The 57,671-nt window shown below is 36.7% G+C and carries 48 protein-coding genes and 1 tRNA gene (1 of these 49 running past the window's edge); 19 read left to right on the top strand and 30 right to left on the bottom strand.

Annotated elements, in window-relative coordinates; all coding sequences use genetic code 11:
* Positions 1 to 1,216, top strand: the 3' portion of a protein-coding gene (locus tag VIO64_RS22075) for a family 16 glycosylhydrolase (protein ID WP_331921910.1). 611 nt of this gene lie to the left of the window's left edge; the window shows 1,216 of its 1,827 coding nt (coding positions 612–1,827); the start codon falls outside the window, past its left edge; its stop codon occupies positions 1,214 to 1,216.
* Positions 1,217 to 1,229: 13 nt separating this feature from the next.
* Entirely contained in the window at positions 1,230 to 2,258 is a 1,029-nt protein-coding gene (locus VIO64_RS22070; protein WP_331921909.1) for a nucleoid-associated protein, read from the top strand.
* Between the two features lie 75 nt (positions 2,259 to 2,333).
* On the opposite strand, the gene VIO64_RS22065 is transcribed toward VIO64_RS22070, so the two are convergent.
* Complete coding sequence (locus VIO64_RS22065; RefSeq protein WP_331921908.1) at positions 2,334 to 3,272, bottom strand: phosphodiester glycosidase family protein; 939 nt, start codon at positions 3,270 to 3,272, stop codon at positions 2,334 to 2,336.
* 275 nt (positions 3,273 to 3,547) lie between these two features.
* Here VIO64_RS22065 and VIO64_RS22060 point away from each other — a divergent pair, with 275 nt between their 5' ends.
* Positions 3,548 to 5,557 carry a methyl-accepting chemotaxis protein gene (locus VIO64_RS22060; RefSeq protein WP_331921907.1) on the top strand — a complete coding sequence of 670 codons (2,010 nt, stop codon included), beginning with the start codon at positions 3,548 to 3,550 and terminating at the stop codon, positions 5,555 to 5,557.
* Here VIO64_RS22060 and VIO64_RS22055 read toward each other — a convergent pair.
* Positions 5,554 to 5,787 carry a DUF896 domain-containing protein gene (locus VIO64_RS22055; RefSeq protein WP_331921906.1) on the bottom strand — a complete coding sequence of 78 codons (234 nt, stop codon included), beginning with the start codon at positions 5,785 to 5,787 and terminating at the stop codon, positions 5,554 to 5,556. The genes VIO64_RS22060 and VIO64_RS22055 overlap by 4 nt on opposite strands.
* A 160-nt stretch (positions 5,788 to 5,947) precedes the next feature.
* Positions 5,948 to 6,514, bottom strand: a complete 567-nt coding sequence (gene yyaC, locus VIO64_RS22050; RefSeq protein WP_331921905.1) for a spore protease YyaC — start codon at positions 6,512 to 6,514, stop codon at positions 5,948 to 5,950.
* A gap of 197 nt (positions 6,515 to 6,711) precedes the next feature.
* Between yyaC and VIO64_RS22045 the strand changes: the two genes are divergently transcribed.
* Complete coding sequence (locus VIO64_RS22045) at positions 6,712 to 7,827, top strand: SpoIIE family protein phosphatase (protein ID WP_331921904.1); 1,116 nt, start codon at positions 6,712 to 6,714, stop codon at positions 7,825 to 7,827.
* 120 nt (positions 7,828 to 7,947) lie between these two features.
* Here VIO64_RS22045 and hypA read toward each other — a convergent pair whose 3' ends face one another.
* From hypA to VIO64_RS22010, 7 genes are read right to left on the bottom strand one after another with little or no spacing between them, the layout of a single operon-like run.
* The gene (hypA, locus tag VIO64_RS22040; RefSeq protein ID WP_331921903.1) at positions 7,948 to 8,292 is read right to left on the bottom strand and encodes a hydrogenase maturation nickel metallochaperone HypA; all 345 of its coding nucleotides are present in this window, start codon (positions 8,290 to 8,292) and stop codon (positions 7,948 to 7,950) included.
* A gap of 16 nt (positions 8,293 to 8,308) precedes the next feature.
* Positions 8,309 to 8,680 carry a 4Fe-4S binding protein gene (locus tag VIO64_RS22035; RefSeq protein ID WP_331921902.1) on the bottom strand — a complete coding sequence of 124 codons (372 nt, stop codon included), beginning with the start codon at positions 8,678 to 8,680 and terminating at the stop codon, positions 8,309 to 8,311.
* Between the two features lie 9 nt (positions 8,681 to 8,689).
* On the bottom strand, positions 8,690 to 9,766 hold the full coding sequence (locus VIO64_RS22030; protein ID WP_331921901.1) for a nickel-dependent hydrogenase large subunit: 1,077 nt from the start codon (positions 9,764 to 9,766) through the stop codon (positions 8,690 to 8,692).
* Between the two features lies 1 nt (position 9,767).
* A complete protein-coding gene (locus VIO64_RS22025) occupies positions 9,768 to 10,148 on the bottom strand; it encodes an NADH-quinone oxidoreductase subunit C (RefSeq protein WP_331921900.1) in 381 nt (126 codons plus the stop codon).
* A gap of 47 nt (positions 10,149 to 10,195) precedes the next feature.
* The gene (locus tag VIO64_RS22020) at positions 10,196 to 10,633 is read right to left on the bottom strand and encodes an NADH-quinone oxidoreductase subunit B family protein (RefSeq protein WP_331921899.1); all 438 of its coding nucleotides are present in this window, start codon (positions 10,631 to 10,633) and stop codon (positions 10,196 to 10,198) included.
* Positions 10,634 to 10,662: 29 nt separating this feature from the next.
* Positions 10,663 to 11,529: a complex I subunit 1 family protein gene (locus tag VIO64_RS22015; protein ID WP_331921898.1), complete on the bottom strand. Its 867-nt coding sequence runs from the start codon at positions 11,527 to 11,529 to the stop codon at positions 10,663 to 10,665.
* Positions 11,529 to 13,484, bottom strand: coding sequence for an NADH-quinone oxidoreductase subunit L (locus VIO64_RS22010; protein ID WP_331921897.1), 1,956 nt, complete (start codon positions 13,482 to 13,484; stop codon positions 11,529 to 11,531). The genes VIO64_RS22015 and VIO64_RS22010 overlap by 1 nt, the downstream gene beginning before the upstream one ends.
* 554 nt (positions 13,485 to 14,038) lie before the next feature.
* Between VIO64_RS22010 and tadA the strand changes: the two genes are divergently transcribed.
* The 3 genes from tadA (at position 14,039) to VIO64_RS21995 (ending at position 18,795) form a co-directional block, all read left to right on the top strand.
* On the top strand, positions 14,039 to 14,536 hold the full coding sequence (gene tadA / locus VIO64_RS22005) for a tRNA adenosine(34) deaminase TadA (RefSeq protein ID WP_331921896.1): 498 nt from the start codon (positions 14,039 to 14,041) through the stop codon (positions 14,534 to 14,536).
* A gap of 51 nt (positions 14,537 to 14,587) precedes the next feature.
* Complete coding sequence (locus tag VIO64_RS22000) at positions 14,588 to 15,367, top strand: pseudouridine synthase (RefSeq protein WP_331921929.1); 780 nt, start codon at positions 14,588 to 14,590, stop codon at positions 15,365 to 15,367.
* Between the two features lie 167 nt (positions 15,368 to 15,534).
* Positions 15,535 to 18,795, top strand: coding sequence for a M6 family metalloprotease domain-containing protein (locus tag VIO64_RS21995; RefSeq protein WP_331921895.1), 3,261 nt, complete (start codon positions 15,535 to 15,537; stop codon positions 18,793 to 18,795).
* An 88-nt stretch (positions 18,796 to 18,883) separates the two neighbouring features.
* On the opposite strand, the gene VIO64_RS21990 is transcribed toward VIO64_RS21995, so the two are convergent.
* Positions 18,884 to 22,870 (bottom strand): S-layer homology domain-containing protein, encoded by a 3,987-nt coding sequence (locus VIO64_RS21990; RefSeq protein WP_331921894.1) that lies wholly within the window; start codon positions 22,868 to 22,870, stop codon positions 18,884 to 18,886.
* Positions 22,871 to 23,067: 197 nt separating this feature from the next.
* Between VIO64_RS21990 and VIO64_RS21985 the strand changes: the two genes are divergently transcribed.
* The 4 genes from VIO64_RS21985 (at position 23,068) to VIO64_RS21970 (ending at position 26,994) form a co-directional block, all read left to right on the top strand.
* Entirely contained in the window at positions 23,068 to 24,006 is a 939-nt protein-coding gene (locus VIO64_RS21985) for a hypothetical protein (RefSeq protein WP_331921893.1), read from the top strand.
* A 162-nt stretch (positions 24,007 to 24,168) separates the two neighbouring features.
* Positions 24,169 to 25,281 carry a glycoside hydrolase family 43 protein gene (locus VIO64_RS21980; RefSeq protein ID WP_331921892.1) on the top strand — a complete coding sequence of 371 codons (1,113 nt, stop codon included), beginning with the start codon at positions 24,169 to 24,171 and terminating at the stop codon, positions 25,279 to 25,281.
* Positions 25,282 to 25,651: 370 nt separating this feature from the next.
* The gene (locus tag VIO64_RS21975; RefSeq protein WP_331921891.1) at positions 25,652 to 26,815 is read left to right on the top strand and encodes an MFS transporter; all 1,164 of its coding nucleotides are present in this window, start codon (positions 25,652 to 25,654) and stop codon (positions 26,813 to 26,815) included.
* Positions 26,816 to 26,903: 88 nt separating this feature from the next.
* Positions 26,904 to 26,994: transfer RNA gene (locus tag VIO64_RS21970), tRNA-Ser, on the top strand.
* Between the two features lie 190 nt (positions 26,995 to 27,184).
* Here VIO64_RS21970 and VIO64_RS21965 read toward each other — a convergent pair.
* The 4 genes from VIO64_RS21965 to polC form a co-directional block, all read right to left on the bottom strand.
* The gene (locus VIO64_RS21965) at positions 27,185 to 28,027 is read right to left on the bottom strand and encodes a hypothetical protein (protein ID WP_331921890.1); all 843 of its coding nucleotides are present in this window, start codon (positions 28,025 to 28,027) and stop codon (positions 27,185 to 27,187) included.
* Positions 28,028 to 28,041: 14 nt separating this feature from the next.
* The gene (locus tag VIO64_RS21960) at positions 28,042 to 29,250 is read right to left on the bottom strand and encodes an ATP-binding protein (protein ID WP_331921889.1); all 1,209 of its coding nucleotides are present in this window, start codon (positions 29,248 to 29,250) and stop codon (positions 28,042 to 28,044) included.
* A 172-nt stretch (positions 29,251 to 29,422) separates the two neighbouring features.
* Entirely contained in the window at positions 29,423 to 30,670 is a 1,248-nt protein-coding gene (locus VIO64_RS21955) for a hypothetical protein (protein ID WP_331921888.1), read from the bottom strand.
* Between the two features lie 71 nt (positions 30,671 to 30,741).
* The gene (gene polC, locus VIO64_RS21950; protein WP_331921928.1) at positions 30,742 to 35,085 is read right to left on the bottom strand and encodes a DNA polymerase III subunit alpha; all 4,344 of its coding nucleotides are present in this window, start codon (positions 35,083 to 35,085) and stop codon (positions 30,742 to 30,744) included.
* 479 nt (positions 35,086 to 35,564) lie between these two features.
* Between polC and VIO64_RS21945 the strand changes: the two genes are divergently transcribed.
* On the top strand, positions 35,565 to 36,386 hold the full coding sequence (locus VIO64_RS21945; protein ID WP_331921887.1) for an alpha/beta hydrolase: 822 nt from the start codon (positions 35,565 to 35,567) through the stop codon (positions 36,384 to 36,386).
* Positions 36,387 to 36,436: 50 nt separating this feature from the next.
* Here VIO64_RS21945 and VIO64_RS21940 read toward each other — a convergent pair whose 3' ends face one another.
* A complete protein-coding gene (locus VIO64_RS21940; protein WP_331921886.1) occupies positions 36,437 to 37,174 on the bottom strand; it encodes a hypothetical protein in 738 nt (245 codons plus the stop codon).
* 210 nt (positions 37,175 to 37,384) lie between these two features.
* Here VIO64_RS21940 and VIO64_RS21935 point away from each other — a divergent pair, with 210 nt between their 5' ends.
* The 5 genes from VIO64_RS21935 to VIO64_RS21915 all read left to right on the top strand — a co-directional run bounded on the left by VIO64_RS21935 (position 37,385) and on the right by VIO64_RS21915 (position 41,344).
* Positions 37,385 to 37,807: a single-stranded DNA-binding protein gene (locus VIO64_RS21935; protein ID WP_331921885.1), complete on the top strand. Its 423-nt coding sequence runs from the start codon at positions 37,385 to 37,387 to the stop codon at positions 37,805 to 37,807.
* A gap of 305 nt (positions 37,808 to 38,112) precedes the next feature.
* A complete protein-coding gene (locus VIO64_RS21930; protein ID WP_331921884.1) occupies positions 38,113 to 38,382 on the top strand; it encodes a pro-sigmaK processing inhibitor BofA family protein in 270 nt (89 codons plus the stop codon).
* A 279-nt stretch (positions 38,383 to 38,661) separates the two neighbouring features.
* Complete coding sequence (locus tag VIO64_RS21925) at positions 38,662 to 38,925, top strand: hypothetical protein (protein WP_331921883.1); 264 nt, start codon at positions 38,662 to 38,664, stop codon at positions 38,923 to 38,925.
* A gap of 62 nt (positions 38,926 to 38,987) precedes the next feature.
* Entirely contained in the window at positions 38,988 to 40,205 is a 1,218-nt protein-coding gene (locus VIO64_RS21920; RefSeq protein ID WP_331921882.1) for a glycosyltransferase family 39 protein, read from the top strand.
* Positions 40,206 to 40,351: 146 nt separating this feature from the next.
* The gene (locus VIO64_RS21915) at positions 40,352 to 41,344 is read left to right on the top strand and encodes a CotS family spore coat protein (protein ID WP_331921881.1); all 993 of its coding nucleotides are present in this window, start codon (positions 40,352 to 40,354) and stop codon (positions 41,342 to 41,344) included.
* Between the two features lie 170 nt (positions 41,345 to 41,514).
* On the opposite strand, the gene VIO64_RS21910 is transcribed toward VIO64_RS21915, so the two are convergent.
* Complete coding sequence (locus tag VIO64_RS21910) at positions 41,515 to 43,185, bottom strand: formate--tetrahydrofolate ligase (RefSeq protein ID WP_331921880.1); 1,671 nt, start codon at positions 43,183 to 43,185, stop codon at positions 41,515 to 41,517.
* A gap of 134 nt (positions 43,186 to 43,319) precedes the next feature.
* On the opposite strand from VIO64_RS21910, the gene VIO64_RS21905 reads away from it, so the two are divergent.
* Entirely contained in the window at positions 43,320 to 43,541 is a 222-nt protein-coding gene (locus tag VIO64_RS21905) for a sporulation peptidase YabG (RefSeq protein WP_331921879.1), read from the top strand.
* Positions 43,542 to 43,600: 59 nt separating this feature from the next.
* On the opposite strand, the gene VIO64_RS21900 is transcribed toward VIO64_RS21905, so the two are convergent.
* The 5 genes from VIO64_RS21900 to VIO64_RS21880 form a co-directional block, all read right to left on the bottom strand.
* A complete protein-coding gene (locus tag VIO64_RS21900) occupies positions 43,601 to 44,410 on the bottom strand; it encodes a hypothetical protein (protein ID WP_331921878.1) in 810 nt (269 codons plus the stop codon).
* A 96-nt stretch (positions 44,411 to 44,506) separates the two neighbouring features.
* Positions 44,507 to 45,235, bottom strand: a complete 729-nt coding sequence (locus VIO64_RS21895; RefSeq protein WP_331921877.1) for a PspA/IM30 family protein — start codon at positions 45,233 to 45,235, stop codon at positions 44,507 to 44,509.
* Positions 45,236 to 45,342: 107 nt separating this feature from the next.
* Positions 45,343 to 46,986, bottom strand: a complete 1,644-nt coding sequence (locus tag VIO64_RS21890; protein ID WP_331921876.1) for an ATP-binding protein — start codon at positions 46,984 to 46,986, stop codon at positions 45,343 to 45,345.
* A gap of 180 nt (positions 46,987 to 47,166) precedes the next feature.
* On the bottom strand, positions 47,167 to 47,628 hold the full coding sequence (locus VIO64_RS21885) for a chemotaxis protein CheX (RefSeq protein ID WP_331921875.1): 462 nt from the start codon (positions 47,626 to 47,628) through the stop codon (positions 47,167 to 47,169).
* A gap of 4 nt (positions 47,629 to 47,632) precedes the next feature.
* Positions 47,633 to 48,109: a chemotaxis protein CheX gene (locus tag VIO64_RS21880; protein ID WP_331921874.1), complete on the bottom strand. Its 477-nt coding sequence runs from the start codon at positions 48,107 to 48,109 to the stop codon at positions 47,633 to 47,635.
* Positions 48,110 to 48,331: 222 nt separating this feature from the next.
* On the opposite strand from VIO64_RS21880, the gene VIO64_RS21875 reads away from it, so the two are divergent.
* Positions 48,332 to 48,538 (top strand): heavy metal-associated domain-containing protein, encoded by a 207-nt coding sequence (locus VIO64_RS21875; RefSeq protein WP_331921873.1) that lies wholly within the window; start codon positions 48,332 to 48,334, stop codon positions 48,536 to 48,538.
* Positions 48,539 to 48,600: 62 nt separating this feature from the next.
* On the opposite strand, the gene VIO64_RS21870 is transcribed toward VIO64_RS21875, so the two are convergent.
* The 8 genes from VIO64_RS21870 to VIO64_RS21835 form a co-directional block, all read right to left on the bottom strand.
* Complete coding sequence (locus VIO64_RS21870) at positions 48,601 to 49,275, bottom strand: GntR family transcriptional regulator (protein WP_331921872.1); 675 nt, start codon at positions 49,273 to 49,275, stop codon at positions 48,601 to 48,603.
* Between the two features lies 1 nt (position 49,276).
* Positions 49,277 to 50,143, bottom strand: coding sequence for a 4-(cytidine 5'-diphospho)-2-C-methyl-D-erythritol kinase (ispE, locus tag VIO64_RS21865; RefSeq protein ID WP_331921871.1), 867 nt, complete (start codon positions 50,141 to 50,143; stop codon positions 49,277 to 49,279).
* A gap of 165 nt (positions 50,144 to 50,308) precedes the next feature.
* Positions 50,309 to 51,883, bottom strand: coding sequence for a DUF3794 and LysM peptidoglycan-binding domain-containing protein (locus VIO64_RS21860; RefSeq protein WP_331921870.1), 1,575 nt, complete (start codon positions 51,881 to 51,883; stop codon positions 50,309 to 50,311).
* 248 nt (positions 51,884 to 52,131) lie between these two features.
* On the bottom strand, positions 52,132 to 52,398 hold the full coding sequence (locus VIO64_RS21855) for a Veg family protein (RefSeq protein ID WP_036935014.1): 267 nt from the start codon (positions 52,396 to 52,398) through the stop codon (positions 52,132 to 52,134).
* A 413-nt stretch (positions 52,399 to 52,811) separates the two neighbouring features.
* Positions 52,812 to 53,645, bottom strand: a complete 834-nt coding sequence (nadC, locus tag VIO64_RS21850; protein WP_331921869.1) for a carboxylating nicotinate-nucleotide diphosphorylase — start codon at positions 53,643 to 53,645, stop codon at positions 52,812 to 52,814.
* 27 nt (positions 53,646 to 53,672) lie between these two features.
* The gene (gene nadB, locus VIO64_RS21845) at positions 53,673 to 55,277 is read right to left on the bottom strand and encodes an L-aspartate oxidase (protein ID WP_331921868.1); all 1,605 of its coding nucleotides are present in this window, start codon (positions 55,275 to 55,277) and stop codon (positions 53,673 to 53,675) included.
* Between the two features lie 89 nt (positions 55,278 to 55,366).
* Positions 55,367 to 56,278, bottom strand: a complete 912-nt coding sequence (gene nadA, locus VIO64_RS21840; RefSeq protein ID WP_331921867.1) for a quinolinate synthase NadA — start codon at positions 56,276 to 56,278, stop codon at positions 55,367 to 55,369.
* A gap of 433 nt (positions 56,279 to 56,711) precedes the next feature.
* Positions 56,712 to 57,365 (bottom strand): accessory gene regulator B family protein, encoded by a 654-nt coding sequence (locus VIO64_RS21835; protein WP_331921866.1) that lies wholly within the window; start codon positions 57,363 to 57,365, stop codon positions 56,712 to 56,714.
* Positions 57,366 to 57,671 lie beyond the last annotated feature (306 nt).

Below are 57,671 nucleotides of genomic sequence, written 5' to 3'. Positions count from 1 at the left end.
CGGCCTTAACCTTCTTTCAAACGGCAGTTTTTCTTTGGGTACAACAAGTTGGTCATACTGGATTGAGTCAGGTGCATTGTCCACGATTTCTGCTATAAACGGAGAATACGCTGTAGATATAACAAGTACAGGTCCGAACCCCCATTCCATACATTTCTACCAAGGCCCTGTAAAACTAACTAAAGGCAAAACATACCAGCTCTCCTTTGATGCAAGATCAACTGTAGATAGAGAAATAAGGCCAACTGTAGAAAACTCTGCTACATACGCCGCTTACCTGACTACAACCGCCAGTCTTACCAACCAAATGACAAGGCATACCCTTAAGTTTACAGCACCAGCCGATGATACCAATGCAAGAGTACTGTTCAGCATGGGGAGTATATTTGAAAACATCAACCAGCGTCATACCGTTTATATGGATAATATATCTTTAAAGGAGCTATCAGATGCGAATCTTACTCCAACTCCGCTGCCAACTCCATACCCATCCTCAGGTCAATGGAAGCTGGTATGGAACGATGAGTTTGATGGTGCCAACGGGTCCAAACCCGACTCCTCCAAATGGACTTACGATATAGGCGGATCAGGCTGGGGCAACAATGAACTTCAATACTATACAAGTAATGTAAAAAACGCATATATAGACAGCGGCAATCTCATTATAAAGGCTATTGCTGAAAGCTATAACGGAATGAACTACACCTCAGCTCGTCTCAAAACCCTTGGCAAATTTGAAGCACAGTATGGCAAGTTTGAGGCGAAGATGAAGCTGCCATTCGGACAGGGAATATGGCCTGCGTTCTGGATGCTTGGGAATGATATTAACTCGACAAGCTGGCCGGCATGCGGCGAAATAGACATTATGGAGTTCATCGGTAAGGAACCCGCAAACATCTATGGTACAATTCATGGCCCGGATTACTGCGGCGGAGAAGGAAAATCCGCTAAAACTACCGTAGCTAGTCTCTCCCAAGAATACCACACCTTTTCTATAGAGTGGGAACCTGAGGTAATAAGATGGTATGTGGACGGCAAACTTTATCATACCGCAACAGCAAGCTCTGTAAGCCCAAACAAGTGGGTTTATGACCACCCCTTCTTTATGATACTTAACCTTGCTGTTGGTGGAAACTGGCCAGGCAGCCCCGATTCCACAACAAATTTCCCACAGACACTTACAGTTGATTATGTAAGGGTTTACCAAAGACAATAAGGAGGCATACATCGTGTCAATTACTATAAACAGGGCTATCATTCATGTCCTTGACAAAGAATCGGAAGAACCCCTATTAAATTCTAATGAGCTATGTTTGGATGATGATCTTGACCAATATCTTGAAAAGCATATATCAAAATCTTTGTCCGATGAAGAGGCTCGGAAGGGCCGCTTCAAAGAGGGCATGAATATTGTACGGGAGTCGGTGTCGAGAATGATCCACGAAGATGATTATTTTTTAGAAGGCTCTAAGGAAATAGCCCGCCAGCTTTTTAAGGCAATGAAAACAAACAGCAGCATATCCTCAACCGATCTTATAGTTTCCAGCTATTTTGATGAGGATGAGCCGTACATAGCCATACTGAAAATGGATTATACAACTTCATATATCCATGAGATAGAAGCGGACGGGGGAGAACTTAGAATATACATAAGAAAGCAGGAAATCAGCCTTCCCGCCCCAAATCAGAAAATACAGAAATGTGCATTTATTAGAGACTGTTTTTCAAATGATGAGCATGATCTTATAATACTTGATAACCAGATCAATGCAAAGGGAGACAAAGAGCCCGTAGCCCAGTTTTTTCTTCACACCTTTTTAGGAGCCGACCTTATGATGGACAGTAGGGCTTATACAAAATTATTTAAAAAGGAAACAGAAAATTGGATAAGGGAGAAGGCAAAAGCAGGAGAAGATCATGTTGAAGACATACGTGAGCTAGTAATAAACACAATACGTCAAGAGGATGAGATTGACCTGGTAACCTTCTCCCAGAATGCCTTCGGAACCAAGCGATATCTTCATGAGGACTTTCAAGCGGCTATGCAGGAAAAAGGTCTGGATGTGGAAAGGTTTGAGGTTGACAAGGACTGGGTAGAAAAAAAGCTATGCAAGGTCAAGCTTAAAATTGACAATGGCATTGAGGTTGTGGTTGACTATGATGTCTTCAATGATAAGGACAGGTTTGAAATATTACGAAATCCTGATGGAACACGGGCTATTTTTATAAAGAATATAAACAACATCTTTGAGAGATAGCATACCTCTGCCCGGCAGTATCAAGTTTTATCAAGGTACTGCCGGGTTTATATTTGCCGATCATTCCTATTATATTTACTTGATTATAAATGCGTCAGGTAAATACCTCTCCCCTGCTGAGCTGCATGGCTTGTTTTGGAGATTATCCATATAATACATCACCGTAGACGAGCCTCCGTCAAGGTTGGCTGCATTGTATGCACCGTGCTCTAACATTATATCCTGTACATTTTTCAGTGTAGCACCAATACTTGATATTTGTCTGCCGTCTATGACCAGCATCAATACCTTCCCGTCTTTGGTCTGTCCAATAGCGGTTCTAGGCTGGATACCCCAGCCTCCATTTCCGGTTTTTATCTGAGGTTCTCCATTCACTATTAAAAATGGTGTGAATGATACTGCATCTCTTAAGTTTAATGATTCAATTTCACTCTTCTTATATCTGCCCACTATAAGAATATTGTCTTTGTTAAAACCTATTATGGGAAACGCAGAGGATTTGTCACTGTGGACTATCTTACCGTCTTTTATTACTATCCCCATAGGCACTCCGCCATTTCCTCTTCCTTCAGCATCAATAAAACCACTGGCATTTATACCGCCAATTCCAGATTCAGCCTTAATCATTTCCTGAAGCTTTTGTCCTCTGCTATACAGCTTGTTTGTAACTGCAAGCTTCACTCTGGACGGGTCCTTGACAATTAGCATTTTCCCTGAGAAGGTGGATTCCGATATGTCAACCATCTCTATATCCAACTCTTTTGTAACTTCTGTATCTTCTTCCCTCTCATCATCCTCAAGCTTTATTTCGTTAATGTTGGATTTTACAGTCTGGATGGGTACTGTATTCTTCTTCATTATCCTGTCAATCTCATCCTTGCTAATAAAAGTTGTTGCAAGGTATTGATGCGTAAAGGTTGACATTGCCGTACCGACATACAATTCCCTAAGTTCTCTGAAAAAACCTATATTGCTGTAAAACATTAACGATATAAATATGGTGAATAACAGCATGACAGAACCTATAGTTAAAAAAGCAATCTTAATTATCTTCTTAAAAACTTTAATAATACCACCTCCCTGTAAAAGGTAGCAAATCGGATTATTTCAAATATAAGTATACCTTTAAAACTATACTATTGCAATGACTATTAAAATATCAAGTAATCTTTCACTGTAATTTACCGATATATAACATACAAAAGTATATGTTTATTTTAGCTAAATATTATAAAAGACTGCAACAAATGTTTTAATTCCCAACACCTATTTAGAGAAGGGGTTTTATTATGAGGATATCATTTAAGCTAAAATCAAAGCTTCTTATTAATTTGGTTGTATTAAGCGTTATTGTGTTTTCCACTGTTGTTATAACCACTTATATTCTGGTTAGAGACAAGCTTTATACAAACATCCAAGATAGCTCAATAAAATCCGCTGATAGTTATGCAAGGCAAATAAGCAATATGTTTGAAATTAGGAAGGCAGAACTTACAGCTATATCTTCAATGCCCCTCATAAAAAGCCTTGACTGGGAAAAAATTGAGCCCTACCTCAAAAAGGAGTATGAAAAAAGAAAAGATTTTTATGATATTTTATTTATAGCAGATAGTAATGGTGATTATAATACCGTGCTTAAAAGAAACGCAGGGAATATAAAGGACAGGGCCTATTGGGAACCTGTTATGCAAGGAAAAATCGTGGTTTCCGAGCCTGTAATCTCAAAATCTACAGGTAACCTTGTTTCTGTAATTGCCATTCCTATAACGGATGATAACAACAAGGTTGTTGGGCTTATCGCAGGCAACTTGAAAATGTCGGATTTCTACGACAAAATAAAAGACAACACAGTTTCCCATAAAGATTCTTACTGCTTCGTAGTCGATAAGGAAGGAAAATTTCTTGCATACTCCAATAAAGATTTTATTTTAAAAGAAAGCATAGTTACAAAGAGCAAAAACATACCTGCTTCTATGGCTGAAGCATCCAAAAATATTCTTTCACAAGATACCGGTTCTGTGAGTATTGATTATAAAGACTCTGACCAGTTTGTATTTTATTCAAAAATACCAAACTTAAACGGATGGAAATTCTGTCTAAGCGTGCCAATTAGTTATATCAACAAGCCTGCACAAGATGTTTTAGCAGTGCTCCAGATACTCTCCCTGGTTTTTATAGTTATAATATCACTGGCAGCCTTATTAATCGGCCACTTACTCGCACACCCCATATCAGCAGTAACGGAATTTATACATAACATGGCATCAGGTAACTTTACAGGAAACATACAGAAATCATTTTTAGATAGAAAAGATGAAATTGGAATTTTATCAAGAGCTTCAATTAAGCTTAAAGAAAGTATGACGGAAATTATTGATAAAATCCGTAATAATACCCAAGAATTAATGGAGTCCAGTGATACTCTGTCTTCAACAGCTGAGGAAATGTCAAAAGAGCTTGAATCCATTAACCATTCCGTAACTGAAATAAACCTCAGCATTACAAACACAAGTGCTATGACAGAGGAAGTTTCAGCTTCTACCCAAGAGGTTAATGACAGCATACAGTACATTTCTCAGAGAGCACTTGAAAGCAATAATAATGCCAATATTATTAAAGAAAAAGCATTCATTGTCCAGAATGATGCAAACACCTCATATAATGAGATTGACAGAACTTATACGGATAAGGCCAACAACATAATGAAAGCCATAGAAAAGGGCAAGGTTTTTGATGAAGTGAGGCTTTTGGCCGATACAATAACGGGAATATCCGAGCAAACCAACCTTCTGGCCATAAATGCCGCTATAGAAGCAGCTAGAGCTGGTGAGCAGGGAAAAGGCTTCGCTATAGTCTCTGAAGAAATCAGAAAACTGGCTACAGAAGCATCAACTGCAGCATCTAATGTTAAGAATACCATAAAAAGCGTACAGGAAGCCTATTCGGAATTATCGCAAGAAAGCAATAACATACTTGATTTTATGCAGAACTCAGTAAAAGAAAAATTTATACATTTCAAGAAAGCCGGCGAGCAATATTATACAGACTCGGAACAAATATTAACATTCTCCAGTGAACTTGCAAAAATGACTAGGAACATAACAAGCACTCTTGAAATGGTCAATAGTGCCGTTCAAAATGTTGCAGAAAACTCAAGCAAAGGAACAGAAGATGCCTCTACCATAGTAGACTCAGTTTCTCAATCAGTTAATGACATGGAAAGAATCTATTCAGTCATTAAAAAACAAGTTGACCTTTCAAATTCTCTAAATGAACTAATCAAAAAGTTTATAATTTAATTGATAAAATTATCCTTACTCTTTTGCCGTAGTTGTTTTCTATTTCCATGCTTATCAACTACGGTTACTGAGTCAAGGGTTTTTTTCATATTGTTTTTGAAAGCGTTAATATATTCTCTCCTGAGACTTTGCTGCTCAATTTTCTCTGTGTCCGAAAGTCCCGAGGTTTTTGATTTTTTCGCCAACTCATTTATTCTATTTATTAAATTTTCAAGCTTATCTTTTTCCATCTTATCCCTACTACCTTTCCATTAGTATTACTTTCTAAGCATTGGTAATTTATGTCTGCTTTGTTCTAATTACAATAACAATTTAAATTTTATAATAAAGCAAAAACTTTATCAAGTGGAAGGTAGTAATACGTTTTTATTAACTAACACAAAACATACATCAATTACGTATTTCCCACATAACACGCTTTATACCTTTAGATATAATATCCGCCATATCCATCACTACGCATAGTCTGGTATTCTGCAGCACAAGGAAATCCATAAATCCACCATAATTAACTATGCCTGTAATGAACATATTACCGATAGCAGGAAGATCCTTGTTTACACCTGAGCCAGGCTTAATAGCTCCCTCTCCAATTGATATATATCCTACATGCTCCGTCTGTCCAAGACAGGCATCTATAGCAACAACAAAAGGATTTTCATATTTTGTCTCAATCAAATTAACTGTATCGGCAAGGTTCTTAGCGTGTACAGGATTTTTAAGTGTGCCATGAAAATAAAAATTCCTGCCGCCATTGTCCTGAAGCTTATAGCCCACCAGAGGCCCAAGACTGTCCCCTGTTGAGCGGTCTGTTCCAATACAAACATAAACTATTGTTTTAAATCCTTCAGCCAGTGCTTTTCTAATATGCATTGAAAGTGCCTCGCTGAAGAATTGGACTGCTTCGCTGCTTTTAATGTCTACATATTGTTGTTTTAACGCTGCCTTTACCGACATTTTATTCTCCTGCATCTTAGAAATTTTATTTAACTTAGTATTTATTATTTCCAATTTCAGCTAAAGTATTTATATTTCTTAAATTTAGGAATTTTTAATGGCTTACAAGTCTTAAACTGGATATAAATAATATTTGCTATGACAAACATGTTTTGTTATTATTAATAATAATTATTGTATTTAAATATGAGGTCAAAATGGATAATAATCAGGATAAACGCAAACTAATTGAAGATATAATAAATGGCATGCTGGATTGGGTAAGAGTTGTAGACAAGGATAACAGGGTTATTTTTATCAATAAAGCAATGGCTGAAGGTTTAAAAGACTTTAAGATGGATCAGCTTTGTTATAAACTATTAGGTCGTGACACTCCTTGTGAGAACTGTATCTCAAGAGAAGCAATTTTTAGAGGAAGCTCCCATATGAAGCAGGAAATAATAAATGGGAAGATTTTTTCTGTAATGAGCTCACCTGTTAAAAACGAATCTGGAGAGATAGTTGCTGCGGTTGAAGTATTAAGGGATATAACAGAGCTTCAGTTGCTTCAGGAAAAGGTGATGGAGCAAAACAAAAAGCTTATGGATGATCTCTCGATTGCCAAAAAACTCCAGTGCAGCCTTCTGCCAAAGGCACTTCCTGAGGATAAGGTAAGGTTCTCCTTCTTCTATCACCCCTGCGAAGATTTGGGCGGAGACTTTCTTGATATTTTTGAAATTGATAAGGATCATGTAGGTATTTATATTGCAGACGTATCCGGTCATGGAGTCCCTGCGTCAATGCTAACCGTCTTCCTAAGGTCTGCTATAGACAGAAAGAACTTATCCCCATCTTCTGCACTAACAAAGCTGTACAAAGACTTTAACAGCAGCAATTTTGATCATGAAGTATATATCACTGTTTTTTACGCCATTATAGATTTGAGAAACTATAAAATAAAATATTCCAACGCGGGCCACAACATCAGCCCCGTCCTGTTTAATCCTTCAGATGCTGAACGGTTTGAGCTTTTAAGGATCCCTGGTATTCCTATAAGCAACTGGCTTGAAAAACCTGTTTATACAGACAACGAAATATCACTAGAGAAATTCGACAGGGTATTTTTCTGCACCGACGGTATAATAGAGTTAAAAAATAAAAAAGGTGAGCAGTTTGGTGAAGACAGGCTGAGAAATGTGATTTTTAATGATAAATCGGATCCCAACAGCACATTAGCAAAGATCATTGACGAAGCCACAAAATTTGCTGAAATTGATGATTTTCAAATGATATCGGATGATATAACGATGGCTTTAATAGAGATTAAAGAGTAAAGTGATTATACAATAAAAAACAAGGAGCCAACCAGCCCCTTGTTTTTATCTATCAAATTATGGTGTTATTGCCACAATTTCTTACAACAACCATCAAGGTTGCAAAATTACTCGGTGATTTTAATTATCAACTTCCATGCTCTCAATATAAAATTCCTTGCCTGAGTCGGTTAGTGTACCCATTTTGCCGCACTTGGGGCAATCAAACCCACTCTTGGGCTTGTCAAACTCCATATCGCAGTCCTGGCAGCGAAACCTGGCAGATACCCTTCTAAACTCAAGCTTGGCACCATGAGCAATTGTACCCTCGCTCAACATATCGAAATACATCTGGACCGATTCATCAATAATTGTGGACAAATCGCCAATAACAAGCCTTATTAATGTTATCCTTGACGCTCCGGCTTTCTTTGCTTCCTCCACAGCTATAGACACCAGACCTTTAGTTACGGCATACTCATGCATCTGATATACCTCGTTCTTACTGCCCCTCTTTTGGAGCTGGAGGCTGGGGAGCAGCCTTTTGAACTGCTTTGTATTTTTCCTTTTTATAAGCAGAGGTTTTATATTCATCTTCCATATTTATGCATTTCTTAGGACATACCTCAACACATACACCGCATATAATACATCTGAACTGGTCTATTTCCCAGGATTTGTCTGCCTTGCTAACAGCTAATGCATCTGCAGGGCATTTTCTTTGGCATATTCCGCAAAAAATACATTGATCTATCTCAATTCCGCTTATTTGTCCTCTTGAGTCTTTAAAAGCCTGCCTCTTCTCAAAAGGATATTTTCTGGTAGCGGGCTTGGACGTCAAATTTTTTATTATACTGCCTAACATATCAAACATGTTTACACCTTACCTTTCCGTACAGCTAATGCAAGGATCTATTGTTAAAATCAGCACCGGAACATCTGCAAGCTGGCTTCCCGGAAGCATTTTAAGCAGTGTTGGTATATTAGCGAAGGTTGGAGTTCTGATCCTGAGCCTGTCAAGGTTTTTTGTTCCGTTAGCCTTCAGGTAGTAAAGAACCTCACCTCTGGGCTGCTCAACCCTTGAAATAACCTCTCCGTTTGGCATACCCTTTACAGGAACACTAATCTCTCCGTCCGGTATTTTTTCGATTGCCTGCTTGATAAGATCAACCGACTGGTAAACCTCTCTAAGCCTTACCATTGTTCTTGCGTAACTGTCTCCATCAGTTTCAACAATCGGCTCAAAATCCAGTTCTCCATAAGCAGCATAACCTGTTGTTCTAAAGTCTTGTTTGATTCCGCTGGCTCTTGCCATGGGACCTACCGCACCTAATTCATATGCTATGGCAGAATCCAAAACACCAACGCCCACAAGCCTGTGTTTTACTGTATAGTCAGCCATAAACACTTTTTCCAGCTGCATCATATCTTCTTTTATTTCATCTACAATAACTGCTACTTTTCTCAGGGCCTCAGGGGACATGTCCCTTCTGGTACCTCCGATAGCATTGACTGAGATTATAACCCTGCCTCCCGCAGTTTCTTCCATTATATCCATTACCTTTTCCCTGTTTCTCCAAACCTGCATGAAAAGGCTTTCAAATCCAAATGCATCAGCTAAAAGCCCCAGCCATAGAAGATGACTGTGAAGTCTGTGGAGCTCTGCCCAGATAACACGCAGATATTTTGCCCTATCGGGAATCTGAAGGTTCATAAGTGTTTCTACACCCTGGCAATACGCCTGAGCATGCATCATACTGCAAATACCGCATATTCTTTCAACAATAAAGACATTCTGAGTAAACTCTTTTACTTCAGTAAGCTTCTCCAACCCTCTATGAACATATCCTATAGCAGGAATAGCTTCTACTATAACTTCATCCTCCATGACAAGCTTTAAGTGCAACGGTTCAGGAAGTACAGGATGCTGTGGCCCAAAAGGTATAACTGTATTACCCATTTTATTTATCCCCCTTCCTCTGCTCGATTACGATCTGTTGCTTAGCCATTGGTGAATTAAGCTCTTCATCAGAAAGGAGCATATGTCCGCCGTAGTCGATAGCTATATTTGTAACATTGAGTCCGAACAACTCTTTCATCTCGTTTTCCACCAATAGGGCTGAAAAATAAATGTTTGAGATGCTTGGAAGCTCATCTTCCTTTTTAACGTTTACTCTGTAATTTTTGAGTTCTAGATCTTTGTCGAAATGGTAAAGTACATCAAATGTTCCGTTACCCAAATCGACACAGGTAGCGGTTACAAATCTGTAACCGTTAATTTTAGAGTCCTGTACTTCTATATGAAGCAGCTCTTTTGATATATCAAAAGCATTCTCTATCATAAAATCCTCCAAAGGCCAATTCTAGTTAAATCCCTTAATGATACTGTTTATTTCTTACTCTTTGCTTTATCGTTGATCTTTTCAAGTGCCATTACTATACCGTCCATTATGGCTTCCGGTCTTGGACAGCACCCCGGTACATAAACATCAACAGGTAAAACATTTTCTACTCCGCCCAACACATTATAGCATTCCTTGAAAACTCCGCCTGTACATGCACATGCTCCCACTGCTACCACAGCTTTGGGCTCAGGCATTTGCTCATAAATATTCCTTAGCACGCGGACATTTCTTTTATTGACCGATCCGGTCACAACAAGTACATCAGCGTGCTTTGGGTTACCTACGTTGACTATTCCAAAACGCTCAACGTCATACAGGGGTGTGAGGCATGCCAATGTCTCTATATCGCATCCGTTGCAGCTTGTGCAATCGTAATGTATAATCCATGGTGATTTTTTACGTGATTTTTCTATTATTCCCATTGTTCCACTCCTCTAATGGATACTCTTTCTTATTTTAAGTAAAGCCATATAATATTGGTCATAGCTGCTCCTATACCGATAATCCAAGTAAGCTTGAGCATAAACTTCCAGGTAACTCTGGCACTGATATTATCGATAACCATTTCCAAGAAAAAGCTCACAAGTGCTATTAATATACCTACCCATAAAGGATTAGCAAAAAACAAGCTTATAAGTGCAAGCAACAATACTAAATCATACCAGTGTGCTAATTCTATTATTGCCAGTTGAGGTCCGGAAAATTCTGTTGTAAGACCTTTAATAAGTTCCTGGTGCCCATGGTGTGATGTTGAAAAGTCAAAGGGTGACTTCCTCAGCTTAATTGTCAGCACATACAAAAATGCTGCAAAGACAAGAGGCAATGTGTACAGCAATGGCTTTTCATTTTCCAGTATACTGGATATCATAAAGCTTTTATTTGTAAGATAGATACCTACAACCATAAGCAGCAATACAGGCTCGTACGCCATCATCTGTATCAATTCTCTCTGTGCACCTATCTTGCTGTAAGGTGAACGAACGCTCATAGCCCCCATAATAAGGGATACGCTTGAAAATGCAAGTACGAATATTATCATCAAAAGGTCCTGCTTCAATACAAGCATAACTATACATACTATGGAAAAGAACAGGTGACCAAGTACATAAACCATTTGTGTCTGATTAACAGTTATTCTCTCCTTGCCCAGGAGCTTAAAGAAATCATAAAAGGGCTGCAGCAGCGGCGGACCGTATCTGTTCTGCATTCTGGCACTTATTATCCTGTCTACACCGGATAGTATACCCCCGATTATTGGTGCACCTATTAAGGCTACAACAACCGCTATAATGTTTTGTAAAGTAAATATTTCACTCATTAGATTACCACCCCGAACATAATCAGAATAATAGCTCCTGCAACAATATTGACCCATAAGGTCAGGTTGTTTTCACCAAACACACCGCTTAAATAATAGTTACGAACAATAACTTGGTCAACTTTGTCTGCAGGACTTATAAAATCGATACCTCTTGTATCGCTTGTGTTCTCACCGCAAAGGTAAGGCGTTTTCATAGTTTCAGGTTTTGCTTTCTTCATAAATAACGGAACTAAAAGCATAACCAGGAATACCACTATAAAGAAGTAAACTATACCGAAACCTCCCAATGTTCCTCCATTGAGCCATAAGCCACCGTTAATTCCTTCAATAAAGTCTCCGCCTATCTGGAAACTCTGTATCTGCGGCATTATCAGCTTATTGAACAAAGGTGCTATTCCTATACTACATGCCAGCACGCCTACAAAGAGAACTGATAGTGCACTTCTCACAGAGAAGGACAGCTTTTCACCCGGTATTTTGGTTTTATATGACATTGTAAGTACAATTCCTATCCATTTAGCCCAGAACACCACCGTAAAGGCACTTCCAAGTACTACAAGTATAAGCACGACAGGTGAACGGTCAACAGAAGCTTCTATTGCAAGCCACTTTGATATAAGAACTCCAAATGGAGGCAGCAGCATTGATATCATACCTATTACAGTTATAACTGCTGTAAAAGGCATTCTCTTCATAAGACCCTGCATGTCCTCTATATCCCTGCTTCCTATTCCCTGCTCTATTGTACCCATACAAAGGAACAGCAGACCTTTAGATACTGCATGGAATATTATGAGAAGTATTGCAGCACCTAATGCTATCGGATTACCAAGTCCTGCACAGCAAACAATGAGGCCCAGGTTGGCGATGGTTGAATATGCCAGAACCCGCTTTCCATTGCTCTGACTTATTGCAATAGCAGATCCAGCCAGGAAAGTAAAACCTCCAACCACAGCTATAACCTTCGCAAGGGTTGTTCCGTAATATGCCGGTGCCAGCCTGACTATAAGGTATACCCCGGCTTTAACCATGGTACTTGAATGAAGCATTGCAGAAACAGGCGTCGGTGCAACCATGGCTCCAAGAAGCCAGCTTTGGAAAGGAAACTGGGCAGACTTTGTAAATCCTGCAAAGCACAGAAGTCCAAGGCCTAAAGGAAGTATTGTCCCAACATCCGCCAACGACTTAACACTTGCAATCTCATCTATCGCAAGGGTCTGTTTTACTTTGTATATTGCAATGATTCCTAAAATAAATGCAACACCTCCAGCCATATTAATAAGGAGGGCTCTTGTAGCATTTTTTATTGACAGCTCGTTTCCGTCATGTGATATGAGCAGGAAGGAGCAAAGTGTGGTTACTTCCCAGAAGAAGTAAAGCCACAGTATATTGTTTGTCATTACAAGACCGTTCATGGCACCAAGGAAAATAAAAAGGATTATGAAAAATCTTGGCTGCCTGGTTTTTTTCAGATGTAAATGATGCTCATGTTCCTTCATATATCCTATTGCAAATATTGTTATAATAGGTCCGATTATAGATACAAGTAAAATCATTATAAGTGAAAGGTAGTCAATTACAAATGCACGTTCAAGTTCGTGAGGACGTATAATAAATTCAAAAATCAGAAGAGGTATAAGCTGCAGGAATGTTAATCCTACAATCAGAGGTTTTTTCAACTTAACCCCAATAAATATAAAATAGATAAAAAGTAATAAATCAAGCAGTTTAATGGCCAGCTCAGTAGACATTGCTGCAAAATCATGCAGTTCAATAGTTATCTTGCCACCATTATCAAATAATATTTTTACGAATGCCCCTGCTACAAAAAACATAATTAGAGCTGTAGCCACCACTATAACATTCCTTATAGAAGCTTTACGAAAAAGATAGCACAGCACGGCACTGATAGCAGGTAGTAATATCGCCACAGCAAGCAGTTTAAGTTCCACTGCATCCACTCCTTTCAAATTTATGACAAGAATTTATCTCAACAAAACAAACGTGCATCATCTAGCGAATAAAATATAAATAAAAGGTTATAATATTTTGTATATTAAAAATGTAAGATTATTAGCACCTTTAATATAGCTTGATGATCGGCATCATTATGCATAACTGGTTCAGGCAACGATTATTATGTCAACTTCTTTGTCTGACAAATTCATTATGCCAACATCTTTGCCGACATTTCTACCAGAATCAGACCAATAAGTGAATTTACTGGTTTATCTACCGATTCTGCACAGCCTATTTTGATATAAAGTTAAGAAGTTTTCAGCATAACAAAAAAACCCCAAACTCCATTATAGTTATTAGCAGGTATTAAGTCAATTATAGTTTTGATAGGAATCGCAATGTAGTGCTTATTCTAAGCTAAATATATTATCAACACTTAATATTTCTTATAAATAATGAGCTTCTTTAGGGTATACTGTATACATAGTGCAAAATACAAATAAATGTGATACATTATTGTGTAATAAATATTCTAAGGACCCAGTGTATGATAAAAAAGAATACTTCTCCTCAAGTAAAAATTCATAAAAAATATATGCTTCAGGCCTACAAAGAGGCACTTAGGGCCTATGCCAAGCTTGAGACCCCGGTTGGTGCCGTTATCGTGTTTGAAGGGAAAATTATAGCCCGCGGCTATAATACAAGAGAACAGACACAAGACCCAACTCAGCACGCAGAAATAATTGCTATAAAAAAGGCTGCCAAAAAACTGGGTTCCTGGCGGCTTATTGATTGTGACTTATATGTTACTTTAGAGCCCTGCCCAATGTGTGCAGGTGCCATTATACAGTCACGGATCAAAAATGTATATTATGGAGCTGCAGACCCTAAAGCGGGTGCTGCTGGGTCTGTTATCGATATATTTACCATTGAAAAATTCAATCACAAAGTTAATGTGTTTGGCGGTATAATGGAACATGAGTGCTCGGAGGTTTTGAGAAAGTTCTTCAGGGAGCTTCGCAAGTCCAGAGAAAAAAGAAGTTAATTTATGCCTAAATCAATTAAGCAGGAAGAAGAGGAAGAGAAATTACTCACTATGCGATTAGATAAATTCCTAGCACAATCGTCCATTGGGAGAAGAAGAACAGTCAGGATATATGTCAAGGAAGGCCTGGTTAAGGTAAACGGGAAAGTTGTAACGGAACCTGCAATGGAAATCCGTGAAAATACCGATGTTATTGAGTATAACGGTAAGTTAGTGACTTATACCGAAAAAGTATATTACATGTTTAATAAACCCGCAGGCTGCATAACTGCAAGAAAAGATGCTGTAAATCAAACAGTATTTGATTTCTTTGATGATGCAGACACAATGGGCATTTTTCATGTCGGAAGGCTGGATAAAGACACCGAAGGATTATTGTTACTTACTAATGACGGTGAGTTGGAACATAAACTAATGTACCCTCAAAATCATGTTCAAAAAACTTATTTCTTTTGGGCATTGGGTTCATTGGATGAGGTAAGAAGGAAGCAATTGGAACATGGAATCTATATAGGAAAAGATGAAGCACAGACAAAGCCAGCAAAATTGAAAATACACAAGTATGGGTTGTTTAACGAGTTTAAAAATGAAATATCCTGCGGGAATTTGAATATAAAAGATTCCGGGTACTATAACCAGCCAGTTGTCTCCGGTTATCTTACTATTACTGAAGGTCGCAAGCATCAGGTAAAACGTATGCTAAAAGCAGCAGGATGTTATGTAATATATTTAAAGAGAATTTCCATCGGTGGATTAACGCTGGATGAATCATTGGAAAAAGGTAAATACCGTCCCTTAACCCAAGCGGAAATTCAAAAGCTATTCAGATAGTAAAGTTTAAATCATCAATTATTCATCTCTTTTGAAGTACATCTTATTTTTATTTCTATGTGTTTCACGCTAAGATATATTTACACCTATTCCAAATTATATTATATTTTATAATAATAAACATAATTGTTTATGAAAATTTAATACATCCAAAGGAGCTGAGTCTAATGTTTAAACACGTAAGAAAAGCAGTATTTTCCGCAGCACTTATTTTGGGAGCCATTTTACTAGGTTCATCAACAGCATCTGCTGCACCGTACTCGGGTGAGGTATTTAGCCTAATACAGCCTGATAATTCATTCGTTACGGTTAAAGTATTCGGAGATGAATTCTATCAGAGGGTCGAAAGCCTTGACGGTTACACTCTCATCCGTGACCCTAAGACAAATTGGATTTGTTATGCAAATCTCAATAGCGAAGGAAGTGAGTTTGTTTCTACAGGAGTAGTATATAAAAACTCAGAAAAAAGATCTTCCTCTTCTAATGCTGATTTGAAAAAGGGGTTGGATATTTCTAAGGAATCTACACTTAGAAAAATAGCCAATGCAAAAAAAGAAAAAAAATGGGACCAAATGCTTCAGGATTCTTTTGAAGCTGCAAAGAAAAGTACAAAAAAAGGTTCAGGTATTCTTAATTTCTCATCTGTTTCATCAGCTAGGAGCTTGGCACCAACAGCAGATCCCACCCGAAACGTAACAGGCTTGACGCTGTTAATCAATTTTCCAGATCAGGAATCAAATTTCAGTCACCAGGAAATATCCGACATGATAAACAAGGAAGGATATAACAGTTATAATAATAACGGCTCTGTACATGACTATTTTGAGTATTTTTCACAGGGAAAACTGAATTACGTAAATATCGTGCCTGCATTTTATACTGCAAAACATCCTAAAACATATTATGACGATGCAACTAGCGGAAAAACAAGCGAGCTTATTGTCGAAGCCCTTGATGCTTTAAAAGCTCAGGGATTTGATTTTTCCAGACTTACTGTAGACCCTGAGGGAACAGATACAACGGGTACGGTAACAGCCTTCAACGTCCTGTATGCAGGTAATCCCTCTTGGGGATGGTCTAAAGGTCTTTGGCCTCATGCCAGCAGCATTCAGGAATACAATGTTAATGGAGTAAAACTCTCAAGATATCAGATAAGCAATATTGGAAATGATCTTGGCATAGGAACCTTTGTACACGAGAATGGACACATGCTTTGCGGGTGGCCCGACACTTATGATTATGGAGGTGAATCCAGCGGTACCGCCGACTTTGACCTGATGTCAAGCGGCCACGGCAAAAATCCCCAGCCCCCAAATCCATATTTCCGTTCCATACGCTCCGGTTGGGGTACTCCTATTGAATTGGACTCATTTGCTGACGGTGCTATAGTTGATGTTCCTCAGAATTCACTTAGTCCATACATCATAAAAAACTATGATACGAATGAGTTTTTCATGATTGAGAGTATTAAGAAAGAAGGCTACAGGACATATATGCCGGGAGAAGGGCTGCTTATATGGCATATAGACGAAAAAGGAAACAACAATCTTGAGAATATGACTCCAAGCAAGCATTACATGGTTTCTGTGGAGCAGGCTGACGGAAAATATGATCTTGAAAAGGGCCTGGGAAGCGACCAATATGACTTTTTTAAGTCAGGTAATAATACCAGCTTTGGTCCAAATACAAAACCCGATTCCAAGTGGTGGAATGGAAATTACAACCAAACCATAAGCCTTACAAATATTAATACTACAGGTACCCAATTTACATATAACAGAGCTTTGTCCCAGGATATCACCGAGGGTGGTACAGCTTCCAGCAACAATGCATTTGATAACAGCATTCAAACTCAAGCCAGTGTAACTTCTCCAGCAGGAGTAATTCAATATGGCTTTAATGCTGCATCTTATGTAGTAACAAGTTACTCAATAACAGCTTCCGCTGATTTGGCTGAAATGGACCCAAAAAGCTGGTCTTTAGAAGGCTCAAACGACAATACAACCTGGGAGGCTGTAGATGCTAAAAACGGTATTTCCTTCTTAAAGAGAGCGGAAACCAAGTATTTTACCATTAATAATACAAATGCCTACAAATATTACAGATTTAAAATGACCAGCAATAGCGGTAATACCGTTAAAATCTCTGAAATCCAAATGTTCGGTTATAAGTTTGATCAGCAAAAAGTATTCGCAAGCGGGGATAACACAGCGTCTGGTGAGGGAATGGACAAGGCCTTTGACGGTAATCCGGAGACCAAGTGGCTCACATTTGCCAATACCGGCTGGATAACTTACAATTTCCAGAAGCCTACAAAAGTTACTAACTATTCGCTAACATCCGCCAACGATTATAACGTCAGGGATCCAAAAAACTGGGAGCTTTTGGCGTCCAATGACAACATAAACTGGGTGGTGCTGGATACCAGAAACAACCAGACATTCAACAACCGACTTGCTAAAAAATTATATTCTGTAGAAAATGATGCAAGCTATGTTTTCTATAAGCTTAATATCCTTGGCAATAATTCGGGTAATGAGATCCAGCTTGGAGAATTTGATTTATGTGTGGTAAGTGCAGGCGGAGAAAATCAACCCAACGAAGGAAAAGAAAAAGCGTTTGACGGTTTGACGAATACAAAATGGTTAACTTTTAAAAGTACAGATGTAATAACTATAAAATATCTAAATCCTTTTGTTATGAGCAGTTATGCCTTGACATCAGCAAATGATTTTTCGGGAAGAAACCCAAAAGACTGGATTCTATACGGATCTAACGATAATAACGAATGGGTTGAGCTGGATAGAAAGAGTGGGGAAATTTTCACCGATTACTTCCAAAGGAAGGTGTATAATACAACAAACACTGCTCCATATATGTACTACAAGCTTGATATAACAAAAAATAACGGGGATGGAATTATACAGCTTGCAGAAATAGAATATTTGCAAGAGGCAACTACACCTCCTGTTGAAGAACGCTTACAGGTTGATTTCTATAATGGCAATAGATCATCCTCAACAAATAACTGCAGCATGAATTACAAAATAACAAATACCAGTACCGCACCAATAAATCTATCCGATGTAAAGGTAAGATACTATTACACTATTGATAGCATGGATTCTCAGATATTTTACTGTGACTGGTCTAATAAAGGATCACAATATGTTATGGGAAGCTTTTTCCAAACTGACAATACTTCAGGAAAGGCAGACTACTATGTGGAAGTAGGATTTAAAACAGGTGCAGGTGTCCTTTCTCCTGGAGAAAGCGTGCTGTTAAGCACCAGAATGTCCAAGGCTTATTGGAGTGATTACAATCAGACTAATGATTACTCCTTCAATAGTACCGCCACCACTTATGAAATATGGGCCAAGACTCCCGCCTATATCTCAGGAAGTATAGCCTGGGGAGTTGAGCCATAAAGCATCACAGCTTTTTTTGATAAACTTGTCAAAATGTTCTTGTTAAAGTGTTCTTGGCAGATATTTTAATGCTGTCAGGAACACTTTTCTATCTATCCACAATCCTGCTAAGAAGCACAGCAGCCTCTGCCCGTGTGGTATTAGCCTTCGGTGCCAAAACATCAGGTTCCTTGCCTGTAATTATTTTTTCACTATATAGAGAGGCAATGCTTGGCAATGCGTAGGACGAAACTTTGGATAAATCTTTAAACCCCTTCAGAACGTCGGTCTTGCTGCCTGCTGCAGGTTTATCCACAGCCATAAGAGTTCTTGCAATCATTACAGCAGCATCCTCTCTTGTTATTGGCCTATTGGGATAAAAGTAGTTGTTTGAGCTTCCGGATATTATTCCAAGACTCTTTGCAGTCAGCACTTCCTTATAAAACCAGTGTCTTCCGTTTACATCGGCAAATGATCCTGCAACCATCTCATCAGGCTTAAATATCCTCATCAGAATTACAACAAATTCTGCCCTAGTTATTTTGTCATTGGGATAGAACTGGTTACTGGTCTTCCCCTTTATTATGCCCCTTCCCGAAAGACTTTCTATTGCCGACTTGGCCCAGCTTACACTGCTCAGATCCTTGTATCCGGCACTTTTTTTGGTGGATACGGATTTGGAATCACTGTAACTGCTGTATCCACTTCCGTTATATGCCCTCACCCTGTAAAAATATTGCTGGTTAGGGCTTAGTCCTTTATCAATATAACTGACAGTATTTGCAGGCACTTTAACTATTTCTGCAAACTCACCGCCGTTTTTCTTCCTTTCAATTGCAAAACCTGTTTCGGAAATGGAGTTATCACTCCAGGCAATCCTTATTTCCGCTGATGAAAGTGATGAAAGCACAATACCTGAAGGCACCTCCGGCTTTCTTAAAGATACTGTAAGCTCTGTACTGTATGAGAAGCTGTTGTTAGTTGTGTTAAAGGCCTTAATTCTGTAGGTATATGATGTACTGCTGTTTAAGCCGCTTACAGTGTGGCTGGTTACATTTTGCTGAAGAGCTGCGATTTCGGTCCAGTTTCCTGTAGAGTTATCCTTCCTTTCCACCTTAAAGCCGCTCTCATTGTTTGAGTTGTCCCTCCATGTAAGCTTAACAGAGGAAGAACTTACAGCCGAATATGTAAAATTGTCGGGGGCTGCCGGTATACTTGCTATTGCAGACGCCGTGGCTGAGTAGGGTGAATATATACCATCAGATCCAAGATATGCCCTTACCATATATGTATACTTTTTCCCTTCTATTAGGCCAGTGTCGCTAAATATCCTTGAGTTGGCTTCCAGTGCTACAAGAAGTTCCCACTCGGACATTCCGTCAACAAGCCTCCAAATTTCAAATCCCGTTTCATTTAAGGTATTGTCAACCCAGCTTATATAGATCCCCTCCTGACCTGCAGCCTGAGCCATAAGCCCTGAAGGTGCAGCCAGATTGGTACACATTAATGATACTTCCTCCGAATAAGCCGACTCATTATACAATGTTTTTGCCTTTATCCTGTATGTGTACTTTAAATTGGGAATAAGGTTGATATCTGACCATGATGTTGCATTCACCCCTGTCTTTCCAGCCTCATAGTAGCTTCCATTCTTAGTTCTTCTTTCAATGACAAAATAAGCATCACTTGAATTTGTATACCAAGAGAGATTTATCTGAGTGGATGAAATCGCAGTCCCAATCAGGTTTGACGGTGAAATAATTCTGGTGTATTTACCGATACCGGCATCATCATTTGGATAGGCTTGGGAATAAACATTAGAGGAATAATAAACCTTCACCCTGTAAAAATACTGGGTGTTGCTGTTTAAATTGGTGTTTTCATAACTCAATTTACCTTCAACAGTTCCGATTTCCTCCCACGTACCTGTATCCCATGTCTTCCTCTCTATGACGGTTTTGTGGCTGCCGGGAGCAGAAAGAGACCATGAAAGGTTAATTTGAGAAGGGGAAATCACGTCAACATCCAGCGAAAGGGGCCTGATAATAGTATTTATAGTAGTGGAAACCTCATTGGTGTAGATCGTAAGATTTGTCGCGGAATTCATTAGAAGTATCCTATAAGTATAAACATGCCCGTTTGTAACAGTAAAGTCCGTATAACTTGCCTTATTGGCTTCAACAACACTTATCTGCTCAAAGCTCCCGGAATCAATCTTCCGCTCTACAGCAAACCCCACTTCGCCTGAGACAAAATCAGTCCAGGCAAGATCTATCCTAGAGGAGTTTACAAGGCTCAGATTTAGGGGAGAAAACACCGTATAAGCCTCTTTTCCCGTATCATCAGCAGGATATGCATTTGAATAAACATATTGCCCTGTTTTTGCCCTAATCCTGTAAAAATAGCGAGTGTTTGGCTGTACTGTGCTGTCACTATAACTTAAAATATTGGGAGCTGCATCATATAACCTTACCCATGAACCCGATGCCCCTGCCTTTCTCTCTATAACAGTGGTATAGCTATTGGAAGCTGCATAGGTCCATGTGAGCCTTACTGCAGTTGAGGACATTACAGCCGCTTCCAGAAAATTCGGTGCCTTTACTGAGTTTGGTGCAACTGAAACCTCGTTTGACGCCAAAACAGACTTTCCCAAATGATTGTTAGCCCATACCCTGTATGTGTAGGTATTGCTGCTAGATACGGCATTATCCTCATATGTTGTAGAATTGGCAGCTGTCGTACCCAATTGCACAAAGCCCCCGGTTCCTGTTTTCCTTTCAATTATAAATCCTGTTTCATTTGCCGATGTGTCGGTCCAGCTAAGATTAATCCGGGTATCTGATAAGGTATACAACGAAAGAGACATAGGTGCTGACGGTAGAGCGGCAGTTATGCGATACTCACTGCCCACGTCTTTATTATTATCAGAATCGAATGCTATAATTCTATAATAGTAATCTTGATTCAGATCAACACTAAATGTATCGGTATAAGATGCTGAATCCTTTGGAAGCATTGCAATTTCTGCATAGCTCCCGCTTCCCACCCTTTTTTCAATCTTTAGCAGCGAGTCATTTCCAACATCATTTGTCCAACTTAAGCTGACACTGGTATTGCTGGAAAACTGTCCCGTAAGGTCTTTCGGTGCCGCAGGTTTTACAATAGACTGGGATATATTGCTATATCCTGTATATTGGCTTATGCTTTTTGCCGCCAGTCTGTATCTGTAAACACCTGCTGCCGGAAGCACATCGTTTGTAGATGTAATTCCTGGTGTAAGTTGTATGGAAAGAGTCTGCCAGGCATCCCAGGATGATGTATACCTTGACCTTTGCAACTCAAAATTTTGTATATAGCCATAGCCTCCCCATGATATAAGCACTGTTCCATTATTTACAGAGGCTGTTATAACAGGCGGATCAATAGGAATAATACTTGCAGCATCCCCCTCTTGGGAGGTGTGCCCGTTTGAATCCGTTGAAACTACGGTATACTGATTCTCCTGATTTTTAACCATATCAGGATCATTAAAGGTGCAGGTACTTACACCTCCTGCGACTGATGAAAGGGTGCCGGCCCCTCCAACCCGTTTAACACTGCTTCCGGCGAGAGCTTTGGAATTGTTCTTCCATTTAAGAGTTATCTGATTTGAGTTGATATCATAGCTTGAAGCGATATTGGAAGGCTTTAGCATTTGGCTTGTTGTAATTGTGGCAGAAGCTGCTGCTATCTCGTTAAGCATTTCCTGATCTGAATATGCTCTAACCGTGTAAGTATATGAGGTTTCAGGAACAAGATTTGCTCCATCAGTTACCGCATCCGAAAAGCTGGTAAAATACCTGTCGCTATTTACATCAACGGTTTTAATTAAAACATCCTCAGCCCCACTGTTCCTGAATACTTTATAATACATGGCTCCATTGACCAAATCCCAATCCAGGTTAATCTCTGTATCCGGATTCATTGCAGATACAACCGCCCTTACTCCAAAGGCTGCATAAGTTGTATTATTACCCAGAATGAAAATCCACATGGCAAATATAATTAGTACTCCCGGTTTTATAATATATTTAAAAGATTTATTATTACACATCATAACAAACACCCTCCGAATAAGCCTATATATATTAATTTCGGCTTTTTGCAGCGGTTTGATTACTGCTTAATTTCATATATTTTTTTAAAATATGATTAACCTCATACCTTAATAAGGAAAATGGAACCAAATTGGAGTAATGTCGTCTAATAACATGGATAAAACCCATAGTTAAATACAGAGAGGGAGTGCCAGACTTGAAGAAGCACATAGTAATATCAGTTTCATTAATATTTATTGCCGCAGCAGGACTTCTAATACATCTCCAGCTTGGACAAAATCCGTCCAGTCGCAGCAAAGCCTCACAGGGAACTTCAAACATAAATACATATGCAGCTGCCACTGAGGCTAAAAAAGCAGAAAGTGCAGCACTTATAGGCAATATAGTAAAAGACACGGAAAATATTGAGAATGCCCAAAATTATGAAATTGTAAAAAAAGAAATAGATCAAAAAATTCAATCCATTTTAAACATAAAATCGGCTTCATCAAACCCATATGATATTATTAAAGACAATAAGGACTTCGAGTATTTGATACAGCAAAAAGATGCAGGACTTAGGTGCATGCTTGATAAGTTCAGAGAATCTAATGACAATGGGCTTAAAGAATATATCATGGCTATTGCATGTTCAAAAATTCTTGATGAAGACCCAAAGGAAAAGAAATGGAGCACAGGCAGGGGCTGGTATGATCAATACACAGCAAAGGAGTTTATAGTAAAAAGCGGCTTCTTAAAGGACATTTACATCATCTCTCTCGATTCAATGATGCCTGTAGATGACGGATTAAATTCCGGAATGAAATACATAGCAATCGACGGTTCAAAATTAAGATACATCAATAGCTCCGAAAAGAGTGATATACTGAAGCACTTTAACAGTAAGTACAATGTAAAGGCATTAGATGCTTCATACGATAAGCTGGTAGATATGGGCATGGTTAATAGTGAGCTAAATTGCCTTGATGGTATACTATTAAATATCAGCAAAATAGATGTTATAGACAAAAAAAATGTAATAATCGAAGGTTATAAGTATAAATCAGGTTTAGGAGCTGTTGGGGTTAAAAGCAAGGTTACATTTGAAGGCGGAGAATGGAAACTTGAGAGCTCCGGAATGACCTGGATAAGCTAAACAACCAATTTCCTAGATATCCACAAAACCCCAGTTGCACTATGGTCTTTACTTAATCCTGCTGATAAACTATAATAAATAATATAACGGTTTCAAAATTCCTTTGTTATTTTGAAACTGCACATCTAAATTAAAATCTATAAAATTTCAAGGGGGCAAAAAATGAATATTTCAAAGAGAGTAATTGTAGCTGTTTTGTTATCAATGTTAGCAATTTCTGTAAGTTCCTGCTCAAATAATTCCAACACCCCTGCCACTACTGCAACTGTAAATGAAGCAGAGAATACTGACCAGGTGCAAACTCAACAACAAAAAGTCCTTGAACCAAACAAACCTTTATTCACAGACATCTTCTTTGCCGATCCTTCTGCACATGTATTCAATGATAAGCTTTATATCTACCCGTCCCATGACATCGATAGCGGTATACAGCCGGATAACGACGGCAGCCAGTATGCAATGGAGGATTATCATGTTCTTTCAATAAGCGATTTTAACTCTGCTTGTGCAGATAATGGTGAGGCTCTGCATTTAAAAGATGTTCCATGGGCTAAAAGGCAAATGTGGGCTCCTGATGCCGCTTATAAAAACAATACATACTACTTGTATTTCCCTGCAAAAGACAAGGAAGATATTTTTAGAATCGGGGTTGCTACAAGTACCAGCCCAACCGGCCCATTCAAAGCTGAGAAAGATTATATCAAGGGAAGCTTTAGCATGGACCCTGCAGTATTTTCAGACACCGACAATAAATCGTACATTTATTTTGGCGGTATATGGGGCGGTCAGTTGGAAAGATGGAAGTCAGGCAAATATGATATAAATGCGAAAGCACCTTCAGGATCGGAACCTGCACTTGGACCGGTGATAGCTGAACTAAGCGATGATATGCTGTCCTTTAAAGATACCCCACAGGAGATTGCAATAGTCGACGAGAGCGGAACCCCCCTACTTGCAAGCGATGAAGACAGAAGATTTTTTGAAGGTGCATGGGTTCATAAATATAACGACAATTATTATCTCTCATATTCAACGGGGACAACACATTATATTGTCTATGCTATGAGCAAGAATCCCAAAGGGCCATTTACCTATAAGGGCAGAATACTTAACCCTGTAAAGGGTTGGACCACACACCATTCTATTGTTGAATTTAAAGGTAAATGGTATTTGTTTTATCATGATGCTTCTTTATCAGGTGTTGATCACAAGAGGTCTGTTATGTATACAGAATTAATGTATAACAGTGATGGTACAATAAAGCCGATAAATTAGGCCTTTACATAAAAGATCAGCTTTTTTTTAATATATAGCTTTTAAAATTTGTGTTTCGCAATAGAGATTTCATGGCAAGTATTTACATGACTACCGATTCAATTTATAATGGTTATATAAGGATTAACAACAAAGGAGGAAGTGGCCTAAAATGAACCGTTATGTTATCCTCACAACTGATTTGAGCCTGACTGAAGGGGTATTCTGCCTTTTTTCAGGTTGTCAGATCAATTGCATAGGGGATAGTTAATGAGTTTGAAAACTACTTTTTCAAAATAGGATATTAAAGTTTATCATAAAACTTGCAAAAAAGGAAAAGGTTTTACAGACCTATTTCCTTTTTTTATTTTTGTTTTTAAGGAGGCAAATTATGAAAGACTACATTAATCAAATTATAAAATTACCGAATATAGTTAAATTCTTTCTTATATCAGAGCTGATCATGGGCTTTGGTATGGGTATCTGGAATCTGAACTTAAACTTTTTTCTATCATCAAAGGGCATGGGGTCAGCGGAGATTGGCAAAATAGTTTCCGTTGGTACGTTTTCCACTGCCTTGTTTGCAATATTTAGCGGATACTTTTGCGATAGGGCAGGATACAAAATAAGCATGCTCACAGGGTGTGCCATAAAAATTTTATCCATGCTCATCACTGCTGCTGCGGCCTCATATTCTATTCTATACACAGGCAGGGTGCTAAACGGACTTGGTGATTGCCTCATAATGGTATGTATCTACCCCTACATAACATCTTTGGTGCCGGAAAAATCCAGAAACACAGCATATACTCTGCTCTTTTCTATTACAATGCTATCACCTTTTTTCGGAAGTATAGCTTCAGGAGCATTGTTTAAACATATGAACTCCTACAGTGGGTTAATAATTATCAGCACATTAATAACAGGTGCAGCAGCATCATTACGATTAGTTCTGCCAGGGCATTTAAAGGGAAACCCCTCCACTTTAAAATTGTACCTGCCTAAAAGAAAATTCATTATATTTTACCTTCTGTATGAATTTCTAGGATACAGCAGTTACTTTCTTGCATATTCCATGCTAAATCTTATATTCATGGACTTTATAAGTATTTCATACGAGTTTACCGGATTTATATTAGGCCTAATGAAACTGACATCAGGAGTTGCAATTTTTTTAGTACCGATTATTGCACAGAGGTTTAACAGATTAAATGTAAACACTAATGTTATTATACTTCTCAGCTTCCTATATTTTATCATGGCCTTAACTTCAGGCAATGTTTACCTTGTACTGGTAATCATTACCGAAATGATGCAGTGTGTAATGGCGGGCCTGATTGACGGTCCGGTCCTGGCTAAAGTACCGATTGAAGAAAAAGGCTCCTTCTCAGGATTAAGGCTCCTTCTTATAAACGTAGGCACAAGCATAGGAATTCTTGCCAGCGGATGGCTAATTGGTTACAGCCATGGGTATTGGGTTATTTATATGGCAGCAGGTATTCTTTCACTAGCCCAACTATTTATTTTTGTGTTTGGAATCAAGGATGAACTCTGATAGTACCTATTAAACAAAATTTACTATATTGACATAGCATGGGTGATATTGTAACATATAATAATGTACGATTAAACTTTATGCTAATGGAGAGATGGTTGAGCTGGTCGAAGGCACCTGACTCGAAATCAGGAGAACGTGTGAGCGTTCCGTGGGTTCGAATCCCACTCTCTCCGCCAAATGGCAAAAGCCAGATATTTCAAGGTTCTTGAGATATCTGGCTTTTTCATTATGCTACATTTAGGAACACCTGATTTTTTAGTGTTTTTTGCCTAATCAGATGTGCTAAGTAATAAGTAAGTCATTAGGTGATTGCTTCCAAAGGTTTATAAGATAATATAATCATGTTAAGAATCTATTAACATTTACCTACAATATTACTTCTTGTACTACAACAGCTTCCACATCTTTACCAAACTGACTTTTATCTCTTCTATATCCTTTAATAAACGCATCTGAATTCTGTATTACCCCTACTTTATCAAATATAAATAAAAATATATACTCCTGTTTATAATGAAATGCATCTGAACCTAGTTCCTCGGAAAGCTTTCTTTCAGTCATATTCTCCCTTGTACATTTAACTTCTATAACAATATTATATTCATCAAGGTAAATATCATATCTATTTGAGCTATACCCAGCATCGCCATACACTTCTTTTCTTGCATGAGGAAAAATTGGTCTTAGCAATGAATATAATATTCTTTGAACATCATATTCATTTCCTATGCTTATCTTCCCAAGATCCTCCCTCTTTATAGTGCCACTTCTATGTAGCTTATCTTGATACATAGCTTGAATATGCTTATTAAAATTGGCTAGAATTCTCTTTATTATAATTATTGCTGTGTTTCTATCAATTGAATTAATTTCAACCTTATTATCTTGATATTCCTCTATATTTGCCTTTAAATAACCTAATAGAACTATTCCCTTCCTAACAGCATCCCTTAATTCATCGCCCATATTTTTCTTAGAAAATCTATTATTCGGTATTAGTGTTGTCCTTGCAAAATCATTAAGTATGTCCTGTCCATGACTCAAATTGTTAAGTTTGAGTAGAGTCTCACTTTTCCAACTATCAAAACTGTCTTTAAACATCATTATATCGCTGGATTTGCTATATTCAATAAGAATAGCATTTCCCTTTTGAATTTGTTGATCTATGAAACCAATCATTTTATCATTACCTCGTGAACTATTCTTCATACACCCCTCCAAAATTAATATTTTCCCCACCTTAAGTAGAATAAAAACAATGGGTCAAGGACATAAATCTGATTATCCTTCCACTCGAAGACTTGATATATTGGCTCACTATCATTTACAATGTCTTGGAGTTTTCCCAATGAATCTCTTATTTTATTCTTGTCTATTCTATTAACTGTGCTATTAATTAATTTATCTACTCTATTTTTTAATTCTTCAAGGTGAATACTGATTATTGGCGGGTTTTCAGCTATTGCTCTTAATATAAAACTATAAATGTCGACTTTTTGGCCATTCATTATCTCATAAGTCTTCCTTTGCTGCCCTCTTGTTGACGGCCCCTCTTTTAATTTTTTAATTACATCCTTGTAGTTTAGGTTAAGTGCATTAAATTTACAGCTATTATCTATTATCGACTCATCCTCTATTGACTTTATATTACTATCTAAGTCTATATTTTGAATCGTTGATAAGCTTAAACATATAGATTGCATTAATTGTGGCGATGTAAGACTTTCTACTGCCAGCCTTTCTGCAAAAGCATCCGATATGTCTATATTAAGCTTATTAAATCCTGTAATTGCAATTTCCCTAAGCTCGTGTGTCTGCCAAGGTTCTATATTAATTAAACTTAGTCTTCCACTTAAATCGGGATTTTTTCTAATGGCATCATCAGCTCTATGAGGTAAGGATATGATTACAACTTTAAATTCTTTTCTTATAGCATCTTTTAATTGATATGCTATGTCAAATTGTAATTCTGTCGGTGCATAATGAAAATCATCTAGCACTAAGACTAAATTATTCCCTTTAAAATAATTTATTATCGCTTCCTTGCTCGATAAATACTTTTCCTTAAAGGTTACTGACCTTCTTATAGTATTATTTATTTGGTTATGAGATTCGTAAGTGTCCATTTCTGTCTGTTCACCCTCAAGTGCTATCTCTGCTCTTTTCGCTACTACACTCCAAAAATCATTTGAATTCTTAAAGTCATTTCCTGTCAATGATACAATTTTGTCTTGACCAATAACTTTTTCACATAAGACAGTCTTACCAGTTTTAGAAGGTCCTATAATTGATGTTAAATAACCTGATGTATTTAATGCTTGTTGTAGTCTAATTTCATAGCTATAGTTTAGTTCTGAAGACAATCTGGATATATATGTATATTCCGGAAATGTACCTGGTTTAAAAATGTCACTTGACTGAAGCTTACACATACCTTTTCACCCCTTTTATGCCCTTTTTGTACCTTATGTATATATTATAGACCATTTTGACACATTTTAAAATGAAATATTGGATCTTTATGCCTTCTTACACCTTATTCATATAAATTAGTACGCCTGATTTTTTTGTTTTTCACTAATTAGGTATACTAATTTCGTCACCCTATTTTAAATATTTCCTTACTTCCTGGGTCCATTTATCAACATATTTACCTGTTGCCCAATGAGTCATAATAATGTGCTCGTTTTTATTCAGTTTGATAGTTAGAATAGGCTTTGCAATACCTTTAAGCGGGTTAGTATAAACCAATAAATTATCTTGAGTAAAAACAACCAACATATCTTTTGCAGGTGATGACACTGCATCCACAGCACCTGGAACTGCTTTTCTGATTGTTTCCCAACCTGGAGTAAGTTTGTTATAGGTAACAACTGACTTTGGTACATTTATTGGTAAATCTGCAAGAGTTAAATTATACGAAAAAGTAGACCAATTACTGAACACCCACTTTTTAGCTAACTGGGGTGACCACATACCATTTCTTCTTACTATTGACCAACCATATTCATCAGTAACATTTTTAACTTCCGGCGAGTTACCATATAAAGATTGTTCATCTTCACTTATATTCTCATTTTTATATTTACTTATATATTGCTGAACTTGGTTTCCCAACACTTGAAGTATTGAAACTTTTTTTATTTTGCTTTCATCCTTACTACTTAAAATTAAGTTATCTTCCGGGTTTAAATTTTCATAATTCCTATTAATATTATTAATCTCAACAACGTACACATCTTTTAAATAAGGACGCATTGTCCCGCCTGTGTTATAGTAGTAATCCGAAGCTATAGCTGCATATTTGTCTCCTACAAACAGTAATTTCCTATTTTCGCTGGCCGCCTTATTTTGAGAAAGCAACTGTTGGGCATACTTATTAATATTTCCATCAGTTGGGCTGCCCTTTGCAGCAGGATACGAATTTAAGTCGTTAATGGACACAGTATCTAATTCATCAGGGTCTGATGCATACTCAGATTTTTTACTGTCATTAAACTTTATTCCCTCGATAAACCACCACTCTTGGCCATAGGGTACAAGGATCTTTTTACCCTCTGCGACTAAACTTATCGTATTATCTTTAGGAGCAATCCATAGCGTTCTATATGAGCTTATTCCATTGTTTGCGTCATTTCCACCAGTGCTTAAACCTAACAATACACCGCTATTAGCATTTTCCGTTTTTGGTTCCGATACTTGATTAGCAGCTTTCGACAGCTCTTTATCGGCATCGGAACTTTGGTTTACTTTGGAATTTTCTATTGGTGTGTTGTTCTCTTTCCCTATACTACATCCACTACTTAATGCAATAATTAATAAAAATACGGTTAATAATTTGATTTTCTCCAATGTCTTCATTTCTCTCTCCATATTCTACAGCATTTAACTATAATATAGCCTTTTACTCAGATTTTTATCAATCACATCATATCAAAGAAACTCAATTGATTGCTTTTCGGAAGCCCTTTTAGACACCCAAACTTTTCCAGAGATTCTATGGTTGAATTTCCTACTTTAGCACGCACCTTTAAATCATCAACAGAAATAAAGGAGCCTCCTTCCTTGACAGCTGCGTATATACCCTCTGCCGCGACATTTCCCATACCTGATATACTGTTAAATGGCGGCCTTATGCTGCCATCCTCTATAAGGAAATTTGTTGAATGAGATTTATATAGATCAATAGGCAGGAATTTATAGCCTCTTTCATACATCTCCAAAACCAGTTCCAAATCATCATACATATCCTTGTCCTTATTGGCAGCCTGATTACCTTGCATTTCAATTTCCTTCATCTTTTGCCTAACTACTTCTTTTCCATTTATCATAAATTCCGCATCGAATGCTTTTGCTCTTATGGAAAAATAGGCTGCATAATAAGCCAAGGGTATATGTACCTTAAACCAGGCTATTCTGAAGGCCATCATAATATAAGCCGCAGCATGGGCCTTAGGAAACATATATTTTATCTTTCTGCAGGATTCTATATACCATTCAGGTACGCTGTTTTCTCTCATGAGAGTTTCGTATTCAGGCCATTTTGGCTCCTTCAAGGCCTTTCCCTTACGAACCGTCTCCATTATCTTAAAGGCAGCACTTGGCGGAAGACCTTTTTTCATGAGATACACCATAATATCATCCCTTGTACACACTGCCTCACTTAAAGTAACTGTACCGGCATCAATCAAGTCCTTGGCGTTTCCAAGCCACACATCAGTGCCATGAGAAAGACCTGATATACATATAAGGTCTGCAAATTGTTTTGGCAATGTATCCAGTAGCATTCCCCTTACAAATTTGGTACCGAATTCAGGCACACCAAATGTTCCTACCTTGGAATTGATCTGTTCCGGAGTAACACCCAAGGCTTCTGTTGATGAAAATAAAGACATTGTCTTCTTATCATCCATTGGTATGGTTTTAGGGTCCACTCCGGTGATATCCTGAAGCATTCTGATCATTGTAGGGTCATCATGCCCCAATATGTCCAGCTTCAATAGGTTCTGGTCTATTGAGTGATAGTCAAAATGTGTTGTTATAATGTCTGAATCAGGATCATCCGCTGGGTGCTGAACCGGACAAAATTCAAAAATTTCACGTCCCTTGGGCACAACTATTATACCGCCTGGGTGCTGTCCTGTGGTTCTTTTTATTCCCGTACAACCTTTTGAAATTCTTTCAATTTCTGCTTTATTTATACGGATATTCCTTTCCTCATAATACTTCTTTACATAGCCAAAGGCTGTTTTTTCAGCTATGGTACCTACAGTTCCTGCCTTAAAGGTAGTACCCTTTCCAAATATAACTTCAGTATATTTATGTGCTTTTGCCTGATATTCTCCGGAAAAGTTCAAGTCTATATCAGGCTCCTTATCTCCATCAAAGCCCAGGAATGTTTCAAACGGTATGTCGATTCCATCCTTGGCAAGCTTTTCCCCGCAAACCGGACAAAGCTTATCTGGTAGGTCAAATCCGTTATTATAGCCGTAATCTGTGAAATCGGAATATTTGCAGCCTGGGCAAACATAATGGGGCGGTAAGGCATTTACTTCTGTAATACCGGTCATATATGCAACTACAGAGGACCCGACAGAACCTCTCGAACCTACCAAATAGCCGTCCTCATTTGATTTCCACACCAGCTTTTGAGCAATTATATACATAACGGAGAAGCCGTTCTTTATGATAGAATCAAGTTCCTTATCAAGCCTTACCTGGACAATTTCAGGCAGCGGGTCTCCATAAAGCTCATGAGCCCTATCAAAAGTAATGTCCTTAATAGTCTGCTCGCAGCCTTCAATATGGGGAGGACATTTCTCGGGGGAAATAGGGCTTATCTGTTCACACATATCGGCTATCTTATTGGTGTTTGTAACTACCACCTCATAGGCCTTTTCCTCTCCTAAATACGAAAACTCCTCAAGCATCTCCTCGGTAGTTTTTAAATATAAGGGTGCCTGGTTATCCGCATCATCATATCCCTGACCGGCTTCAAGTATACGCCTGTATATCTCATCCTCAGGATCTAAGAAATGAACATCTCCCGTAGCAACAACAGGCTTATTTAATTTCTCACCAAGAAGCACAATTTTTCTGTTGATCTCCTTAAGATATTCCTTGTCCGGAACCTCCTCTTTTCGTAATAAATAATCATTATTACCTAAAGGTTGGATCTCCAAATAGTCGTATTCTTCTGCAATAGTTTCAATTTCTTCATCTGATTTTCCATGTAAAACCGCCTGAAACAGCTCACCTTCGCTACAGGCACTTCCCAAGATCAAGCCTTCAGAGTATTTTTTAAAAAGGCTTTTTAGTATTCGTGGTTTTTTATAAAAATAATCCAAGTGAGAATAAGATACCAATTTGTATAAATTCTTTAACCCCACATAATCCTTTGCCAATATTATGGCGTGGTAAGTATTAACTTTTTTATACTCTACCTTTTTAGCTTCCTCATCGGAACTGAATCTATTAATATCTTCAAGAGTTTTTACGCCTCTTTCCTTTAACTTTTCAAGCATAATGTTAAATACCTTAACAGTAGTATCCACATCATCCAAGGCCCTATGTGCAACTTCAACCTTAATTCCAAGATTTTTAGCTATTCGTCCCAATTTATAAGTTTTATAATCAGGGAAAAGCTCTTTAGCCAAGGATAATGTGTCCAAATATGTAAAATCGAAATTGTAGCCTAAAACCTTGGCATTATGTTTTAAGAAACCAATATCAAAATTAGCATTATGTGCCACCAAAATGCTTCCGTCAATAAACTCCAAAATTTTAGGAAATACCTTTTCTATAGTTTCTGCATCCTGTACCATGTAATCGGTTATACCGGTAACCTCCACAACTCTGGCTGGAATGGGTTTTTGAGGATTTACAAAGCAGCTGAACTGATCTATAACCTTTCCATCCTTAAGTTTCATAATGCCTATTTCAGTAATTTTTTCTGTTAATGGTGAAAAACCTGTAGTTTCCAAATCCAACACACAATAGGTATCATCAATACTCTGTCCTTTAGTGTTTGTTACAGAAGGCTTTTTGTCCGGTGCCAAGTAGGCCTCCACCCCATATATAACCTTCATGTTGGGGTTGTTTCTACCTAAAAGTTTATGTGCATCAGGAAAGGCCTGCACCACCCCATGATCGGTGATAGCGATAGATTTCATCCCCCAGCTCATGGCTCTTTTTATTAAATCAGATGCACTTGATGTCGCATCCATCTGACTCATCTGTGTATGCATGTGCAGTTCTACCCTCTTAATCTGGGAATTATCCTGTCTCTTAGCCTTTTTTATACCATCTGTTTCTATTATGGTATTGGCAATAAACTCAGTTTCCCCCGAAAATGTGCTATAGCTTGCATTTCCGGCAAGTTTGACCCCTTTGGCCTTTTTGAGCCTTGATAACACCTCTCCGTCTTCGCCTGGCTTAATGAAAGCCTTGCAAGTTATTGAGCTGGAACCATCGTATAAAGCAAAAGAAATCAGGGTTTTTCCGCTTTTTAATTCCTTTGATTCAATATTGGATATTTCACCTGATATAGCTACCCTACCTTCATCAGGTATAATGTCAGTAATTTTAATTACAGTTTCCTTAATTTTGTCATTTCTACCTAATATCAAAGGTGTATTTTCTTTCTTTTCATCATTTTGGGTATTTTGCTCCTGCTTTGTTTGTGCAGTTACTTTAGGCGATTCAGGGGCATTATTGCTTTGTGCAGCCTTGGCTTGTTCCCTCACAAGCTGCATTTCCTTTTCACGAGTATCTTCTTGCAGCTTTTTTAGTTCTTCACTGCCTACTTTATCAATAAAATTTATTTTATACTCTGTGCCATACAGATTTTTTATGGCTTTACTTATTTTTTTATCACAGCCCATGGATGTTAGAAGGTCTGATACCATAATATTAAAATTAAAATTTATAATATTATTTATTACTTCGAATTCAGTATCTTTTATAACTGCTTTCAAAATAGGATGTTTGTCTGAAATAGAAAATACTATATTCCTGAGTTCCATCTCTATGGGCTTTTTATTTGTTCCCGAAGCATATTCTACAGTAATTTCTGAATCATTTATAGAAAATCTTTTCTTTATAAATGTATTAAGCCCTGTAATTTCTTTTACATCAATATATTTATCAGAGCTGATTTTCATCTCTAGAATTTTACTTTTCTTCTTCAAAACTACAGCCTCTACAGTGGCTGTACTTATATTGCCCTCTGCTTTATAGTCACTAAAAACTTCGTTAATTCGTTTCAAGTTGCTTCCCAAAGTTCTTCCCCCAAAATTTTTTAGTTTCATAATTATTATATAAGACATGCTTCTGTTTGTCATGCATAGAAAAATAAAAGCCAGAATCTTATAAGTCTCATACATATTTGGAATAAGAATCTGGCTTCTATTTTTTGTCTTTTAATTCGCACTAAATTTAGAAATTTTACTTTACCTTCATAACCCACAGTGTTTTTGTGACTAAATTGGTATAGATTATGTATACGTGAGAAGTTGTGGTGCCGTATGCACCATAATTTATAGACATTGAGAAAAACAGCTCCCGGGTGGGAGCTTATAATTTGGGGAGTATCTTATATATCTAGGATAACTTGTTCTCTTATAATATATTATAGTATACCTATTGCTTTGCTACAATATAATTTGAAAATATCTCATTTAAAAGTACCCTTTCCGCATTAAAATTCGTATATTGTAAAGAATGCTGAAGCGAATGAGGTATGATTGTGGGATATTATATTAATGTAGAACCTAATGTAAATATTTTTGTGGAGGACATTAACCCAAAAGGCAGAAAAACCATTTTGTTTCTGCATGGATGGCCTGGAAATCACAATTTGTTTGAATACCAATTTAATCAACTGCCAAAACTGGGCTACCGATGCATCGGTATGGATATCAGGGGCTTTGGCCTATCGGCTAAACCATGGCATGGCTATGATTATAACAGACTATCCGATGATGTTCGATATGTCATAGACACACTTCAACTAAAAAGCATTGTTCTTGCCGGGCACTCAACGGGCGGAGCGATAGTTATCCGATACATGTCCAGGCATAGCGGCTACGGTGTTTCCAAACTGGCTCTTTTTGCAGCTGCCGCCCCTAGCCTAATTCAGCGTCCATATTTTCCATATGGTTTGCCAAAGCAGGCGGTATTAGATATAATTCAAGGTACATATCATGATCGGCCTAACATGATTAAAAGCTTTGGTAATATGATCCTACATAATTACGCTACCCCTGCCCTATCCGAATGGATTTACTTATTAGGGCTTCAGGCTTCAAGTTGGGCTACAGCAGCTATTGCCAATACCTGGCTGGAAGATGAAGGTTTATTTAGGGATTTGGAAAAAATTCATGTACCCACTCTGATTCTCCATGGACTTAATGATAAGGTATGCCTTTATCCCTTGGCAACGGCTCAAAAAAACGGAATTAAAAACTCCAAACTCGTGCCTATTGAATCATGTGGTCATTTTCTGTTTTATGATCAGCAGGAAAAGTTCAATCAAGAACTTGTTGGATTTATTGAAGGCAAGATTTGATGATACATAAATATGTGCCGGGATGAGCAAGCTCATACCTGGCTTATATTTTAATGACCATTGTTTTCCTGGGAAATGGTTGGCTCAAGAAATCTAAGAACTGCTGCTTTCCTCTCCTCGTCTGTTTTTGAGCCTTTATAAGCCACATAATACTTTCTTATCTGCATTTCTTCCTTATCAGCCATCAGCATCTGGTTAAAGTTTGAAATGTATATATTGAAAAAATATTTTAAAATTCCTATAAAAAAGCCGGCCAGCATTAATCCTATTGATATTATTTTAATAACTTCCAATGAAGTATCTTTATTTTTCATTTGACTTTTAAAGTCATCAATAAATTTTTTAATGCCCTTATCGTTTTGAATAATATCTCTTACCTCCTCATTATCACCCAAATATTCCTGCATGTATTTTATAGTATCCGCATCATCTTTGACAAAACTGCTGTCAATAACAATATACCCATAAGTAATAATAACTAGAGCAAAGATAGCTCCTAGAACTGTGAATAATATAAGAAGCTTATCGGCTCTTTTTTTAAATTTGCGTTTTCTCCTGCCTGTATTTTCAAGAAGAAAAGGAATATAATCCAGCCCAAGATTACTGTCGCCCTCTCCTTTAGGAACGGATCTTTCCAATACAGTTGAAAACCTGCTATTTATAATTTCATCTATGTTTTTTTCAAAGTCTATGTAGTTAAAGCTTATAGATTTTTGTGAGTTTTTGCACAATTTTATTGTGAGATAAAGTATCACCAGGCTTATTATACACGCTATGCTTCCTATCACTAATTTCCCCTCCTTCCATAGTAGCTGTATTTCTTTACTGTGCTTATTTTCTTTATTCTTTACTTTATCTTATGAATTTATATATACATTGTTGATACTTATGTAAATAAATCAACAAAAAATTGTCCAAAAAATAGTTGAAATTAATTGACAGCCGAACATGTGTTTGGTATAATAAAAATGTAATATTTACGAAAGTAGGTTGGTTTTATGAACAAAGTAGTGCTTTTAGGCAGATTAACACATGATCCGGAGTTGAGATACACTCCCTCGAACAAATCCGTTTGCAATTTCAAAATTGCTGTGAACAGAAGATTTTCAAGGCAAGGTGAAGAGCAACAGGCTGACTTTTTCCCAATAGTATGCTGGGAAAAAACCGCTGAGTTTTGCAATAATTATTTCAAGAAAGGCCAACAAGTTGCTTTAATTGGAAGATTGCAGACAAGAAGCTGGGATGATGCTGACGGTAAAAGGCATTACATCACTGAAATAGTAGCAGATGAGGTATTTTTTGCAGACAGCAAGAAAGATTCAAATACAATTGTAGACACTGTATATGATAATCCCTCCAGTCAACTGGACAGCACTGGCAACTTTTATTCAGTATCAGAGGATTTTGATTTACCTTTTTAGAAATACTCCCCAGTTTGCATAAATCCTTTTTTTCGATATATAGCAGTATGCACTGACCCGATAAACTTTGCTTTTTTAATTTAAGCAGTCAGCATCAAAAAAACATAAGGTATTAGTATATTAATTTGTCCTCCACTTTACGGTGCTGACTGTGCAATCTTTTTTAATCTTTTTATGTTATTGTCCAGGAAATAATTTCTCTCTCTGTTCTTATCAATTAAAATTTATATGGCATATTTTAATTATCTCCGGAATAAAATTGTATCAGTGGACAACACCCGTTTAGGATTCAGGAGGTGACTCCTTTGGACTTGAGCTATGAAATGATTTTAGCTTATATGGTAGGTATTATTTTTTTATTTTTTATAGGAAGGATTTTTTTAGTACCTTTAAAAATAATTTTAAAGCTGGTATATAACTGTTTATTAGGGGCAATATTGCTTGTTGCAATTAATTTTATAGGGAAAACTTTTGGTTTTACCATTCCCTTAAATATTTTTTCTGCAGCACTTGTAGGGTTCCTAGGCATTCCTGGAATGCTTCTCCTGGTGGCACTAAAGCTTCTTTACTTTTAATATTTTATCCAATTTTTATAATTGTATTAATCTTAATTTACTATTAATATACATGTTTTACATTGCCATATATTGACATATCCGAAAATGTATATTAACATAGTCTATGAATTAAGATTAATGAATTATTCAAATGATAAATATGTTAAAGAATCTATGAAGCATCTAGGAAACTTCTTAAGCATCTGGCCCTTATTATAGACAATCAAAGATTAATAATAACTTATATGAAGCTAAAGAATTTTCTTTAACATAAAAATGTAAAAAAGGATGATTGATATGGAGAACTTAAGCATTACTATTTTAAAAGAAGCAGTTCATTTCCTCGAAATTTGTCAGGAGCATGTTTTCAATGGAAAAATTCCAGCTAATCTCTATTTTTCTCTCTCTGATTTGAAGATTAAATTTATTAAAAATGTACTAGAAAATAATAAAGAATCTATTTTACTTGATACTGATCTTAATTCTAGACTTGAAAAGGTATTTGAAAACGATATTTTTATCTACAATTATATAGGAAATAATAAAATATATATGGCCTAAATTTTTGAATATTTTTTATATATTCGACAAACCCTTATAATAAAAAGTTAAGGGGAATGTTAATGAAGGCTAGTAAATTATTTTCCAGGCAAAATATATTTTTATTTCTGATAATATCTATATCGCTTATAATCAAGCTCTACCTAATATTTACATACAAAAATCGCTTAACTTTATCAAGCGATGATCTAAACTACATAAAAAGTGCTGTTGCTTTAATAAGGTCAGGTATCTTTACATTTCACAATTATAATGAACCTACGGTATTTGTTATGCCGCTTTATCCTTTATTTCTAGCTGCTTTCTTCAAGGTATTAGGGTATGGTATTTTGGGTTTGCAGGCTGTTAGAGTTGCTCAGGCAATTATCAGCTGTGCATCGATACTCATTATATTTCTTACTACTAAAAAGCTTTTTAACACTAAAGCAGCTTTTATTGCATCTTTTTTTTATGCCTTTTATATACCTAACATAATTACTACCGGTTATTTCCTGACTGAAACCTTATTTGCATTTCTTTTAATATCTCTTATTTATTTATCGATTGTCTTTGCGGAGGCCCCTAGCAAAATAAAATTTGCAGGCCTTGGATTATTATATACTATAGCTACCCTATGTAGGCCAACATTGGCTTTTTTCCCTGTATTTCTTCTTATTTATTGTCTCCTTAAGAAAATTAAATTCAAAAATCTTATCGCTCCTTTTATAGCCTTCTCATTTATATTTATCTTATTTATGACTCCTTGGTGGGTAAGAAACTACAAAGAATATGGGGAATTCATTCCGTTGTCTGCAGCAAGCGGAAATCCAATGCTTCAAGGAACATATGTGGACTATAAGCAAACCCCTGAAAATACTGTCTATTACAAGCTTGGTAAAACAGCTTTTGAAACTAACAAAATTGAAATTGATGTTGCTAAAACACGAATGAAAAATGAGTTTAAAAAGGATTTCTGGGGATATTTAAATTGGTACACAGTGAAGAAAACTATTTTTCTTTGGTATAGTGCATTTTACTGGAAGCCATTTTGGGGCATCAACACCGTTTTTGTTGTAGGAACGCATTATATACTGCTTTTAGGGATTCCAGTACTTATATATTGTTTATTTAAAAATTTTCGCCATCACTTTTTAACTGCATCAATTATTATTTATTTCAATATAGCACATTGCTATTACATGACATTTGACAGGTATGCATTCCCTCTTCTTACAATACTGTCAGTCTATTCAGCTTACTTTTTCTCAGGCATTTTTGAGAAAAACAAACTCAAATATTGAAATAAAATATTTTGATTTTAATTTAAAAAATATCAATTCTACTTCTGATTCAGCATGCATATAATTTAGATGATAGTCCAAATGATTAAACCCTAAACTATAATAAACAATCAACGATAATCTTTTCCAAGGAGGCTGTAAACAAAATGCTGGATACTGAAATAGAAAGGGAAATAGCTTCTAAATACAACATTACAGTTAAAAATATAGCACCTTTAAGAGATGCTCATATATTAAATACATCTAAAGGCAAAAAGCTTATAAAAAAAACTAAACTACCCCCGGAAAGGATTATTTTCATACATGCAGCAAAGGAATATCTTTATGGAAATAACTTTACTAATCTTGACAGGTACCTTTGTACAACAGATAATTTGCCTTACATGATATTTGATAACAATGTTTATACGATATCCGATCAATATGATGGGAGGGAGTGTAATTTTGATGATGCAAGGGATGTGAGTAATGCTGCAATCCTTTTATCTTCAATGCATAAAGCCTCAAAAGGCTTTATAAAACCTGCCGGATGCATTCCGAGAGATGAACTGGGCAAGCTTCCTATTTATTTTACAAAACGGTTGGAAGACATTAAGAGACTTAGGAATATTGCTAAAAAGGAAGGAAGTAAATTTGATTATTTATACCTTAAGCATTTCGACTATTTTTATAACCTGGGTCAAAGCGGCTTAAACCAAATTCAAGCCTCCAAATACAGTGAACTTGTTGAGAAGGCAAGAAGAGAAGGGTCCCTATGCCATCATGATTTTACATACCACAATATAATTTGCAGCGACAACAAAACTTTTGCCATAAACTTTGATTATTGTTGTTTTGAGCTTTGCGTATATGACCTTGCCAACTTTCTTAGAAGAAAAATGCGAAAATGCAAGTGGAATCACAATGAAGCAAGGATAATACTTGATAAGTATCGGTCAGTTCACAATATCGATAAATCAGAGTTTGAAGTGCTGAAGATTATTTTACAGTTTCCTCAGAAATTCTGGAGGGTGGCAAACAAATACTATAACAGCAAACGCAGTTGGTCGGAAAAAAGCTACCTGTCAAAGCTTCAGGAAGTAATTGATGAAATAGAATATCACAATAAATTTATAGATAAATTCGATACATTTTTTTAATTCTTTACATATACTCATACCTTACCCTTTATTTATAAAAGGCTTGTAAATTACAGGTCTTTTTTTATGTCCTTATATTGAAGCCAGACTTCAAACTGTTTCTTTACCGTATAATAAGGTAAGACCCCTTTTAGAAATTTCTAAATGAGTCTTACCTTTTTTATATTCTATCAAAACAAGCCTGTTATTTTACCGCTTTCATCTATATCTATCTTCTCAGCAGCTGGCGTCTTGGGAAGCCCTGGCATAGTCATTATTTCCCCTGTAATAGCTACAATAAACCCGGCACCTGCAGATATCCTTACCTCCCTGACTGTTACGTCAAAGCCCTGAGGTCTGCCTAAAAGAACAGGGTTGTCCGATAATGAATACTGTGTCTTTGCCATGCATATGGGCAGCTTGTGAAGCCCCATATCTTCTATCTTTTTAATTGATTTTTCAGCTGACTGGGTGTAAACAACACCCTTTCCTCCGTATATCTCCCTTACTATGATGTCAACCTTTTCCTTTATCGGGAGTTTGTCATCATAGAGCATTTTAAAATCTGATGGCGTACTTTCAATTAACTTTACCAGCTTCTTAGCCAGTTCCATACCACCTTCTCCGCCCTTTGCGAACACCTGTGAGAAAGCAACCTCGACGCCCAACTTAAGGCATTGACTCCTTACATATTCTACCTCACTATCGGAATCAGTATCAAAATGGTTAATAGCTACCATAACAGGGGCACCAAACTTTCTTAGGTTCTCAACATGCTTTTCCAAATTTACAAAACCTTTTTTTAGTACCTCCAGGTTTTCCTCCTTAAGCTGATCCTTCTTTACTCCGCCGTTGTACTTCAAAGCCCTTATAGTAGCTACCAATACAATTGCATCAGGTTTTAACCCTGCATACCTGCACTTTATATTAAGGAATTTTTCTGCACCTAAATCAGCACCAAATCCAGCTTCAGTAATAACATAATCTCCTAGCTTCAAGGCCAGTTTGGTTGCCATTATGCTGTTGCATCCATGTGCAATATTGGCAAATGGTCCCCCATGCATTAGACAGGGAGTATTCTCCAGGGTCTGTACTAGGTTGGGTTTAATAGCATCTTTTAAAAGCAGCGTCATTGCCCCGTCCACGTTTAGGTCTTTTGCTGTGACAGGCTGCCCGCCGTAATTATAACCGATTATAATCCTTCCCAGGCGTTCCTTAAGGTCCATAAGATCTGATGCAAGGCATAGTATTGCCATTATTTCAGATGCAACAGTTATTACAAAGCCATCCTGCCTTGGAAAACCGTTGACCTTACCGCCAAGTCCTACAATTACATCTCTAAGTGCCCTGTCATTCATATCAAGAGCTCTTTTCCAGACAATTTGTCTCACATCTATGCCGAGAGAATTGCCTTGATGTATATGGTTGTCAATAGCTGCCGACAAAAGGTTGTTTGCAGCAGTAATTGCATGCATGTCCCCTGTAAAGTGAAGGTTGATATCTTCCATTGGGACTACCTGGGCATAGCCTCCTCCTGCTGCTCCTCCCTTTACACCCATAACAGGTCCAAGGGATGGTTCCCTCAGTGCAATAATAGCCTTCTTCCCGATTTTTTTCATAGCCTGTCCAAGGCCAACTGTCGTTGTAGTTTTTCCTTCACCAGCCGGAGTAGGATTTATAGCAGTTACCAGCACGAGTTTTCCGTCTTTTTTATTCTTAAGCCTTTTCCATACATCTTCAGTAAGCTTGGCCTTGTATTTGCCATACAACTCGATTTCTTCAGCGGTTAACCCTATTTCTTCAGCAATCTTTGTAATAGGCAGCATTGAACATTGCTGTGCTATTTGAATATCAGTCAACATATATACCTTACCTCCGTTCATCATTCTATTTCATTATACCTTTTTAATTTTAATAATTTCAATAATTTTTTCACAATATAAATAATAAAACCATATTATAATACTGTAAATCTAATTTATATTAAGTGATCATTATGAATAGAGTAAAAATTGGTGACATAGTTCTACGAAAGTCATATGGATGCGATATTTTATTTAGAGTAGCAGATAAAAACGTTATTGATGGCAAGGAAATATTTATACTTAATGGCATCCATTATAGAATACAAGCAGATTCCTGCGAGGACGACCTTGTTATTAACGAAAGATCAAATGAGATTGATAATTTCCATATTGCCGCCAAAACAATAACATAAATATAAAGGGCCCTTAAGGCCCCTGTCTTTTGTTGTTTTATATTATATCACCATTCAAATTATGCTTTAAACCTTCTTTTTTGCCTCTCATCAAGTACTGTATCCAAAGCATCTGCTTCGTTTATGGCAGTTTCAATTCTTTCCAGCATCTCTTCAGACTCAAGGCTTGATATTATTTGCTGCCTGTACATAGCTACCATACTTTCCATGTAGTCAAGCTTAGCACTTATTTTTTCAAGTTCGAGCCTTTCGTTTTTTATTCTTTCAATCATTTTTTCATCCATTTCAATAGCACGTCTTATATCCTCTGCAATATTGGTATTGGCATTAAAGCTGAGTTTACGGTTATTGGCATTAACCCTGTTGGCTATTGTTGTTATGTCTATGCTGGAAACCTCTTTACTTCTTTTTGAGAAGTTTATCAAAAGTTTCAAGTATATCAGCAAAAGATTAAAAGTCTGCTCAACAATCTTACCCTTAAGATACCCCTTTTCCCCATCCAAATAAGAATTGAGAATATCATTCTTTTGATCCATTGTCTTTTTTAACCTGGCATAATAAGCAGAATTAACATGCCTTTTTGCTTCGTAAGCCAATTGGATGCACTTTTGGTTTAGGGCTTTAAGCTGCTTTCTTTTCTCCTCGGCACTAACCTTGTCGTAGAATGCTTGACTGTTTAGCTTTTGGAGCACTAATGCAGTATAAATGACCACAGAGGCCCCTATTCCGGCAGGTAGCACCATACCATCAATAGCAGGAAGAATACCTGCCAATTGTTCCTGGCCAACTATTGTACCGACTGCTAGCAACGCAGGTATACTTATGTTCCTAAAATTAAGCAACGACTTCAAAAATAACTTACGCTTCATATACTCTCTGAATTTACTCCTATCGCGGAAAATAAACTTCAAATCTATTATTTGCTTATTCCGTTACAATGATTCTGGATTATGGTGTAAAAAGCATTAATTGGTTGTTTTATTTTCATTCTTTTCTTTCACTTCAAACCCTTGATCTCCGGAAAGCATAGCTTCTGCTCTGGCTTTGGCTCTTTCTCTTGCAGAATTCATATCCAATCTCTTTATCTTCATTTCTGTATTATCAGCATTCAAAGATTCTACTGCATTTGCCCTTGCGGTTTTCTTATTAACTATTTCTCTAGCTCTTTCCATGCTATCGTTTATACTTCCAACTCTTGTATTCCTTGAAGAGTACTTTGCATTAACAGAATTTATATTTTCTCTCAATGAAGCCATCTTTGCCTGTGACTTCAACGTCTTCAGCTCGCTGAGCTTTGCAGACATTTCAGATTCGAATATCTTAAAGTCTTCTCTGATACGTGCAACTTCAACCATTGCATTATCATAAGTTGCCTTATGGGTCTCATAGGTAGTCTGAAGCTCTTCTTCCTGTACCAGAAGCTCAACAAGTATATCCTTGTCTCCCTGTCTCTGAGCCGCTTCAACCCTTGCTCTTACAGCATTAAGGTTTTTTTCGGCATTTTTCATTTCTATCTTTATAAGCTCAGCACTTGTCTGAATTTCAATTATCTGCTGTTCTGCTTCTTTTCTTGCCTTATCAACCTGATTCTTTATATCTTCAAACAGTAAATCCGGATTTCTCTCTTCCATGTTTCCTACGAACATACCGAAGAAACCTCTTACCATAGCACCAAGCCTACTGAACAATCCCATTTTTATTGCCTCCTTAAAAATTCTTATATAATATTAATTTATAACAAAATACAGCGGTTGTAAACCCTATTTAGAATTATGCACCTCCATAAGGGCATATACGTCTTCTATTTATAAGACGATACCAATGATATACTTTCGTCAAGCACTTCTTTGTTGTCCAGCATATCCCTGTATTTGTCGCTTAGCAGGTCTTTGTCATCACATTCCTTAATTGCCAAAAGTGTCATGAATTCAACCTGCTGTGTATTTGGCCTGCACTTATCGAGAGCATTAAAAAGTATGTCACTTGTTATCAAGGTATTTTCCTTTTCATCCTCATTTGCAAGCTCATAGGCCTTTCTCACAACCGCCTCTATTTCAGCTCCTGTATAGTTTTCCGCCTTCTTTGCAAAAGGTACAAAATCCTCAATGTCTGTTTCAAACTTATACTTCGCCATCATTATTTTAAAGATTTCAGCTCTCTCCTCGTCTTCCGGAAGCAGAATAGGAATTTTTTTATCAAACCTTCCAGCCCTTTTAAGAGCAGCATCCAGTAGGTCAGGCCTGTTGGTTGCGGCAATAAATATAACTTTCCCTCTATTATTTGTATTACTTGTGAACTGTAAAAATTCACTAAATATATTTCTGCTTACACCATTTTCTTCATTATCGCCTCTTCTAAATGCGGTATCAATCTCATCCACAAAGACTATAACCGGCTGTTGAGACTGAGCTCCAAGAAGGCTCTTTTTAAAATTCTTTTCACTCTCACCCACATATTGGCCTAAAATTCTCGACATGTCAATCTTAACGCAGTTAAATCCGCTTGACTTTGCCAATGCATTTACAAGAAGAGTTTTACCCGTACCTGAAGGTCCACAAAGGAGTATTCCCATCGGAACCCTTCTTAAGTCACCCTTCTTGATAGGGTTTATAATATTTTTAAGAAGATAATTCTTAGCTTTCTCCATTCCTCCTATATCCTCAAACCCGATCTCAGGATATATGAACTCTAATACATCACCATATTCCTTTTTGAGTACCGAGTGCTTCTTTTCCTTGATAAACTCAAAGCTTATAGGAACATCTTCCGCCTCAGCCTTAAGCTTTATATCCTTTATAGATTTTTTGTTTAAGCCAGAAGACAGCTTAGCAAACTCATCTATTGTTACATCACATTTTACAACATCTTCCTTCAGTAAGTATTCGATATAATCTTTTCTTTCCTGCTCTCCCGGAAGCTCCACTATTATAGGCTCAATCCTATATGAAGACTTGAATATCTCTTTGCTTACATCAGCAAGATTATCAGCCATCATAAAAACTCCTGAACCCACGCTGGAAATTTTAGAGTCTACCGACCAGCCACTGATCCATATCAAAGCAGAACGCTCTTCAAAAGACAGGCTGCCCACATCCCCTGAAGGTATTATCTTCTCCACATGGTCTATGAAAATAGCCATTTTTGTGTTTTTGAGAGCCTTATCTATATATGGAAATAATTTCGAAGGCATCAACCTATATTGCCCGGCTACTTCGTTTGAAGTTATTTTATTAAATTCCCTCTCCATTCCAGGCTCAAAGAATGTCAGCCCTCTTGAAATATCATAAAAAGCTATAATTCCGAAATTTCTCTGCTTTAAAAACTCCTCATATATATATCGTTCAATATTTCTAAAATTGTCAACTATATCCCTTACATTGAAATAAAAAAGGAATTCATGAGAAATTCCTGCTTTATATCTGCTCAAAAACTCTTTATACCACATAATTATATCGGCCCCTATAATGTTTTTTTATTTGATATTAATACTACCATATTCAAATGTCAACTGCAACGAACAAAATAGCTTGCGATTTTGCACCCTTGGTCGTTGTCGTGAGAAATTGTGGTGTAGCAAACACCATAATTTCCTAGACACGAACAAAATCGCTTGCAATTTTGTTCGTCACATCTCCAGGCCTATATTTATCTCAACTTTCCCACATCCTGTATCCATTTCCAAGCATATTGTTTCAACTGAACTTATTATGAAGTAAATATCTTTACCAAATATGAGAGATGGAGGTGTCAGGTCAATTGATAGTCCATTCTCAGACATAATTCCACAGGCTGTACCCGTTACCATGTTCGTTAATTCACTAATAGCACTTCTGGCAAGCACATCCATTGTATCTACAGGTTGTCCCATCATCATTGCAGAAGCGATCTTCATAGCTGTTTCCTCTGAAAAGGAGTATGCTATATTTCCTTTTGCCCCGCCTATCAAACCTATTACCGATGTTATATCCATATCAACCTTCATTTTCTCCTTCTTTTTGAGTCCGCTCTTTGTTACGTTATCTACCCCATATTCTCCAAGTACTTTAATTAAGGCCTGTAAAAACGGATTAATATATTTAACGTCCATAACACTATCTACTCCTTTCAAATGCAACATTGATCTTCAACTTGCCGTATTGAGTTGTACAGTTTAGAGATTGGGAAGAAATCTTAGGTATACATATTATTGGACTATTTCCTGTAAAAACTATAGGAGGTGCAAGCCTTAGCTTCAGGTTCATGCTGTTATTTATCTCAGTAATTCCATCTCCTGCAATAATATTATTTAACTCTGAAATTGATGCAAGGACCATCTCATCCTTTACAGATGTAAAGGATGTTCCGTTGATGTTTTGAGCTATAGCAAGGGCTAGCTGCGGCTCCATGTCTATTAAAAGCCTTCCCTTTAATATTCCTGAGAAAGAAATCAGCGAACAAACACCATAGGAAACAATATCATCATTTTCAACATAAAAGCTGCCCTCATAATTAACAGATACTTCACTCATCTGATAAATAATTTTTTTTACACTGTTTGGAAAGGGCACAAACAACTCCGATACATTCATAAGCCAGGCCTCCTCTTTATATTATCCATAATCACATTGTGACAAGCCCATATTAATATTTTAATATAGAATACATATAATATCGGCCTCTATGCAGTTTTATTTAATGATGAAAATGACTTATCCGGAAAACTTGAATTGAATATTTTTTTATTTTAAAGATAAAATAAAGATGCGTATTATTTATAATTTTACAATTTTTTGATATAAAGGAGAAAATACATGGAAACCGTAAACTTTAATATCCCATCATTATCATGCAGTGCATGTACCGACAAGATTACAGAAGATTTAAAGTCCTTAAAAGGAGTCACCAATATCAATACTGATTTAAAATCACAGATGGTTAATATAGATTACAACCCTGATGAAATAAAGCCCCAGGAAATAAAGAAACATATATACCAAATGGGATTTGAAGTATTCTAGAGGAAGCTTTATTCAAGCCATTAATAGCACAAGGAGCTTAATTTCACATATAAGAAATCACCTCATGTTTTTTTAATTGATTTAACTATTGCTTCTTTTTGATTTTCTATATGTGCATATGCAGCTTTTTGTGCTTTTTTTGCGTCTCTTGAAGCTATTGCCTCCAATATTTCAATATGCTCTTTTACAAGGTTTTGTGTAATACTGTAATCTTTTGTGTAAATTATTCTGAACCTGTGAACCTGTTCTCTTAAATTGCTTACTATCTGCATAAGCTTATCGTTCCTGGAAGACTTATAAATAACTTCGTGAAACTCAACATCCTTTTTTACAATGTCTTGAAAATTACCCTTTTCCACACTTTTCTCAAACAGTGCTTCTATGTTTTTTATCTCTTTTAATTCATCTTCCCTTATCCTTACAGCAGATAAAAAGGCTGCTTCACCATCCAATGCAGCTCTTACCTCCAGAACATCCATAATGTCCTTAACAGAGAGATTTGCTACACTTGCTCCTTTTCTCGCTGTCATGACAACCCAACCCTCAAGCTCAAGCTTTCTTATAGCTTCCCTAACCGGAGTCCTGCTTACCCCCATCTTTTCAGCCAGCTGAACCTCCATTAGTCGCTCCCCGGGTTTTAATTCACCAGCTATGATTGCTTCTCTTAAAGAATCAAAAATAACATCTCTTAGCGGTTTATAATTATTTAGATTGATTTTAGATAACTTGCTATGCATATCAAAGCATCTCCTCGTTAATTGTTTGTGTGAGAAAGCAATCCCATCTGGTACTCTTCATAGAATCAAAGGCCTCTTGTGCGTTTGCCTTGCTCTCAAATATGCCGAACACAGTGGGTCCGCTTCCGCTCATCATACTGCCTGCCGCACCTTTATTTATAAGCTTTTCTTTTATTTCTGAGATTATATTATATTTGACTTCTGTAACTGTCTCCAATACATTTCTCATATTTGCTGCTAGGACCTTTAAGTTTTTATTCTTTACAGCTTCCATAATAAGCTCCGTATCAGGCCTATTTTCAACCTTATCAAGCATTAAATTGTTATATACATAGGCTGTTGACACACCAATTTTAGGTTTTACCAAAATAATGTGCAACCCGTCCAAAGGCGAAAGCCTTGTCAAAACATCTCCGATACCTTCAGCAAGCATTGTTCCTCCGTATAAGCAATAAGGAACATCGGCACCAATTTTTTTGCCTATTCTGGCAAGTTCATCTATTTGTATCCCCAGCTCAAATAAATTATTGATGCCCTTTAAAACAGCGGCAGCGTCTGTACTACCTCCTGCAAGTCCTGCTGCAACAGGAATATTTTTCTTTATATTAATTTTAACACCGCTTTTTACGCCATACTCATCCATGATAAGCTTGGCGGCTCTATATGCAATATTGCCTTCACCTTCAGGTATGTAAGCACTTTCGCACTCAATCTCTATCAGCCTTCCAGTCTTCTCAATACATACCAGATCATGCAGCTCAAGGGTCTGCATAATCATCCTCAGATCATGATATCCGTCTTCTCTTCGTCTTAAAACATCAAGAGACAAATTAATCTTTGCTCGGGCTTTATGCTCAACTTTGTCCATTTTAACCTCAATAAAAAATTATTAGCTTTTAATGTAAATCAGTTAATATAAATTTAACAAACATATATTATTATATACAATATACATTTCCTTTTCAACAAAAAGTGCCTGATTCAATATATTCAGACACTCGTGTTATACTTACATATAAATTTTTGTTTTTATTTAGCTGCAAACTATTTTTTGGGGAATAATTATCTGCTGTCCCGGCAATAATCCATCCTTGTCACTAATATTATTAAACTTCCTTATCTCCTCTATTGTTGTGAAATACCTTTTTGCAATTTTCCAGAGGTTATCACCCTGCTGTGTATAATAAATTGTCATACTGGGTCTACGGTTTCTCTTAATGTCCTCAACGCTCTTTTCTGAAGCAGAAACCATGAAGGGAACTGTTTGCTTATTTAAGCCTAATATATTAAGACCTATAGCCAACCTTATTTCCACTTCGCTCACTGACACAACACTATAGTTATAGTGCTCAATATCCATTGTCACATCACATTTCATGTCAGGCTTTATGCCTTTCATATCAATATTTTGTCTGAAAGGCACTTCCTGTTGGAAGCAAGATACAGGATCATCGGCATTATTTGATAAGTAAAGCAGGTTAACCCTTATATACCCTTCTACAACTGCCTTATCTTCGAAAAGTTTGAACTCGCTAAGGATTGGACTGCACATGACATTAAATACTTCTTGAATATCGGGGCTATCCTCATTAATAGCTATCGTGTCCTTTAAAATAATCTGGCTTTTATTTTCCATTGCAGCATCTTCAACTATCAAATCTTCCCTTTCGAATTCAATAATAGTTTGCGGTGTATATGCATCTGAAATAACAGACAAGCATTTTTTGTCATAGCAGCGGCCGTTAACTTCTAATGATACTTCACCGTTTAGATACCTCAGCTCACCGTCACTGTCTTCTCCTGCCTCAAATCTGTAATCAAGTACGTTATAATCCAAATAACAATTCGAATTTTCTCCTGCACCTTCCATATCAATGGATTTGGAGAAGGGGATCTCATGCTCCATTGACTGAAAGCTTCCCTGTTCATCATCTGCAATATATAAGGTGGAGATATTAAGTTCTCCCTTTACATTTATCTTATTGTCAGATATCTTATAATCCTTGTTAATTATCTTAACATCATTCCTCAAGATTTCCTTTATAGCTGGTTTTCCTGATGGAACTTCAAGACTGTCTTCAACCAAAATATCCGCTTTGTTTTGCCCTATATAATTATTTAAATTCACATTCTCCTTTAAAACCTGTATGTCTTCATACCCTTTAAGATCGCATATTACTTCTTTATCAGCTTCATTAAGGAGCTTTACATCTATTTTTATAATTGCTTTCAAGTTAGCTTTTCTGCCGTTTAAAAGATTGTATTCAATATGCTCAATATCACCCTTTACTACCGGTATCATACCGGCTCTAACGTTTGACATATTTACATCTGAGTAAAAGGGGGCATTGGTATTAATGCTTTTTATACTTGAGTTCTCATCATCCGAAATATACAGTATCTTGTACTTTATGTTTCCGGAAATACTTATCCTATCGTTTGATATATCCGTACTGCTTATGGCAATTTCACCGTCTAACAGCAAAATTCTCATAATGTCGGGTTTGACATCGGGTACTATCACATCGTTTTCAACAACCGTTTGTATCGATTCTTCGCTAACTGAATCAATAACCCTAAAAGATTCCTTTACAGCATCAAGAGACATAGTTCAATCCTCCTCAAAACTTAATATATAATAACAAAATCTATAGCGGTAGTTTAATTTTAGTCATTCTTGATTAATGTATATTAAGGATTTTGAGAATATATGATAAGCTGTTAGAAATTTTGATTATTATTTTGTATCAAACTTAGTCAAAACATTATATTTCAAGATTATAAAAAGGTCGGATTAATCCGACCTTTTTATAATCTTGAAAAGTAATTGCAATTATTTAAATCCCTATAGCAACATCAGCTGACTTGAATTCTCTTGTTGTCCTTACAAACTACCAATTCTACTGCCTTAGTTAGTATATCTGTGTAACTGTATGATACTCTTCTGGTAGCTTCGTATTCATTCTCAAACTTTACTATGAAGATGCTGGAATAGGTGTTTTCAAGTACGCCTTCTCTTATAAACGTCTTTTTTCTGCCTTTGTTTGCTTTTAACTGAACTTTTTCGCCTATGCAGGTTTCAATATCCCTCTTAATCTGAAACAAATCACCCTTCTCAATCATTTAATCACCTCATCTTCTGTTTGATACAATTATATCATAAGTAATGTTCCTTGTCAAAAAAATATATATTATAACAGGGGTTTTTTATTTGTGTCAAGTATTTTTTTAAAACAGAACATATATTCTAGATTTGTGAAATATATGTTTAGCTTTTTAGTTTTATTTTAATGGATATTGATAGTGAAAATATTATATTATATACATATTAAAATTAGGCAATAAGAAGACGGATGTGCCCTTGATAAACCATTAAATATAAATATGGTCATTATTTAGTTTTAGAAGATTGATGTTGTTTAAAGAAAATTGCATTTAGAACATACATAATATCCTTGGCTAAAAAAATAAGAGCACCCCAAACTTTTAAAAATATGCCTAGAGCGTCTTATAAATTTAAAATATATTTATTTCTTTTAAACAAATCTCATTGAAATATCAAAAGCCTTAACCGTATGGGTCAGTTCACCCACTGATATTATATCTACACCTGTTTCAGCTATTTTACGAATAGACTCCAAATTAACATTACCTGATGCCTCGACAGCCGCCCTTCCATCAATCAGATTTACAGCATTCTTCATCTCATCAAGACTCATATTATCAAGCATTATAATGTCCGCTTTTGCCGCAAGAGCTTCCTGAACCTGTTCAATTGATTCAGTTTCAACCTCAATTTTAATAGTGTGGGGAATATTTGCCCGTACTTTTTCTATAGCAGCTTTTATCCCTCCTGCTGCTTTTATGTGATTATCCTTTATAAGAACACCGTCAGAAAGGCAAAATCTATGATTTGAACCGCCTCCCATTTTAACAGCATACTTCTCCAGTGCTCTTAAGCCTGGTGTAGTCTTTCTTGTATCCACAACCTTGGTCTTAAGACCCTTTAATCTCTCCGCAAACGTATCGGTCTTGGTCGCTATGCCTGAAAGATGCTGTAAGTAGTTTAAAGAGGTCCTTTCAGCTTTTAATAATGCTGATGTATTCCCTCTTATTTCGGCTATTATATCCCCCTTTTTGACCCGCTCTCCGTCATTGACCTTTCTTACAAACTCAATCCCTTCATCTAGAATCTTAAAGACTCTTTCAGATACAAATAATCCCGCAACTATACCATCATCTTTTGCTATATAAACCGCATTGGAAACAGAGCTTTGTTCAATAAGACTGTCGGTAGTTATATCACCTAATGCAATATCCTCCTTCAAAGCTGCCTTTATAAACTCATCAAGTTCAAACCTGTTTAACATTTAACCACTCTCCATACGTAAACTAAATCAAATATTAGAATTAATCTTTTTTATTATGTTCTTTTGCCAATTTTCATTATCCGTTTTACTATAGTCAGACCTAAAATGTGCTCCTCTGCTTTCCCTTCTTTCCAAAGCCGATTCAATAACCAGCTTTGATAAAAGAACTATATTGTGTAGTTCAAAATCCTCAATTGCAGAATACTCCATATTTTTTATCATATCATAGTAGCCGTTCATAACGTTGGATGCATGCAAAAGCCCTTGTTCGTCCCTAATAATACCCACATACTTAGTCATAATTTCCTGGATATTATTCTTTATTTCTTTTTTATCCAATTGGATTTTTTTCCTATCACTGGAATAACTTATCGATATATTGACTGCTCTTCTTCCCTTAGCCTTTAATTTTTCCTTCACAAGATCGCTAATTTTATGACCGAATACCAGTCCTTCAAGCAGTGAATTGCTTGCTAAGCGATTCGCACCGTGTATACCGGTACAAGCAGCCTCACCACATGAATAAAACCCTTTTATGTTGGTCCTTCCAAATACGTCTGTTCTAATACCTCCCATACAGTAATGCTCTGCAGGGGATACAGGAATTGTATCTTTAGTTATATCTATCCCATAGCTAAGACATGTCCTTAAAATATTTGGGAAACGACTCTCAAGATATTCTTTGTCCTTAAATGAAATATCAAGATACACATTGGTAGAATTGGTTTTCCGCATTTCCTCAAAAATTGCCCTTGAAACAATATCCCTTGGTGCTAATTCACATAATTCATGGTAGCCAGGCATGAACCTTTGCCCCTTGTTATTTAGAAGCAGAGCACCTTCACCTCTAACAGCTTCAGATATGAGAAAACTTTTATTTTCGGGATGATATAGAACCGTAGGGTGAAATTGAATAAACTCCATATCCATAAGCTCCGCTCCTGCTCTATAAGCAATCGCAATGCCATCCCCTGTAGCAACCTCAGGGTTAGTGGTGTTCTTATAAATCTGACCAAACCCTCCTGTGGCACACACAACAAAATGAGATAAGAACAATTTCAAGGCTCCTGTATCCTCATCAAATACCAAAATACCCTTACACTCATTGTTTTCTGTAACCAGGTCAATAGCAAAAGCCCTTTCTTTTATAACAACATTCCTACGCGTTCTAACTTCGGCAATAAGCTTATCGCAGACTTCCTTGCCTGTTGTATCACCTGCATGAATAATTCTGTTTTTGCTGTGGGCACCCTCTCTTGTTAGTGCCAGATCCTCGCCCTTTTTATCAAAGTTGACTCCATACTTACAAATACACTCTATGTTTGATGCAGCTTCCTTCACAAGAACCCATACGCTTTCTTCATCACACAGGCCTACACCTGCAACAATTGTGTCCTTGAAGTGAAGTTCCGGAGAATCCTCCTTATCAAGTGAAACAGCAATACCGCCTTGTGCAAGAACTGAATTGCTTATATCGATAGTTTCTTTTGTCACAATAGCAACATCATATTCCTCTGGAATTTCAAGGGCTGTATATACACCCGCTATTCCACTACCTATAATAATTACATCATGGTATTCTGTTTCTATTTGGTTAGAATCAAAGTTTATCAAATATCTGAAATCATTCAATTAAATCAGCCCTTTATAAATTTAAAATAATTTTAGTCATGATCAAAAAATAACCCGCTCAAAAGCGGAATTAATTTATCATTCATGCCTTAGCTTAATTCAAGCATCCTATCAAGAGAATTTATAGCCCTTACTCTTATATCTTCAGAAACATTAATCTCATACTTCATTTCATTAAGCGAATTATACACACTTAAAAGCGAAGTTTTCTTCATGTTTGGGCAAATCAACCCTTGGGACATAAGATAAAATGTTTTTTCGGGGTTTTGCTTTTTAAGCTTATATAAAACCCCCATTTCCGTTCCAATTATAAACTTAGTATGCTTTGATTCGGTAGCATAATCTATTATTTGCTTGGTACTTCCTGCAAAATCCGCCAACTCAACAATTTCCGGTTTGCACTCGGGATGAACAAGCAAAAGACTGTCTTTGTGAAGCTCTTTTATTTTAACTACATCATCAGCCTTTATTTTATGATGTGTAATACAAAAACCCTTCCATGGTATAATATTTTTTTCAGGAACTTGCTTTGCTACAAAGTTGGCCAGGTTTTGGTCCGGTGCAAATATAATATCCTTTTCCTTTATTTTTTTAATGATATCAACTGCATTGGAAGAGGTACAGCATATATCACTCTCTGCCTTAACTTCCGCAGAGGAATTGATATAACAAACAACTACTGCATCAGGGTGCTTCTTTTTCACCTCAATCAATCCTTCTGCCGTAACCATGTCAGCCATAGGACAGCCAGCATCAATCTCCGGAAGAAGCACTGTTTTTTCGGGGCTTAGAATTTTGGCACTTTCCGCCATAAAGTGTACCCCACAAAATACAATGACATCTTTATTAACAGATGCACAATACTTACTCAGTGCAAATGAATCACCCACGATATCTGCTATCTCCTGCACCTCGTCAACCTGATAATTATGTGCAACAATAACAGCATTTCTTTTTTCTTTTAGCTCAATTATTCTTTTCTTTAAGTCATTCTTATCCATTTTTGTCTCTACCCCAACTCTTTTATACATAAATTAATATTATTGATATATGAATATTGCTAAACTTTTAACGAGCTTACACAAGTTTATGTTAAAAGTAAGAAAATCAGCTTAAACAAATAACTTCACAAATCAATTTCGCATGGCTGGTCTTAAAGCCTAATCTCTTGCGAAATGTGTGAAGTAATCTTAAATAGAAAATCCTTTTTACTCTAAGAACAAAATCACTTGCGATTTTGCAACCTTGGTTGCTGTCTTAAGAAATCCTGGTTTAGGATACACCAAAATTCACTAGACATAAAAAAGGTTTTTTAAATTTACAAGCTTACACATTCTTAGTTTATTTTAATACTATAACGTCTATTTGTAAAGAAACAATTATGGATAATCAACACAAACAATGGGATAAATAAATTTACACCATAAATTTATACTAAAGTTTAACTTTAGCTTTTTTACCGCTTACAAATCTAAAGAATTTGTATCCGGCTGGGCTTATAGCAAAAATAGCAAGTAGGAAGGTAAAACATGCAGCAATGATATATATCTTGGATGAATCTGAAAGTCTCCCGGTAATATTTAAAATAAGTACACATGAAATTAAGATAACCCATAGAAAAGAATATAAAATAGATAGCGTTCTAAATCTCTTTTTTTCTATTTCATTGGTTATAGGCCTGTTTGGCGAGTCTGAAGGTGCCCATTTCAATATCCCTGAAAGTGCAATTATAAAGGTTACTGCAACAAAAACAGCAATACTTGCACTATTCCAATAATTCAATGAGTATTTTGACGCTAAACTTATAAGAATAAAAAATGACATTGATGTGAATATGCACCTCCAGTATTTGTCCAGATGACTCCCACCGATAATCATTCTTACCGAACCAAACATTAATACAATAAATAATGTGGGTAGTAATACACCTAAGAGAAATGAAACGGAAAAAATAATCAATCCCTTTAAAATTGCCCCAAAAACTATTATAAAGCCGTAATAATATACTCTTCTCTTTTCATGATTTTCTTTTAGCTGATTCATCAACATGTTTGAACAACGATAGGCAAGACCGTTAATTAATCTCATTATTAATCCCCCTCATGAATAGAGTATTATAGGTGCTATATTAAATTTACATAATTATTATACTATTTATTTTTATGAAATTGAATACTTGGTTTTTAATATTTGCCAAAATTATTTATATTTTTTTGCTGTAACGCAAACAGAGCCTTATGCTTTTGGCATAAGGCTCTGATATAAATCTGGCGACTACCTATTTTACCAAGACGCGACCGTCTAAGTATCGTCGGCACTAAGAAGCCACCTATATGCGAGCGACTGAACTCAGCGAATAAATCTGGAGGTGCCCCGGAATGGAAGGAAATCTTA

The organism is Pseudobacteroides sp., assembly GCF_036567765.1.
Classification (GTDB): domain Bacteria; phylum Bacillota; class Clostridia; order Acetivibrionales; family DSM-2933; genus Pseudobacteroides.
This window is presented reverse-complemented; position numbering and strand designations above follow the sequence as displayed.

What these genes read in the sequence shown, in the direction of transcription:
- VIO64_RS21860 (WP_331921870.1), bottom strand. Translation starts at nt 51,883, where the DNA reads ATGTCTCTTGATGCTGTAAAGGAATCTTTTAGGGTTATTGATTCAGTT.
- nadA (WP_331921867.1), bottom strand. Translation starts at nt 56,278, where the DNA reads ATGGATAAGAATGACTTAAAGAAAAGAATAATTGAGCTAAAAGAAAAA.
- VIO64_RS21905 (WP_331921879.1), top strand. Translation starts at nt 43,320, where the DNA reads ATGAATAGAGTAAAAATTGGTGACATAGTTCTACGAAAGTCATATGGA.
- VIO64_RS21990 (WP_331921894.1), bottom strand. Translation starts at nt 22,870, where the DNA reads ATGATGTGTAATAATAAATCTTTTAAATATATTATAAAACCGGGAGTA.
- VIO64_RS21965 (WP_331921890.1), bottom strand. Translation starts at nt 28,027, where the DNA reads ATGAAGAATAGTTCACGAGGTAATGATAAAATGATTGGTTTCATAGAT.
- VIO64_RS22045 (WP_331921904.1), top strand. Translation starts at nt 6,712, where the DNA reads ATGGATAATAATCAGGATAAACGCAAACTAATTGAAGATATAATAAAT.
- VIO64_RS21880 (WP_331921874.1), bottom strand. Translation starts at nt 48,109, where the DNA reads ATGAATGTATCGGAGTTGTTTGTGCCCTTTCCAAACAGTGTAAAAAAA.
- VIO64_RS21915 (WP_331921881.1), top strand. Translation starts at nt 40,352, where the DNA reads ATGCTGGATACTGAAATAGAAAGGGAAATAGCTTCTAAATACAACATT.
- VIO64_RS21835 (WP_331921866.1), bottom strand. Translation starts at nt 57,365, where the DNA reads ATGAGATTAATTAACGGTCTTGCCTATCGTTGTTCAAACATGTTGATG.
- VIO64_RS21935 (WP_331921885.1), top strand. Translation starts at nt 37,385, where the DNA reads ATGAACAAAGTAGTGCTTTTAGGCAGATTAACACATGATCCGGAGTTG.
- VIO64_RS22030 (WP_331921901.1), bottom strand. Translation starts at nt 9,766, where the DNA reads ATGGGTAATACAGTTATACCTTTTGGGCCACAGCATCCTGTACTTCCT.
- VIO64_RS21960 (WP_331921889.1), bottom strand. Translation starts at nt 29,250, where the DNA reads ATGTGTAAGCTTCAGTCAAGTGACATTTTTAAACCAGGTACATTTCCG.
- VIO64_RS21925 (WP_331921883.1), top strand. Translation starts at nt 38,662, where the DNA reads ATGGAGAACTTAAGCATTACTATTTTAAAAGAAGCAGTTCATTTCCTC.
- VIO64_RS21975 (WP_331921891.1), top strand. Translation starts at nt 25,652, where the DNA reads ATGAAAGACTACATTAATCAAATTATAAAATTACCGAATATAGTTAAA.
- VIO64_RS22065 (WP_331921908.1), bottom strand. Translation starts at nt 3,272, where the DNA reads ATGCTGTTATTCACCATATTTATATCGTTAATGTTTTACAGCAATATA.
- VIO64_RS22060 (WP_331921907.1), top strand. Translation starts at nt 3,548, where the DNA reads ATGAGGATATCATTTAAGCTAAAATCAAAGCTTCTTATTAATTTGGTT.
- VIO64_RS21920 (WP_331921882.1), top strand. Translation starts at nt 38,988, where the DNA reads ATGAAGGCTAGTAAATTATTTTCCAGGCAAAATATATTTTTATTTCTG.
- VIO64_RS21910 (WP_331921880.1), bottom strand. Translation starts at nt 43,185, where the DNA reads ATGTTGACTGATATTCAAATAGCACAGCAATGTTCAATGCTGCCTATT.
- VIO64_RS21890 (WP_331921876.1), bottom strand. Translation starts at nt 46,986, where the DNA reads ATGTGGTATAAAGAGTTTTTGAGCAGATATAAAGCAGGAATTTCTCAT.
- VIO64_RS22020 (WP_331921899.1), bottom strand. Translation starts at nt 10,633, where the DNA reads ATGGGAATAATAGAAAAATCACGTAAAAAATCACCATGGATTATACAT.
- VIO64_RS21895 (WP_331921877.1), bottom strand. Translation starts at nt 45,235, where the DNA reads ATGGGATTGTTCAGTAGGCTTGGTGCTATGGTAAGAGGTTTCTTCGGT.
- ispE (WP_331921871.1), bottom strand. Translation starts at nt 50,143, where the DNA reads ATGGACAAAGTTGAGCATAAAGCCCGAGCAAAGATTAATTTGTCTCTT.
- VIO64_RS22035 (WP_331921902.1), bottom strand. Translation starts at nt 8,680, where the DNA reads ATGTTTGATATGTTAGGCAGTATAATAAAAAATTTGACGTCCAAGCCC.
- VIO64_RS21870 (WP_331921872.1), bottom strand. Translation starts at nt 49,275, where the DNA reads ATGCATAGCAAGTTATCTAAAATCAATCTAAATAATTATAAACCGCTA.
- yyaC (WP_331921905.1), bottom strand. Translation starts at nt 6,514, where the DNA reads ATGTCGGTAAAGGCAGCGTTAAAACAACAATATGTAGACATTAAAAGC.
- VIO64_RS22015 (WP_331921898.1), bottom strand. Translation starts at nt 11,529, where the DNA reads ATGAGTGAAATATTTACTTTACAAAACATTATAGCGGTTGTTGTAGCC.
- VIO64_RS21995 (WP_331921895.1), top strand. Translation starts at nt 15,535, where the DNA reads ATGTTTAAACACGTAAGAAAAGCAGTATTTTCCGCAGCACTTATTTTG.
- VIO64_RS21900 (WP_331921878.1), bottom strand. Translation starts at nt 44,410, where the DNA reads ATGAAGCGTAAGTTATTTTTGAAGTCGTTGCTTAATTTTAGGAACATA.
- tadA (WP_331921896.1), top strand. Translation starts at nt 14,039, where the DNA reads ATGATAAAAAAGAATACTTCTCCTCAAGTAAAAATTCATAAAAAATAT.
- hypA (WP_331921903.1), bottom strand. Translation starts at nt 8,292, where the DNA reads ATGCATGAGTATGCCGTAACTAAAGGTCTGGTGTCTATAGCTGTGGAG.
- VIO64_RS21875 (WP_331921873.1), top strand. Translation starts at nt 48,332, where the DNA reads ATGGAAACCGTAAACTTTAATATCCCATCATTATCATGCAGTGCATGT.
- VIO64_RS21885 (WP_331921875.1), bottom strand. Translation starts at nt 47,628, where the DNA reads ATGGACGTTAAATATATTAATCCGTTTTTACAGGCCTTAATTAAAGTA.
- VIO64_RS21855 (WP_036935014.1), bottom strand. Translation starts at nt 52,398, where the DNA reads ATGATTGAGAAGGGTGATTTGTTTCAGATTAAGAGGGATATTGAAACC.
- VIO64_RS22025 (WP_331921900.1), bottom strand. Translation starts at nt 10,148, where the DNA reads ATGATAGAGAATGCTTTTGATATATCAAAAGAGCTGCTTCATATAGAA.
- VIO64_RS21980 (WP_331921892.1), top strand. Translation starts at nt 24,169, where the DNA reads ATGAATATTTCAAAGAGAGTAATTGTAGCTGTTTTGTTATCAATGTTA.
- nadC (WP_331921869.1), bottom strand. Translation starts at nt 53,645, where the DNA reads ATGTTAAACAGGTTTGAACTTGATGAGTTTATAAAGGCAGCTTTGAAG.
- VIO64_RS22055 (WP_331921906.1), bottom strand. Translation starts at nt 5,787, where the DNA reads ATGGAAAAAGATAAGCTTGAAAATTTAATAAATAGAATAAATGAGTTG.
- VIO64_RS22000 (WP_331921929.1), top strand. Translation starts at nt 14,588, where the DNA reads ATGCGATTAGATAAATTCCTAGCACAATCGTCCATTGGGAGAAGAAGA.